This is a genomic window from Erwinia sp. BNK-24-b (genome assembly GCF_047456155.1).
GTDB lineage: Bacteria > Pseudomonadota > Gammaproteobacteria > Enterobacterales > Enterobacteriaceae > Erwinia > Erwinia phyllosphaerae.
Map to the genome: position 1 here is coordinate 1,607,608 of NZ_CP179901.1, position 57,671 is coordinate 1,665,278.

Annotated in this window: 30 protein-coding genes and 1 pseudogene (2 of these 31 only partly in view); 24 read left to right on the forward strand and 7 right to left on the reverse strand. The window is 58.1% G+C overall.

From position 1 onward, the window contains the following. The 6 genes from ACMGGR_RS07250 to ACMGGR_RS07275 all read left to right on the forward strand — a co-directional run. On the forward strand, window positions 1-726 hold the 3' end of the coding sequence (locus tag ACMGGR_RS07250) for an ABC transporter ATP-binding protein (RefSeq protein WP_414148521.1). Its footprint begins 972 nt before the window's first position; the window shows 726 of its 1,698 coding nt (coding positions 973-1,698); its start codon lies beyond the left edge, outside the window; the stop codon is at window positions 724-726. A gap of 13 nt (window positions 727-739) precedes the next feature. Next, window positions 740-1,573 (forward strand): GNAT family N-acetyltransferase, encoded by an 834-nt coding sequence (locus ACMGGR_RS07255; protein ID WP_414148922.1) that lies wholly within the window; start codon window positions 740-742, stop codon window positions 1,571-1,573. Continuing rightward, window positions 1,570-2,493, forward strand: coding sequence for a 2-hydroxyacid dehydrogenase (locus tag ACMGGR_RS07260; protein WP_414148522.1), 924 nt, complete (start codon window positions 1,570-1,572; stop codon window positions 2,491-2,493). Before ACMGGR_RS07255 ends, ACMGGR_RS07260 begins: the two co-directional genes overlap by 4 nt. After that, the gene (locus ACMGGR_RS07265) at window positions 2,493-3,620 is read left to right on the forward strand and encodes a M20 aminoacylase family protein (RefSeq protein ID WP_414148523.1); all 1,128 of its coding nucleotides are present in this window, start codon (window positions 2,493-2,495) and stop codon (window positions 3,618-3,620) included. The genes ACMGGR_RS07260 and ACMGGR_RS07265 overlap by 1 nt, the downstream gene beginning before the upstream one ends. A gap of 111 nt (window positions 3,621-3,731) precedes the next feature. Beyond that, a complete protein-coding gene (gene gabT / locus ACMGGR_RS07270; RefSeq protein WP_414148524.1) occupies window positions 3,732-5,048 on the forward strand; it encodes a 4-aminobutyrate--2-oxoglutarate transaminase in 1,317 nt (438 codons plus the stop codon). A gap of 120 nt (window positions 5,049-5,168) precedes the next feature. Then, window positions 5,169-5,672 (forward strand): Lrp/AsnC family transcriptional regulator, encoded by a 504-nt coding sequence (locus ACMGGR_RS07275; RefSeq protein WP_246757700.1) that lies wholly within the window; start codon window positions 5,169-5,171, stop codon window positions 5,670-5,672. 308 nt (window positions 5,673-5,980) lie between these two features. Here ACMGGR_RS07275 and ACMGGR_RS07280 read toward each other — a convergent pair whose 3' ends face one another. Further along, complete coding sequence (locus ACMGGR_RS07280; protein ID WP_414148525.1) at window positions 5,981-6,859, reverse strand: LysR family transcriptional regulator; 879 nt, start codon at window positions 6,857-6,859, stop codon at window positions 5,981-5,983. A 332-nt stretch (window positions 6,860-7,191) separates the two neighbouring features. Between ACMGGR_RS07280 and ACMGGR_RS07285 the strand changes: the two genes are divergently transcribed. The 3 genes from ACMGGR_RS07285 to phnH all read left to right on the forward strand — a co-directional run bounded on the left by ACMGGR_RS07285 (window position 7,192) and on the right by phnH (window position 10,629). Next, window positions 7,192-9,096 carry a hypothetical protein gene (locus ACMGGR_RS07285; RefSeq protein ID WP_414148526.1) on the forward strand — a complete coding sequence of 635 codons (1,905 nt, stop codon included), beginning with the start codon at window positions 7,192-7,194 and terminating at the stop codon, window positions 9,094-9,096. Between the two features lie 397 nt (window positions 9,097-9,493). Continuing rightward, the gene (locus tag ACMGGR_RS07290) at window positions 9,494-9,943 is read left to right on the forward strand and encodes a lysozyme (RefSeq protein WP_414148527.1); all 450 of its coding nucleotides are present in this window, start codon (window positions 9,494-9,496) and stop codon (window positions 9,941-9,943) included. 128 nt (window positions 9,944-10,071) lie between these two features. Further along, window positions 10,072-10,629 carry a phosphonate C-P lyase system protein PhnH gene (gene phnH / locus ACMGGR_RS07295; protein ID WP_246758064.1) on the forward strand — a complete coding sequence of 186 codons (558 nt, stop codon included), beginning with the start codon at window positions 10,072-10,074 and terminating at the stop codon, window positions 10,627-10,629. A gap of 46 nt (window positions 10,630-10,675) precedes the next feature. Here phnH and ACMGGR_RS07300 read toward each other — a convergent pair whose 3' ends face one another. The 3 genes from ACMGGR_RS07300 to ACMGGR_RS07310 form a co-directional block, all read right to left on the reverse strand. Beyond that, window positions 10,676-11,494, reverse strand: coding sequence for a glycosyltransferase family 8 protein (locus tag ACMGGR_RS07300; protein ID WP_246757696.1), 819 nt, complete (start codon window positions 11,492-11,494; stop codon window positions 10,676-10,678). Then, window positions 11,491-12,879 carry a D-arabinono-1,4-lactone oxidase gene (locus ACMGGR_RS07305; RefSeq protein ID WP_414148528.1) on the reverse strand — a complete coding sequence of 463 codons (1,389 nt, stop codon included), beginning with the start codon at window positions 12,877-12,879 and terminating at the stop codon, window positions 11,491-11,493. Before ACMGGR_RS07305 ends, ACMGGR_RS07300 begins: the two co-directional genes overlap by 4 nt. A 122-nt stretch (window positions 12,880-13,001) precedes the next feature. Next, entirely contained in the window at window positions 13,002-13,664 is a 663-nt protein-coding gene (locus ACMGGR_RS07310) for a TetR/AcrR family transcriptional regulator (RefSeq protein ID WP_246757694.1), read from the reverse strand. 739 nt (window positions 13,665-14,403) lie between these two features. On the opposite strand from ACMGGR_RS07310, the gene ACMGGR_RS07315 reads away from it, so the two are divergent. The 3 genes from ACMGGR_RS07315 (at window position 14,404) to ACMGGR_RS07325 (ending at window position 17,067) form a co-directional block, all read left to right on the forward strand. Next, entirely contained in the window at window positions 14,404-15,651 is a 1,248-nt protein-coding gene (locus ACMGGR_RS07315) for an MFS transporter (RefSeq protein WP_414148529.1), read from the forward strand. A 122-nt stretch (window positions 15,652-15,773) separates the two neighbouring features. Beyond that, window positions 15,774-16,679: a LysR substrate-binding domain-containing protein gene (locus tag ACMGGR_RS07320; RefSeq protein ID WP_414148530.1), complete on the forward strand. Its 906-nt coding sequence runs from the start codon at window positions 15,774-15,776 to the stop codon at window positions 16,677-16,679. A gap of 208 nt (window positions 16,680-16,887) precedes the next feature. Then, complete coding sequence (locus ACMGGR_RS07325; protein ID WP_246757693.1) at window positions 16,888-17,067, forward strand: hypothetical protein; 180 nt, start codon at window positions 16,888-16,890, stop codon at window positions 17,065-17,067. A 93-nt stretch (window positions 17,068-17,160) separates the two neighbouring features. Here ACMGGR_RS07325 and ACMGGR_RS07330 read toward each other — a convergent pair. Continuing rightward, window positions 17,161-17,712: pseudogene (locus ACMGGR_RS07330) on the reverse strand (UPF0149 family protein); the annotation flags it as partial. Between the two features lie 247 nt (window positions 17,713-17,959). On the opposite strand from ACMGGR_RS07330, the gene ACMGGR_RS07335 reads away from it, so the two are divergent. From ACMGGR_RS07335 to ACMGGR_RS07350, 4 genes are all read left to right on the forward strand, one after another. Beyond that, on the forward strand, window positions 17,960-19,756 hold the full coding sequence (locus tag ACMGGR_RS07335) for a DNA/RNA non-specific endonuclease (RefSeq protein WP_246757691.1): 1,797 nt from the start codon (window positions 17,960-17,962) through the stop codon (window positions 19,754-19,756). Between the two features lie 176 nt (window positions 19,757-19,932). Beyond that, window positions 19,933-20,274, forward strand: a complete 342-nt coding sequence (locus ACMGGR_RS07340) for a hypothetical protein (protein ID WP_414148531.1) — start codon at window positions 19,933-19,935, stop codon at window positions 20,272-20,274. A gap of 257 nt (window positions 20,275-20,531) precedes the next feature. Continuing rightward, on the forward strand, window positions 20,532-21,014 hold the full coding sequence (locus tag ACMGGR_RS07345; RefSeq protein ID WP_246757689.1) for a cold-shock protein: 483 nt from the start codon (window positions 20,532-20,534) through the stop codon (window positions 21,012-21,014). Window positions 21,015-21,070: 56 nt separating this feature from the next. Then, complete coding sequence (locus ACMGGR_RS07350; RefSeq protein WP_246757688.1) at window positions 21,071-21,610, forward strand: DUF2058 domain-containing protein; 540 nt, start codon at window positions 21,071-21,073, stop codon at window positions 21,608-21,610. A 96-nt stretch (window positions 21,611-21,706) separates the two neighbouring features. Here the strand turns inward: ACMGGR_RS07350 and ACMGGR_RS07355 are convergent, their stop codons facing one another. Further along, window positions 21,707-22,405, reverse strand: a complete 699-nt coding sequence (locus tag ACMGGR_RS07355; protein ID WP_414148532.1) for an RluA family pseudouridine synthase — start codon at window positions 22,403-22,405, stop codon at window positions 21,707-21,709. 166 nt (window positions 22,406-22,571) lie between these two features. Between ACMGGR_RS07355 and ACMGGR_RS07360 the strand changes: the two genes are divergently transcribed. Beyond that, window positions 22,572-22,814 (forward strand): DUF2543 family protein, encoded by a 243-nt coding sequence (locus ACMGGR_RS07360; protein ID WP_414148533.1) that lies wholly within the window; start codon window positions 22,572-22,574, stop codon window positions 22,812-22,814. 154 nt (window positions 22,815-22,968) lie between these two features. Here the strand turns inward: ACMGGR_RS07360 and ACMGGR_RS07365 are convergent, their stop codons facing one another. After that, window positions 22,969-23,196: a hypothetical protein gene (locus tag ACMGGR_RS07365; RefSeq protein WP_414148534.1), complete on the reverse strand. Its 228-nt coding sequence runs from the start codon at window positions 23,194-23,196 to the stop codon at window positions 22,969-22,971. A 999-nt stretch (window positions 23,197-24,195) separates the two neighbouring features. Between ACMGGR_RS07365 and ACMGGR_RS07370 the strand changes: the two genes are divergently transcribed. The 7 genes in view from ACMGGR_RS07370 to ACMGGR_RS07400 are tightly spaced (at most 43 nt apart) and all read left to right on the forward strand, a layout consistent with a single transcriptional unit that may run on beyond the window. Further along, window positions 24,196-30,432 (forward strand): amino acid adenylation domain-containing protein, encoded by a 6,237-nt coding sequence (locus ACMGGR_RS07370; protein WP_414148535.1) that lies wholly within the window; start codon window positions 24,196-24,198, stop codon window positions 30,430-30,432. 28 nt (window positions 30,433-30,460) lie between these two features. Beyond that, window positions 30,461-39,382 (forward strand): amino acid adenylation domain-containing protein, encoded by an 8,922-nt coding sequence (locus ACMGGR_RS07375; protein WP_414148536.1) that lies wholly within the window; start codon window positions 30,461-30,463, stop codon window positions 39,380-39,382. Further along, a complete protein-coding gene (locus tag ACMGGR_RS07380) occupies window positions 39,379-51,027 on the forward strand; it encodes an amino acid adenylation domain-containing protein (protein ID WP_414148537.1) in 11,649 nt (3,882 codons plus the stop codon). Before ACMGGR_RS07375 ends, ACMGGR_RS07380 begins: the two co-directional genes overlap by 4 nt. Further along, on the forward strand, window positions 51,024-51,788 hold the full coding sequence (locus ACMGGR_RS07385) for an SDR family NAD(P)-dependent oxidoreductase (RefSeq protein WP_246757682.1): 765 nt from the start codon (window positions 51,024-51,026) through the stop codon (window positions 51,786-51,788). Before ACMGGR_RS07380 ends, ACMGGR_RS07385 begins: the two co-directional genes overlap by 4 nt. 43 nt (window positions 51,789-51,831) lie before the next feature. Next, a complete protein-coding gene (locus tag ACMGGR_RS07390) occupies window positions 51,832-52,044 on the forward strand; it encodes an MbtH family protein (protein WP_246757681.1) in 213 nt (70 codons plus the stop codon). A gap of 27 nt (window positions 52,045-52,071) precedes the next feature. Then, entirely contained in the window at window positions 52,072-53,736 is a 1,665-nt protein-coding gene (locus ACMGGR_RS07395) for a cyclic peptide export ABC transporter (RefSeq protein WP_246757680.1), read from the forward strand. 28 nt (window positions 53,737-53,764) lie between these two features. Continuing rightward, window positions 53,765-57,671, forward strand: partial view of an amino acid adenylation domain-containing protein gene (locus tag ACMGGR_RS07400; RefSeq protein ID WP_414148538.1) — the 5' end (the start) only. Its footprint extends 4,493 nt past the window's final position; 3,907 of the gene's 8,400 nt are visible here — the first part of the coding sequence; its start codon is at window positions 53,765-53,767; the stop codon falls past the right edge of the window.

A 57,671-nucleotide genomic window follows, 5' to 3' on the forward strand; every position in this document is an offset into this window, starting at 1 on the left:
ATCGGCGAATCCGGCTCTGGCAAAACCACGCTGGCGCACGCTATCGCCGGAATGAATGCGCCCTCCGCCGGGCATATTTTGTTTAACGGCCACTATATTGCGAGCGAAATGCGTCAGCGTTCTGAAGACGAGCTGCGGCGCATTCAGTACGTATTCCAGATGGCCGATACGGCGCTGAATCCGGCGCACAGCGTGGCCACCATTCTGGCCAGGCCGCTGAAGCTGTTTCACGGCCTGCGCGGCGCGGCGCTGGACCAACGAATGGCGCAGCTGCTGGAGCTCGTCAGGCTGCCGCGTTCCGTACTGCATCGCCGTCCGTGGTCGCTTTCCGGCGGACAAAAGCAGCGTATCAATCTGGCAAGAGCGCTGGCCGCAGAACCTGATTTGATCCTGTGTGATGAAGTTACCTCGGCGCTGGATACCGTCGTGGCGGCGGCGGTGTTGGATTTGATCACCGAACTACGCCGCGAGCTGGGCCTGTCGGTTATTTTTATCAGTCACGACCTGCACGCCGTTCGCTCGGTTTGCGACCAGATACTGGTGGTGAAAAATGGCAGGATGGTGACGCAGGTGGCGCGCGCCGACTACGATAAACCTTCAAGCGAACTCTATTACGAACGGCTGAAGCGTGCCGTGCCGGAACTACGCCAGGGCTGGCTTGATGAACATAACGAGATTGCCGATGGCCTTGCTGCACCAGCTTCGCAGACGAGAGCTGGTGGCTGAAAGAGAGGAAAATATGACGATTACCACCATGAGCGAGCACTATCTCGATGAGGCCGTGGCGCTGACGCAGGCGCTTGGCTGGCCGCATCGCCGTGAAGACTGGCAGCAGGCGCTGGCGCTGGGCGAAGGGCTGGCGCTGGTTGAAAACGGCGAGCTGCTGGGCACCACGCTTTACTGGCGCTGGGGCGACTACGCGACCATCGGCCTGGTAATAGTGGCTGATAAAGCGCAGGGAAAAGGCTTTGGCAAAGCGTTAATGCAGGCCGCGCTGGCAAAGCTGGAAGGGCATCAGCTTCGCCTGCACGCAACGGTTAAAGGCAAAGGACTGTATGAAAAACTGGGTTTTGCCACCAGCGGGCTGCTGGTGCAGCATCAATGCCGAGCGCTGGCGGCGGTTGAACGTATTGCGCCTGCCGCCTCGCAAAGGCTGCGGCCAGCGCAGCAGGAAGATCTGGCACGGCTTAGCGAACTGGAAAGCAAAGCGCACGGCATGCGGCGGCCTTTACTGCTTGATAACCTGTATGCCAATGCCCGACGTCTGCTCGTGCTGGAAGAGCAGGGCAGCATAAGTGGTTTTGCCGGTTTACGCCGCTCCGGCCACGGCTATGTTATCGGGCCGATCGTTTGTCGCGATGTCGCTCAGGCAAAAGTTCTGGTCAGCGAATTATTACAGGGGCTGGAGGGGGAGTTTGTGCGTATTGATACCGATAGCGCCTACGGCCTGGCGGCCTGGCTGACCTCGCTGGGCTTAGCGGAGGTTGATGCCTCCGCCATCATGTATAAAGGGCAACCCTGGCAGCCGCAGGGCGTGCTGGCGTTTGGCTTAATGAGCCAGGCGCTGGCATGAATATTCTCTATAAGTCAGAACCCGAACGAGGGCGCATCTGGGCAGAATTACTGGCGGAGAGGGCACCGGAGGCACACTTTCGCCAGTGGCCTGACGATGGCGACCCGGCAGAGGTTGAGTATCTGGTTGTGTGGCAGCCGCCGGAAGATCTCCGGCCTTATACCTCGCTGAAAGTGCTGTTTTCGGTTGGCGCGGGCGCCGAGCAGTTCGATTATGCCGCGTTGCCGCCGGATTTGCCGGTAGTGCGCATGATTGAGCCAGGCCTCACCCAGGGGATGGTGGAATACGTCACCTTTGCCGTGCTGGGTTTGCACCGCGAGATGCCGCGCTATTTCCGCCAGCAGCGCGAAAAACAGTGGCTGGATCATTCATCACTGCCAGCCGCGCGGCGGCGTATTGGCGTGATGGGCGTCGGCACGCTGGGCGAAGCGGTACTGCAACCGCTGCTGGCGCTGGGCTTTGACTGCGCGGGCTGGAGCCGTACGCCAAAACAGATTGCAGGCGTTACCAGCTTTGTCGGCACGGAGCAGCTCAACGCTTTTCTGGCGCGCAGCGATATTCTGATCTGCCTGCTGCCGTTAACCACGGCGACCGAGGGCATCCTGAATGCCGACCTGTTCAGCCAGCTGCCGCCGGGTGCTTCGCTGGTGCAGGTTGGCCGGGGCAAACAGCTTAATCATCAACATTTGCTGGATGCGCTGGAGAGTGGACAGCTTGCTGCGGCGGTGGTTGACGTGACTTCACCAGAGCCGCTGCCGGGCGACCATCCTTTCTGGCACCACCCGGCCATCTGGCTAACGCCGCATATTGCCAGCCAGGCGCAGCCGGAAAGCGCATTAACGGCGCTGCTGGAAAACATCCGCCGTTTCGAACGGGGCGAGCCGATGCACGGGCTAATTGAGCGAGAGCGAGGATACTGATGGACGATTTAATCGCGCTGCGGCGCGATCTGCACGCGCATCCTGAACTGGGTTTTGCCGAACACCGAACGGCAGGCATCGTGGCGGACTTTCTGGCCGCGCTGGATATTGAGGTTCATCGCGGCATTGGCAAAACAGGCGTAGTCGGCGTGCTGCGGCGCGGTACGGGCGAAAAAACTGTTGGCCTGCGTGCCGATATGGACGCGCTGCCCATGGAGGATGCAGGCCTGCAGCCGTGGAAGAGCCAGCATCAGGGCTGTTGCCATGCCTGCGGCCACGATGGCCATACCGTCATGCTGCTGGGCGCGGCACGGGCGCTGGCTCAGGCAAAAGACTTTGACGGGACGGTCATTTTTATCTTTCAGCCTGCGGAAGAAGGGCTGGCCGGCGCGCAGGCGATGATTGACGATGGCCTGTTCCGGCGTTTTCCCTGTGAGGCAGTATATGCGTTACATAACTGGCCGGAGCTGCCGCTGGGTAGCGCGCAAACCCGGCCCGGCGCGATTATGGCCGCCGCCGACCGTTTTGATATCACCGTGAAAGGCGGCGGGGGACATGCCGCGCAGCCCCATCTTGCGGCGGATACCCTGCTGGCGACCAGCGAGCTGGTGGTGCAGCTGAATACCATCGTTGCTCGCGCCATCGCTCCCTGTGAATCCGCGCTGTTAACGGTGACGCGTATTCAGGGCGGCTTTTCCCACAATATGATCCCGGCAGAAGCCAGCATCACCGGCACCGTCCGTACCTTTAGCCCGACGGTACAGGACATCATGGAAAAGCGTCTGCGTGAGATAACCACGCATATTACCGCCGCCCATGGCCTGACGGCGGACATCCACTACCGGCGCTACTATCCTGCTACCGTTAACAGCGCTCCCGAAGCAGAGCTGGCGCTGCATGCGGCGCAACAGGCCGGGCTCAGTGCCTCAGTGGCGGCTCATCCGGCGCTTACCTCAGAAGACTTCTCTTTTATGCTGGCGGCTTTGCCAGGCGCCTATCTGTGGCTGGGGTCGGCAGAAAGCTACCCGCTTCACCACTCCGCCTACGACTTTAACGATGCGGTTATTCCTTACGGCGTGGGCTGGCTGTGCGAAATTGTCAGGGCAGCCCTGCCGCTAAAAATTTAATTCGTCATTTCACCCGCTTTTCAACAGCGAATGCCGCCGCCGTCGCCAATACGGCAGCCGCGGCAGGCGGCCGGTTGCGATACTTTAGCTTTCAGGCCATGAGGAAAAGAGATGCACAATTTGCTTATTGAAGAATCTGCCATTACCGATAACGTCTTATTGTTGGACGCGCGCGAAGAGCAGGTGCCGCGCGGCGTGGTGACGGCGCATCCGCTGGTGATTGCCAAAGGAAAGGGCGCGGAGGTCTGGGATGTGGAAGGCAACCGCTATCTGGATTTCGTGGCGGGGATTGGCGTGCTGAACGTTGGCCATAATCATCCGGCCGTGGTGGCTGCGGTCACCAGACAGCTACAGCAGATTACGCACGCCTGTTTTCAGGTGGCCGCTTATCCTGGCTATATCGAACTGGCTACCCGGCTTAACCAGCTGGTCGGCGAGGGCGAAAAATATAAAAGCGTCTTTTTTACCAGCGGCGCAGAAGCGGTAGAAAATGCGGTAAAAATTGCCCGCGCCCATACCAACCGTCCGGGCATCATCGCCTTTGACGGCGCGTTTCATGGACGCACGCTGCTGGGCTGTACGCTAACAGGAATGAGTCAGCCCTATAAGCAGAATTTTGGGCCTTTCCCCGGCGACATTTATCGCGTGCCGTTTCCGAATGCGTATCATCAAATCAGCGAACAGGACTGCCTGAAGGCGCTGGACACGCTATTTGCCGTGCAAATTATGCCGGAACGCGTCGCGGCGATAATTATTGAGCCGGTGCAAGGTGACGGCGGCTTTCTGCCCGCAACGCCAACATTTATGCAGGCGCTGCGCGACATTACCGAGCGTCACGGCATCCTGCTGATTTGTGATGAAGTGCAGACCGGCTTTGGCCGCACCGGCAAAATGTTTGGCTTCCAGCACAGCGGCGTACAGCCCGATCTGGTTACCGTTGCCAAGAGCCTGGGCGGCGGCCTGCCGATTTCCGGCGTGACCGGCAAAGCGCATATTATGGATGCACCGCTGCCTGGCGGGCTTGGCGGCACCTACGGCGGCAACGCGCTGGCCTGCGCGGCTGCACTGGCAGTACTGGAAATCTTTGAACAGGAAAATCTTCTGGCGCGGGCTAACCAGCTTGGCGAACAGCTTCACGCGCGGCTGGTGCAGCTGGCGGAAAAATATGCCTGTATCGGCGACGTGCGCGGCATTGGCTTTATGCGCGCGGTAGAAATTATCGATATTGATACGGGCAAGCCGGATGCCGCGCTGACGCAAAAAATCCTTGATACGGCCTGTCAGGAAGGCGTGCTGCTGATTAAATGCGGCGTACAGCGTAATACCATTCGTTTTCTGCCACCTCTGGTGACCACCGACTCCCAGCTGGAAGAAGCGCTGCATATTGTGGATATCGCGCTGGCGCGCGCGACCGGCAGGCTTGGCTAGGCGGCCTTCTTGTTGCGGTTACTGGCATAGTAAGATAACGGTATAGCAGGGCGCTGGCGTAGCCAGCAGGAAGCATGCTATACCCATCTTACTGACAAACTGGTAGCAATGAGGGGTGTTATGAACGGCTTAATGAAACTGGACCGCATCGACATCAACATTCTGGTACAGCTACAAAAGGATGGTCGTATCAGCAATGTGAACCTTGCCGATGCCGTTGGGCTTTCTCCCAGCCCTTGCCTGCAACGCGTAAAACGTCTGGAAACCGCGGGTTTTATCACCGGTTATGAAGCACATGTTAATTTACCTAAAATAACCGATTCAGTGACCGTCTTTACTGAGGTCACGCTGTCAGGCCACCGTCGTGAAGACTTTATGCGTTTTGAAAATGCTATTCGTGAAGTAGATGAACTGATGGAGTGTCACCTGATCACCGGCGGGTATGATTATCTGCTGCGTTTTATCACCCGCAGTATTGAGCATTATCAGGAAGTGATTGAAGGCGTACTGGATGCTAAGGTGGGTATCGATAAATACTTCAGTTATATAGTGATAAAATCCCCCGTTATTAAAAGTAGCGTCCCGCTGCGTTCGCTTATTTCCCGCCAGACAGTCGAGCTTTGAACTTATGCTCTGGCAGCCTGTAAAGGGTTGTCGGAGATACTTCCCGCTTAAGGTTACCCTGCTTTTATTGCACTTTCCCTTAATTGTACTGCCCCCTACATCTATTATAGCTGGTGCTAATTACGTCTTCTCTGGTCTGTATACGGGGCTTCAGAGTGGATAGAATGATTAAAAATCCTGAAGCGATGGCAGGATGTTTCCCTTGCGCCTGCGTGTGTAGCCTGGATTTTTCAGATGACGCAAAGCGTCTTGCTAAAGAAGTAAACATCAGCGAGCGAGGATAAAACCGGACATCCTGTCCCCTGGCTTTACGCAATGGCTTTAACTTCGTCAACCGTTTCCAGCGCATATTTTAAAGAGACTTCACGCTCTTTTAAATAATAGATATAGGTCTTAAGTTCCGGGAACAGAGAGTCAACTTTATAACTTAAGCTATTGAAAAAATCGAACTTATTTTTATAAAAATCGACCATGGATTCGCTGATAAGTCCAACAGCTTCGCCATTGTCTATCAGGGATAAATAGTCCGCTATATCGTCCACAATAATAACCTGCGCGGTAGGGCAGACGGTAAGTATTTTTGCGTGCGCATTTTTGACGTAGTGCTCATAAAAGCCATTGTTTGGAATGATAACCGGCACGTTTTTCATTTCGCATAAATTATAATCCGAAATTTTTTTTGAATAGAGATAGCAGGCGGCCTCGCTGAAAAAATTCATCGACAAAATACCGTTATCACTGATTTCTCGATGAGAAATAATACCGTGAATTTCGCCGGACAACAGTGATTCAACAGAGTTGCTGGTATGACATGAGCAATAGGAGACGCTTTCGGTTTTTTTTCTGGTTTTTACCAGCAGGTTAAACAAAAAGGGATTTAAATTTTCTACGCCTATCATTAATCCCCGGCGAATATTGAGATTGGTTCTTCTTTGTGAAAAATAATCTTCCAGTTCTGACATTTTATTGTAGTAAGGCATGACCTTTTCATAAAGCTCAAGACCTTTTTTGGTCAGGGTGAAATCATGGTCGGTACGGGAAAAAAGTTTAAACCCTAATTCATCTTCTAATATTTTTATGCGACGGGAAATTGGCGAAGAGGTGACAAAGAGTATCTCAGAAGCCTTTTTTAAAGACTTTTCTTTCGCTAAAACAATAAAGCATTTTAAGTTTGACGACAGAAACATAAAACCTCCAGAGCGTTTAACAACTGTTAACTTAACGTAAATTTATGAAAAATATAGCATACTTACGAAAGGTCTGGATAAGGGGGATTGACGAAAAAAAGGGCTTTTTATTTGTCTTATCATTGAGATGCTATTTTTTGCGTGTAAGCCTTAATTTTTAAAATTGTCAGCTCTACCCACAGTTATTATTCTGCCCAACCGAAAATAGCCAGTGAAAAATAGCGTTAACGCGGCGTTTTCCAGTAAAAATATTGCATATTTGTAAAATCAAGTTTGCACCTATTCAAAAAATGAAAACATCACATAATATAAAATTAATTAAGAGGATTTAAATGAGCGGTTCTAATGACAATGGCCAGGAAGATTTAACAAGTCATCAGCTTAAGTTAAATGAAGTAACCAAAAATCTAAACGTTGTTGATAAAAACGGTAAAAGTATTGATTTCGATAAAATAATATATTCCGCCGCGGGTGAAACAAGTGGGGGAAGCTTTGCCACCGTTCAGTCAATTGATGAATTACGCGCGCTGGAACCCAATGTGCACGGCGAAGTGGTAGTCGTTCTCTCTTATAGCGCAGGCACAGGCCATGGCGGCGGCTTCTTTATTTGCGATCTGAATGATAAAACCACGGCAGAAGATTTTGGCCTGACTATTGTGACGGCCGGCGGCGCCCGCTGGAAACGCTATATTACCGATAAATCTGGCGTGACGGTGGTTGACTTTGGTGCCATCCCGGATGGAAAAACCGACTGTTTGACCGCGGTTACCCGCATGTGGAACTGGACCCGCATTCTGGATAAAGCCACCAATACCCGCCCGCATGAAAATGTCGGTATTCGTTTCCCGTCCGGTAACTTCTTTCTCTCTAAATTTGATATTTCCGCTACTGAGGTCAGCCGTTTCCGTCTTAGCGGCGCGCACGTTAACTTCGGTTATTTCCCGGTTACCCGTCTCTTTTCCGACCAGAAAAACGGCGAGGTGATGTTTACCGTGAAGGCTCGCTGGACCTATATCAGCGGCCTTATCGTCAACGGTCAGGACAACACTAAAACCAAAGGCTTCTTTAAGAACATCATTGATGGCGGCCAGTTTTTACGCGTCACCGCGATGCATTTTATGAACCTGGGTGGACGGGCACTGGATCTGATCGACACGCTGGATTGTAAAATCGACCAGTGGTATGCCGGTCAATGTAGTGAAACCGTGATTTACGGCCGCTGGTCAGGCCGCACGGAAGGCGCGTGGGATCACCTTACCGCTATTGAGCTAAGCAACTTTAACGTGCAGTACGGCAGTAAAGCGCCGATGCTCGATCTGCCGCGCGCCACGCAGTGCTTTATTCACAACGGCTGGATTGAACATACCGAATTCCCTGGCGATATCTCTAACGGCCAGTGGACTATCACCGGGTTAAGTCTTGAAAATAACGGCAGCCCGTTGAAATGCTACCATTCACGTATTGTTTCTACGCAGCTGAACGTGCATGGCACGCACGGTCTGGATCGTACTGCTTCTGGCGAGCGCTGGCTCTCTGCTTATGAAGATGGCCAGCTTTTCCTTGAAAATCACGGTGTTAAAATTGAGGGTTCGCTTAACTATCAATATGTTACCGCACCGGAACGGATGGATAACCGTGCCGACCGCGAAACCTGGTACAAAGTGGGCGTAGTTGAAGTGCCGGAATGGTCGACCGTGCTGCGAATGCAGATTATTGGCTCTTCGCAAACGCTGAACGTAACCTCAACCCAGACTGACTACTCGACCCGTACGCCAGAAGGTGAAGCAAAAATTTCTATCCAGAACGTTAACGGCAACCTGGTTACCTCATGGGCGGCTGAAGGCTCCTGTCCCATTACCCGCGTTGTGCTGAAGCAGACGGCAACCAACACGGCGGAAGTTTACGTCAAGCTGGCCAAATATACCGGTTTCTGTATTGCGCTGTTGACGACCAACTGCTTTGACCGCTTCACGCGCGGCGTGCATTTCCGCTTCGTTAAATCTTACACGCAGATAACCGGCGATGAGGCCACCGCGCTGGACGCACTGCCGGATACCGCGTTTTTGCAGCACTGGGAAGGCTCTGAGCGGGTTGGCTATGGCTATAACAGCAATAACGATCTGCTGATGCGTGGCCGCTTAGTGAGCACCAGTGCGGTAGGCGCGACTAAAGAGTGTCTGCGCGTTATGGTTAACGGCCAGGCTTATGCGATTGAGCTGAAGCCAATTACTGGTTAACCATTACGAATTGTTGTTTTCTATTTAAAAAGTGTTTAATTAGCATTTAATTTAGCCATCGACTAAATTCTCGATGGCTTTTTTTTTGCCGGATATTTTAGTGGGGAAGCTTTAAGCAGCTAATGGTATTTTTCCTGCATCAATAGCGCTGCTTGATATTTTAAATTATATGGAGCAGCAAGATGGTATTTATTGCATGCTGTGATTTAATTATTGGGTTTGAGTAGTGTTATCGCGTTAATTAAAATAAAAAGCAGGGTGGTACGGCAGAGTTAATCGCTATTTGGTAGTCTGCTGAATTTTAATACGTTTAGCTTTTATTATTTTTGTAGCGACATGGGAAATATCTGCGGTTACTTTCTGCCAGGATAACAATTAACTTTAAAAAGAGGAAGATATGATTATCAGCGACAGCGGCATTCGCTTTATTAAAAATGAAGAGGGTGAAAAACTAACGGGCTACCTGGATTCAGTAGGGATACCGACTATTGGGGTAGGCCATACTGGTTGCGTAGAGGGAGCCGCCGTGTGCCAGGGCATGGCTATCAGCGAAGCACAGTCCAGCGAGCTGCTGCGCAGCGATCTGGCTACGGTCGAAAAGGCTATTGCACAGCACGTTAGCGTTCCTCTGACGCAAAATCAGTATGACGCATTGTGTAGCCTGATTTTTAATATTGGCGTCTCGGCATTTGCCCATTCCACTGTTAAAAAGAAGCTCAATGACAAAGCCTATAAGGAAGCTGCTGATGCTTTTCTGTTATGGAAAAAGGCGGGCAGGCTGGTTGACCTGCTGCTGCCGCGCAGACAGCGTGAACGCCAGCTGTTTTTAACACCGGATAAAGCTTAAAATTCATTTTCGCGTTATAAATTTACTGTTTCGCCATGCGCTTTTCACAATGTTGTCATACTCTTTCGGCAAGCTAAATTAATTATTAGCCGCGACCCGTGCGGTTTTTGTTTCTTAAGGAAAATATGATGACTCTGGTTGCCAGTTTTAGCCACGCGTTTGGTGATTCACAGCGCGCTTTTCGCCTGATTTTAAAAGCCATCAGCGAACCCGGCAGCAAAGTTGCTCTGCCACAGCTGCCCGCGTGGGGCAACGCTTCGCCAGCGGCAACGGCGGTGCTGATGACGCTGGTGGACAGAAAAACGCCTTTCTGGCTGGACAGCTCGCTCAGTGACGAAGCCATGCTGGCAGATTTGCAGCGCTATGGCGCTAACATGACGGCGGACATGGCTACCCCGGTGGCACTGCTGCATGGCGCTTTCGACATGGCCATTGAACAGTTTGCCCCCGATGACAGCCGCACCACCGTCGTTATTGAAGTGCCTGCGCTTAGCGGTGGATTAACGTTACGCCTTAGCGGCCCGGAACTGCGCGAACCACGAGCCATTGCGCCGCGCTTGCCGAGCGCTGTTTTACGCTATCTTCGCGAGCGCGCGCACAGCTCTTTACAGCCGATAGATCTGATTTTCACCTGCGGCGATCGGATGATGGCGCTACCGCACACCACCAACGTAGTAGTGTGCTGAACGATTGAGAAAGGCAACGGGCGAGGAACCTCACCCGGTTAAAGCGTTACTCAGCAACATCCCACCACATTTTATTGAGCTCGTAATAGCGGTCAGCGGGGTCGGGCTGCTTCTCCCAGGGCTTATCAATAATGTAGTGAATATTTTTCACCTCAGAAAGATGCCACATGGCAGCGTGCTGGAACGGCAGCGTTTTCAGCGCGTTATAGATATAGGGCAGCGGCTGCCAGCGCTGGTGAAAGTAGTCGTTCAGGAAATCCTGCTCGGCAAACAGATAGCGTGACAGATCGTTTAACGCCGCCAGCTTTTGCAGCATATCCGCATAAACCGCCCGATCCGGTCGCAGTACCAGGAAGCCGCCGTTCAGGTAGTTATCCACTTCATCCGGCTGTTCGGTATGCTCCAGGCCGCGACAGTAGCTGTAGAAACAGTTTTCCGGCGTCCAGCTTTTTGGATAGCTGGCAATTTTATTTGGATTGCAGCGGCAGGCGTGGCAGGCGGCGATCTGATCTTCAGCCAGCGGCATCCCGAACAGCTCATCCATATTCTGTACCACCAGCATATCGGCATCCAGAAATACAATGCGCTCAAACTCGGTAAGCTGCCAGACCGCCAGCTTGGTCCAGACTTCGGAAAAACGCGCGTTGGCGTAGTGCTGTTGCAGGTTGCTGTCGGGGCTGACCGGCTGCACTTCGCGCACCAGACAGCCTTCTTTCTCCAGAACTTCCCTGGCGTGCGCGTCGATATTTTCCGTGGCCATTACCACCAGCGGATAGCGGCTGCCGCTTTTCTTAAGCGATCTGTTTAGCGCCCTGACGCCTGCCAGGTAGCCTGGCTGCGTTAACAGGGTTGCCCATGCCATCATTGGCCTTCTCCTTCAAAAAGTTCTGCGGTAAACGCATTAGTAAATTTCTGCTGTGGATCAAGGATTTCACGCGCCTGACGGAAGGCCTGCCACTGCGGATAAATTTCCGGCCAGTTATAGAGCGCCTCGTCAAAATATTTGCCCCAGTGTGGTCGACCGCCTTCGGCCGCTAAAATCTTTTCAACCGCCTGTAAGAAGCTTACGCCTTCTTCAGAAAGCGAACCGTCTTCGGCGTAATAAACCACAAACCCAAAGAAGCAGGTATCCGCGCCATATGAGGGGCTGAGCCAGCTCTCAGAAGGCCCGGTACAGCGCAGAATAATCGGGTAGTGCATATGCGGCTGCGTTTCGCTATGCCAGTCTTTGATCTTGCGAATGACCTCACCCGCCCGTGCCAGCGGAATGCCGATCTCGACGTTGATCTGCGGCGTGGCGATACCGCGACAAAAAACCTGATAAACGTCGCCGGTAACGTCCGAAAAATCTTTAAAGCGCGTCACGGTGCGGAAAGGCTTACCGTTTTCGTCAACGATTTTGGTATCGCTGCGCATATGCTCCAGCGTTTGCTCGATGGTTTCATTCATCGCATCGCTGGTCTCTTCCTGCTTCACCAGGTCATGGTTATTCGCCTGGTACTGCGCGATTTCTTCGCTATTGGCTTCGCGCGCGGCCCAGACGTGCACCTGGTTTTCATTGGGGAACCACCAGGCTTTGCTCAGCGCATAATTATGGTTCCAGTCCAGCAGGTCTTGCTCCAGCGTATCGCCGCTGACCGCGTTTTTAAAACAGGTATAAATCAGCGATGCAGTAGTGCGCAGCGTGACCTGGGTAACGATACCCAGCACGCCCATACCTAACTGGACGGCATGAAAATCGGGATGGCTACGGTCAAAGTTCATCACCGAGCCATCTGCCAGCACCATGCGGATGCTCAGCGCCTCATCGGCGATAGAGCTTTGCTGCAGTCCCTGACCGTGCGTACCGGTGGCCAGTGCGCCCGCCAGCGTCTGCGAGGCGATAACGCCGGGCGAAGAGGGCAGCATTTTGCCTTCGGCAGTCAGGATTTCATAGATTTCGTGCATCGGCGTACTGCCGCCAAAGGTCGCACTGTTATCGTCCATTGCGATCAGGCCGCGCAGATGACGAAGGTCTAACAACGTGTCGCCCTCTGCCGTCAGCTTAAGCATGCGGCCCGGCGACATTTTGCTGCCCATCACGCGGATTTTTCCCGTGCTGGCAGCGACGAGACGGCAGAGTTCTTCTTCTGTTTGGGGGGCGCTAACGGCACGGCTGTCCGCCAGCGTGGCGTTTTGCGCCCAGTTCACTATTTTGCCTTCTTCAATGTCCGGCTTACGGCGTGGATAACCGGGATTATGGCGTGCCATTGGCAGCTCCTGGCATAAGGCCTGTCAGTAAGTGAATGCGGGGGTTCTTCAGCGATTAACCTTAATAAGCGTAGCTGAATCGCCCTGGAACAATAGCTGTTACCCTAAAAAAGTTGTACAACTTATTTGTTAATTGTACAAGATTGCACTGCTTCAGGGCACAAATAGCGCAGCGTGGCGTCGACGACCAGCTGGCGGTTACGGGCAATACTTTGCTGCTCGCTTTCATCACCGCCAAACAGGGTGTTAAAGGTGTAGCGGTTAGAAACGTTATGCGTGCAGATGCTGCTGATCAGGCGATGCACGTCAATCGTATCGGCCTGAGCGGTAAAGACACCAGCGGCTTTGCCGCGCGACAGAATCTCTTCCAGCACGTCGAGCGCGCTCTGGTTTAGTGCTTTAATCCGTGCCGACTGGCTGATATAGCGGCCGCGCATCAGATTTTCGCTACAGACCAGACGCATAAAATCAGGATGGGAAAGGTGATAGTCAAAGCTAGCCTCAGCCAGTTTCTGCATTGCCAGCCGCGGCGGCAGCTCGGACAGGTTTAGCCCGGTTTCGTGCTGGCGAATAGCCTGGTAAACCTGCTCCAGCACGGCCATATAAAGGTTCTCTTTATTGCCGAAATGGTAAACCACCATCCGCTTGGTGGTGTCGGCATGGTCAGCAATCTGTTCCATACGCGCACCCTGCAGGCCGAACTCGGCAAAAGTAGCCAGTGCACCGGCAAGAATGCGCTTTTTTAGTCCTTCAGGATCGTTTTTTCGTTTGGCGATAGCGGGCATAGCAAATCAGTCAATCCATAATCCAGAGCCTTACGGCTGAAGCCGCAAGGATACCATAAAAATCCTGAGGCGATTTCCGGCAACCTTTTCAGGGACAAGAAGTGGATCTGGCTTACAAAGCATCACGGCAGGTCCGTTTACCTTTGCCTGTCGGGAAGCGGTGCGTCGATCCGAGGTTATAAATCAGGATGCTATAAACTCTTTGTTTCTCCCTGTTACTTATGGAAACCATTTTCGCAGCACCCTAAGAAATTTAAGAAATAAAACAAAGGCTTATTTAATAATGTTTTTTGCTGATGTTGGCTGGTGGTTCTTTATCAAGTTACGCTTGCCAGTGCGGCAACGCCTGCTTGTAAATATAAAGCTGTGAATAGATAAAATGATTTATTTTGATACCTTTTGAATTTTTTAGTTTCATTTAACACACGTTTTTACTTAATATCGTTTTACTCTCGCATTTAATTGACTCTCAGCATTATTGCTGTTGGTTACTTCTGGTTATGTTTTCATGTGAAATTATTGACGGCCATATTTTCCTGAATTACTAATACAGCGCTGAAAGGCATAATAAAACGCATTGAATTATCTCTTTCCTGTACAGGAAATATAAATATATAGGTTATAAAGCGGCTTAATATTGTGCAAGCAATAAGTAAATGACAACAGCCTGTCTGCTGTTGTCCGCACCAGTGCATAATTATTTTATTTTCTGAGAAAACCTTAAATCAAGGATGTAAGAATGAGAAAAAATGCAGGCGCTATCTGCTGGTATCTGGTTATAGTTGCGTTATTAGATTTTATCGGTATGGGAATGGTAGTAGCCATATTTCCGCATATTATTATTTCGAACGCGGTATCACTTTTTCCTGCGGACTGGCAGCCTCAGCAAAAAATAGCGATGCTGGGTATTTTTCTGGGCACTTACCCCCTTGGGCAGTTTTTTGGCGCTTCGCTATTGGGCAAGCTATCGGATATTTATGGCCGTAGGAAAATTATGCTGATTACCGTGGCGGGAACCGCGCTCGCTTTTGCTACCAGCGCTTATGCCATCTTTTGTGCAGATGCCATGATGCTGCTGATCGGTCGCCTGGCGGCGGGCATGATGGCGGGAAACGTGGCTATTGCGCAGGCCAGTATGGCGGATATCAGCACGCCGGGTAACAAAACAAAAAACCTGTCGATGATCCAGACAGCTCTGGGATTAGCTTGGGTCGTTGGGCCACCTGCGGGAGGGTGGCTAACCACATTTCGGGTAGCGCAATACAGCGGTTATATTACCCCTTTCGCCGTTATGGCCGTTATCTTTAGTTTGCTCTTTATTTATACGCTGGTCGCTTATCCGGATACGCTGAAAAAGCATACGCAGGAAAAATTAAATATCTTTTCTGGCTTGTCGCAGATAGCAAAAGCATACAGCCATGGAGATTTGAAAGGGCCTTTTATTATCTGGACCATTTTTGTTGCCGGGTGGGTGTTATTTGAAGCATTTTTACCAGCCTATCTGTTAGATATTTATCATTTTAATTCGTTCCAGACTGGTAGTTTTCTCGCTTCGATGGGCGCAACCTATGCTTTATTCCAGTATATTGTGGTGAGGAATGTTGCAAAGAAAGCAAAGCCGAACAGCATGGTACGTTACTCACTGATTATTACTGCGTTTGCTGTCCTGGCGATTGTAGCTGTCCAGAGTCTGGTTCTGTTACATATTTTAATTACGCTTTTTGTTACTTCCATCGGATTTGCGCTCACCGGTTTAATTAGCGGCCTCTCCAGCCTTGTACCAGAAAATAAGCAGGGCGAGATCATGGGCTCAGTGAGTTCAATTCAGGCGCTGGCTACGCTATTAGTGATGCTGGTTGGCGGATCTCTTGACGCAACAAATGTGAAAGTTACGGTGGTGGGTGGGGGATTATTACTGCTGGCAAGCTGGCTATTGTTTGTTATTCGGCCAGGCACCAGCAAGCGCAATAACGTGCGTGAAGCATAAAGAAACAGCCATGAATAAGTAACGCCAGCACTGATTACGGGTGCCAGACCAGAGGAAATTTGTCCGTTTTTATTGATAAACAGCGTTATTATTGACTCTTTCACAAGGATAACTTTGCAATTGTGAACAAACTGGAAAGTATGACGGTATTTGTACGCGTGGTGGAGCGCGGCAGTTTTAACGCCGTTGCGGAGGAAATGCGGCTCAGCGGTACGATGGTTGGCTTACATATCAAAGCGCTGGAGCAGCATCTTGGTACTCGCCTGTTAAATCGCACCACGCGTCGCCAGAGCCTGACCGATTTTGGTCAGGCTTATTATCAGCGCTGTCGGCAGATCCTTGCCGATATTGAAGAAGCGGAATCCGTCGCGCTTACGCTGCATCAGAATCCGCGTGGCCGCCTGAAAGTGCTTTGTCCGGTTTCGTTTGGTGTGCATGCACTCTCAAGGGTTAGCGCGCTGTTTCTGACGGCCTGGCCTGAAGTAACGCTGGATATGGTGCTGAGCGACAGGCCAGTGGATATGGCGGAAGAAGGCGTAGACGTGATGATAAAAATTGGCGAGCTGGAGCATGTTAACTCGCTGGTTGCTCGATCTTTATCACCCTATCGCTCGGTTATTTGCGCCAGCCCGGCCTATCTTGCACAAGCCGGAACGCCGCTCATCCCCGAACAGCTTAGCGCTCACCGCTGCCTTGGCTTTGCCCATCCTGTGGCAGGCAGCGAGTGGCTGCTGGAGCGCGACGGTAAACTACTTAAGGTGGCGGTAAATGTGGTGATGGCGGTCAATAACGGCGAGGCGTTGCGCAATGCGGCATTAAATGGTCTTGGGATCCTGATGCAGCCGGAGGTGCTGCTGGCGGAAGATTTGCAGCAGGGCAGGCTGGTTGCCTTGCTGCCAGAGTGGCAACCACCGACTAAGCCGGTTCATATTCTGACTTTTGCCGATCGCCAGCAGCTTCCTAAAATTCGTCTGTATGTCGATTTTCTGTTGCAGCATTTTAAAGAAGGGCTAATCGGCACGGCCTGAGTATGGATAAGCCTGAAAGGTGAGGGAAGCCTTTATCTGTGTTGGCTGAAGCCAGCATTTTTACAGCACGCCTGTTGCTTTAACGTAGCCGTTAAGCGCTAAGCCGATTTCCGGCAAAAGTCGGAACAATATGGTATTTCCCTCCTGGCCGCGCCTGCGTTTAAATCTTCCCTATCGCATTCTTGTTTCGGCATCGCAGGAGAAGGTTATGAAACTGTTCGCTTCTTTCAGAAAATATATGAGTGCTGTTTCCGGCTGGCTTTCTCTGCCGGTGTCGCAGGAAGAGTATCCCGATCCCTCCCGGATGACGGAATCCCTGCTGCCCGTCAGCCAGCTTTACGGCTTTGAAACCAGCTGGCTGCGCGCAAGGAGCTATGGTGAAAAATAACCGCTATCGACTGACCTTGCGCTACAGCTACTGGAATGAACTGTGCACTTTAACCTTGCAGGCCGCGCCTTCAGCAGCGCGGCTTTGTCACTAGTGCAGCGGCCAGTTACCGGCCAGCTCAAGCGCGGCGTGACGGATTGACTCCACGCTTTGCTCAAACTCTTCTGCCGTCATCTTTTCCAGCTCGGCAAAATTCTCTTCCCGACCGTGCAGCGCGATGGCGTGTAGCGCAGGCTGCAAATGTTCCGGCAGCGCCGACCAGTCGCTCAGCTCGACGCCTCGCATATAGCCGATGCACCACTCTTCCACGATAGTCACTTCCAGATCTTCCACGCTGCTGGTGCCGAAAAGCGGTTCGAACTGTTCCGGATAATCCCTCAGGCGTTCGGCAATATCGTTCAGATGTTGCGTCACCAGCCCGTTAAAGCGCTCCTGATCGACCGTATCCCATGCCGGAAAATGATTTTCGCCCCCCCAGATCATTACCTGCAGGCGCTCAGGGGAAATGGTCTCCGGTGAAGAGAGCACGGCGGTTAACAGCCCGTCCAGCTCAGATGCATCCAGCACCGCGTCGTCAGTGCCGTGCTGCGCCAGTATATCGTCAAGCCATTCCAGTTCTTCGGCCGTGAGTGGTCCTTGTTGCATGTCATAACCTCTTATCTGTCCGTCAATTAGCGCGGGGGACGTTATTGTCAGCGTTGATGACCAAAAAAGCCATGCCCGGGTTTATCCGCAGTCTGAAAACCGCTGCGCGTCTACTCATACTCTGCAATTATGATACTTTTGCAAAAAAAGGGGGGGCCGAATTTCATCAGGCTATTCTTTCCGTCACACCATGCTTATCACCAGCGGCTATGGTTAAAGGGGCTTACCTTTTACCACGGAGAAACGGATGAAAAGCAAAGAGCTAATCGCCTCGCGGCTGACGTTAACCGCAAAGCAGCGGCAGCAAACGCGCGCCGCCCTGAAAAAAGGCGGCCAGGCAGAGCCGGATCGAGGACGCGCCCAGCGTTACGCCTTTCAGCAACGCGCCAGGCAGGGCATTATTACCGGTGAAACCAACGATCTGCTACCGATCTCCTTTTTGCAACAGGGATTGAGCGCGGCGCGGGCCGTGGCGCTGGTGCGCGAAGACGGCGTGCCAAAAGGCAGCGGCTTTTTAACGTATGGCGGCCTGTTTGTTACCAATCACCATCTGCTGCCGGAACCGCCAAAGCAGGGGGCGATTACCCTACAGTTTGGTTATCACCAGAGCGAAACGGGCGCAATTGCTGACGGCCTTCTGTACAGTATCGATCCGGAACGCTTCTGGCTGACCAGCCCAACGGAAAGCTTTGACTGTACGCTGGTCGCGCTGGGCGAAGCCCTCAGCGGCAGCGGCGAAAATCCTGTTCCTCTTAACCTGAGCGATCGCAACGATAAGCATGCGCTGGGTATCAGCCTCAATCTGATCCATCATCCCGGCGGCGCGCCGCAGCAGGTTACCCTACGCAATAACACCTTGCTGGCACGTCACGAACAGTTTTTGCACTATGAAGCCGACACCGAGGGCGGCTCATCTGGCGCGCCGGTCTTTAACGACAGCTGGCAGCTGGTTGCGCTGCATCATGGCAGCGTGGAAAGCAATGGCGAATGGCTTAACGAAGGCATCCGCATCAGCGCATTAACCGACTGGCTGAAGGGCGAACTGCCGCAGCTGGACGCCGCCATGCAGGCACAGCTAATGCAGGCGCTAACCGCTGACGTCACGCCGCTGCGTACGGTAGCCAGCGCAGCCGCACCGGACGCCAACTATGGCAATCGCGACGGCTTCCAGGCCGATTTTCTGGGCGGGCATCCGATTAACCTGGCCGACATTGTCGCTCCTCGTGCAGCCGAAGTGGCTCCGTTGCGCGACGGCAGCAAGGGCACGGCGGCGCTGCTTAACTATGAGCACTTTTCACTGATTATGAACGCCGAACGGCGGCTGGCCTTTTTCAGCGCCGTTAATATCGACGGCGCGCGCTATATCAATATCGATCGCGGAAACGGCCAGCCCTCGCTGCTACCGGAAGGGGATAGCTGGTACGAAGACAGCCGCATCGACAGCCGCTACGTCACCGGCCAGGCTTTCTATAGCGAATACAGCCGCTGGTTCGATCGCGGCCATCTTACCCGCCGTAGCGATCCTACCTGGGGAACCGCAGCCGAAGCGGTGCGGGCTAATAAAGATACCTTCCACTTTACCAACTGCTCGCAGCAGCATTACCTGTTCAATCAGAGCCAGCAGTACTGGCAGGGCGTCGAGCGCTATATTCTGGAATATGGCGTGCTGGTCACTAAAAAGCAGATCAGCGTGCTGACCGGGCCGGTATTAAACGATCAGGCCAGGCAGTACGCAGACTGGTCGGTGCCGCTGATGTTCTGGAAGGTGGTGCTGCGCATCGGCCCCCAGGGCAAGCCGCAGGCGACGGCATTGCTGGTCAGCCAGGATAAGCTGCTCGACACGCCGCGTCGCATACTGCCGCAGGCACAGGCGGAATCCGCGCCCAACGTTGATGCTTATCGCGTGACGGTCAGCTCGCTGGAAAAACTCACCGGTCTCGACTTTGCCGCTTTTCGCGACTGGGACAGCTGGCAGCCGGACGCCGCGCTGCTGGCCGATCCGCTACCGGCAAAGCTGGTTATGACCTGGGAGGATCTGCTGTAAGTCAGCACCGTACTACCGTGGCAGCCTTAGCATCTGCGGCTATAGAAGAATCAAAGTTATCTTCTGCCGTTCCGTGCTGAGTTGCCGTTAAAACGGATGGCAGAATCAGAACCTATACTTGATGTTCTCAATGCGCTGTCCGTTGTCAGCGTAAAGAAAACGACCAGGAGATTACTATGGCTGAAACCAGCAAGCGGGACCGCATGCCCTATCTGTTATTCCTTTGTGAGGGCCACATCCTTGCCCAGAATATTGATGGCCACGTCGTCGATCTGGGAACCTTTACCCGTGAAGCGGGCAAAATTTCCTGGCTAATGGATGGCAACAGCGAAAAGGGCGAAGGGCTGAACACGGAAAGCGAAGCGCTGGAAGATATTGCCGGTAAAACAGACTTCCTTTTTCTGGATGGCCAGTTTACCAGCCTGCCCGATCTGTCAGCCGACTATCAGGAGAAGCTCGCCTCGCTGCCGGCAAAAGAGATTGTCTTAAACGAACTGGACGACACGGCAACCCGTTAATCCGGCACAGAGAACCATGCCAGCGAGCAGGCTTTTCGTGGCCGGTTCGCTGGTAGCACAGACTCGTCACCGGCGGCCTTGCCGGAAAGACCGTTTAGCAGCAGATAAATCTCCGGACCGCTGTACGGGCATTAGCCGCCATCTCCTCGCCCGGCAAAATTTCTCGTCGGGACCTGAACCAAAGGCGTGGTCTGCGCAGGCATTGTGTTTTACACTGCGCGTCACGAAAATTGAGTAGATAAACGATACGGGCAGCAATGGCGATGAACGGAACGATCACAACCTGGTTTAAAGATAAAGGCTTTGGATTTATCAAAGATGAAAACGGCGACAACCGTTATTTTCATGTGATTAAGGTCGCCAATCCTGATCTGATCAAGAAAGATGCGGCGGTCACGTTTGAACCTACCACTAACAGCAAAGGCTTATCGGCTTATGCGGTAAAAGTGGTGCCGGAAAGCAAATACATCTATATCGCAGGCGAGCGCCTTAAGCTTACCGCGATCAAGTCTTTCCTGGTTTACCATGAGGAAGTTCCGGCCGATACCCGCATTGATAAAGAGAATGGGGTGCTTTCGGTAGGCGTATTGATGGGCAGCATCCGGCCAAAATCAGAGACTAAGCCTGGCGAAATGCGCTCGCTGAAAAAACTGGCGATTACCACTTTCCAGGGAACGACGTTGATCTTTTCGGAAGATGAAATTGACGTGGATGCCACGGTGAAACTGCTCGGAAAATAAGGCAGACGTGGATGTTACGGTAAAATCCCGGCCATCATGCAACAGGTTTAACGAAGATGACAAAACTTACTCTACAAGAGCAGATGCTTAAAGCTGGATTAGTCACCAGCAAAAAAATGGCTAAGGTTCAGAAAACGGCCAAAAAATCACGCGTGCAGGCGCGTGAGGCAAGAGAAGCGGTAGAAGAGAATAAAAAAGCCCAGCTTGAGCGCGATAAGTTGCTGAACGAGCAGCAAAAACAGGCTGCGCTGTCGAAAGAGTACAAGGCGCAGGTGAAGCAGCTGATTGAAATGAATAAAATCGATATTTCAAGAGGAAATATAGGTTTTAACTTCACCGACAATAACCTGATTAAAAAAATCGAAGTTGATAAGGCGACGCAAACGCAGCTGATTAACGGTCGCCTTGCCATTGCTCGCCTGGCTGTTAACGCCAGTGGCGAAAGCGAATACGCTATTATCCCTGCCAGCGTAGCCGATAAAATCGCGCAGCGAGACGCAACCAGCATCGTATTAAACAGCGCGCTGAGTCAGGAAGAGCAGGACGAAGACGATCCTTACGCAGATTTCAAAGTGCCCGATGATTTAATGTGGTAGGCAACCAACGCCGGTTTTTTTACTGGCGTTATGGTAAGTGACTTTGACGCCAGACTTCCCAACCGGCATGCTGAGCAAGAGTCCTCTCGGCGGCGGTCAGAACGGGCAGGGGCAGCGGGCTTTAATCAGCTTCCCGCTGACGGGATGCACAAAATGCAGCTCGCTGGCGTGTAACATCAGCCTCGGCGTTTGTTCCGTTCCCGGCAGCAGGCGACCGCCATACAGATCGCAGCCTAAAATAGGGTGCCCCAGCTGCTGGCAGTGGATGCGTAGCTGGTGGGTGCGCCCGGTTTCCGGAATAAGCTCTACCCGCGACAGCGGCAACAGCGTCTTATTTTCTGCCTCGTGATAAAAGCGCTCAATGACCCGATAGCGGGAGCGAGCGGGCTTGCCCTTTATCGGGCAAATCGACATCAGCGGAAACAGCGCCGGATCTTTGGCTATCGCCGCCTCTATGACCCCCTCATCGTCTTTTAAATGTCCGCAAAGCAGCGCGGTATAGGCTTTACTCACCGTGCGCTGGCTGAACTGCTGACAGAGAGCGGCATTGATCGCCTTATTGCGGGCGACGACCATTAATCCGGAGGTGCCAAAATCAAGGCGGTGAACCAGCGTACAGCCGGGAAAAAGCGCGACCAGCCGGTAATGCACCGAATCGAGGTTTTGCGGGTTTTTTCCGGAAAGGCTGAGCAGCCCAGCAGGCTTGTTAATGAGCAGCAGGTGTTCGTCCTGACAGAGCGTGACTATCTCTTCATAACAGGGCGGGGCAATAAAGGAATCGAAAAGGGTGGACATCAGGCTGCCGTCTGGAGAAGGGCTGCGGATAATACCCCATTTTCAGCGGGCTGGCGAGCTGGCCGCAGCGCTGCACGGATAACAAAAAAATAAAATAAAAGTGATAGTATTTACATCAGCCCTTATGGGCAACGGCCAAACAGACCTAAATTTCCGGGGACAGCTAATGAAAGAAGTACCGATCAAATTTTATGACATCGCAGATGAGTATTCGGCAGAATCGACAAAGCCGGTAAGCGAGTCGGAGCGTGAGCCTGTGGCGCGCTATTTCCAGCTACTGCTTGACCGCCTGGCAAATAACGAAGAGATCGACGAGGATGCGCAGCAAGAGATGGCCAGCGAAGCCGGTATCAGCGAAGAACGCATTGATGAAATCGCCACCTTCCTGAACCAGTGGGGCAACGAATAACGTACCGGGGCGGCCAGCAGGCGGCCTTTTGCGTTTTGCCAACAATTTTAAAGCCCGCTTAAGCTTTCAAGCGGGCTTTTTATCGCTTATCAGGCGGCGATTTTTTTAGTACCGCCTACAGGATTTTTTCCCGTTAAAGGCGATCTTTTCGCGTTTATTTTTTTGGCTGCTGCTGCTGAGCGTCGGCCTCTTTCTGTTTCTTTTTGGCCATGTGGTGGCCGACCGCGCAGCCTGCTGCTGCACCCGCTACGCCATGATGATGCGCAACATGACCCGCTACGCCACCCACGGCTGCTCCCTTCAGGCAGCCTTTTGCTTCAGCCTGCGCGCTCACGGTCAGAAACAGGCCGGCAGCGACAGCGATAATTGTTAGTTTTTTCATGATTTTTCCTTAAATAAATGGGCAAGGGTCGAACGCTTATAAGCGTAGTCAATCCCAACGGCCAGATCGCCAGAAATGCATGAATTTAAAACTTTTTTACCTGGGGTTACACTTTGCCAGGCGAAGGCCGAGGGCAATGCGTTGCTGAACTCTTTCGGCCCTGTCCGACGTCATTCGGACATCAACAGCGGCTTATTTAATGAAGTGTTGCAACCCTTTTGTATTTAACTAACTGATATTTAAATCCTCTCATCTGCACCGGGTGACTGGCCCGCGCAATAATCCTCTTAAAAAGCCCGCCTCCAGACTACGACGTTCTCAAAAGCAGCCTGTGTTACGTAATAACGTAACGATAACGCAGAAAAAGCTAACGTGGAGAGGGGCCATTTAGCCGTTGAGTACGCAGAAAAACTTGCTAAGGGAATTCTTAAAAAATACCGGGTCAGGTTTGGCCCGGCAATCTGTCATTGCCAGAGGGGGTAAACCGCCTCCGGCTGCGGGTTCACCCCCTAAAAATAGCGTCGGATACTGTACTAAAGTAGAGGGTAAACTCATCTTTAATTCTTATGTTTATTTTTATATTGACACATTTCCTTCATCAAAAACCTGTACCAATTTACCTGCCGTAAGGCTTTAGAGATTCTTAATTAATGCGTCGAATAAAGTACGGATTAACTCATGTTAACGTCGGTAACTGTGAGGTTTATTTATTTAAATTTATGATTTTTTATTTTTTCAGGCCGCTTTACGCCACCGGTAAGAGTTGATATGGTTAAGAAAATTTTTAGTATGTACCTTGTGCATTCCGTTATTAGTCTTTTATTTACAGGTGTTTATCTGTATTAATTTCTATGGCTATGTGTTTTATGTGCCTTTAGCGTTAATACACATAAATATTGCTGATATTTGCATTTCCGATCTTAGTTTAGATCCGTTAATAATTAAGGTGCAGGTAATGCTTTAGCGGCGGTTTCGTTTCCCAACCTGGGGTAAATGTGCATGTTGCTCGACAGACAGTCTGAGGTCATTACCAAGCAAGCATTGTATCCATTAGCTTCTATTTTTAATATTGGCGCAATGATTGATATCAGAGGCCCTCTTGACGAGCAGCGAATGCGGGCAGCCGATCGAGCCGTAAAAAGCGATCCAGCACTGCGTTCGGCTTTGTCGATGGCGGGCTGGGAACCCGAGTTTGTCACGCTTGAGCACGACACTTTGCCTCTGGAAGTGCTGGATCTCTCCAGCCACGACGATCCTTTCCAGTCCGCCATTTCCCTTATTGAGCAGCGTCTACGGCAGGTATTTCCTTTCGACGGAGAAACGGCTCTGCTGCGCCATACGCTGATACGTCTTGCAGAAGATCGGCATCTGATGGTGGGGATTTATCATCATTTAGCCTACGATGGCTGGGCAACCTCCCTGATTTATCAGCAATTAGCGGCTTTTTATAACGAGCCTGTGCTGGCTGGATCCGGGCGCGATATGTTGCCATTGAGCCATCAGGAGCAGATCGCCGATGAGCGGAATTATAAAAATTCCCGCCTGTTTGCCGCCGATCGGACGTACTGGCAGAAAAGATTAGCGGATTATGACACCGCGCTTTTCCCGCAGGGATGCCGTGATGTCGCAGCCAAACGCTATTCCTTCACGCTGGATAACGGGCATCGTGAAAAGCTACAGGAGCTTGCGCTCCGCTCCGACGGCACGCTTTTTCAGGCGTTAATCGGTATTACGGCCACCTTTCTTTTCCGCACCTTTGGCGTTGACGATATTGTTATCGGTTTACCTGTTCTTAATCGGCGGTCAGCCCGCGCTAAACAGACGTTTGGATTGTTTGCCAACGTTCTGCCGTTTCGGCTGAAAAGACGCAACAGCGACACTTTTAACTCGCTGTTAAAAAATATTCATTTCCTGCTGAAATCTGACTATCGCCATCAGCGTTTTCCGGCGCATCAGCTGCTTAAGGGAGGAATATCCTATGAAGCAAGCCTTTCTTATGAAAAGCACGATTACAGTGCGATTTATGAGGGAACGGATACCCGGCTCACCGTTTTATCCGGCTTCTCTCAGGATTACCCGCTCAAGCTATTTATTCGCGATTACGACGTCGAAAAACCGTTAAAAATTGATATCGACTACAACGTTTCCGCATTCAGTGAAATGGACATTGAGCAGGTATTTGCAGAATTTAAAAATATTCTGACCAACTCTGTTGCATTTCCCGACCGTCAGCTGCTGATTAGTCATCAGGCTAATCCGGGCAAAGCGTTATCCCTCCTGCCAACGGTGAAGACCGATCTTTGTACGCAGTTTGAGTCAGCCGCAGCGCGCTATGCCGATCGGGTGGCGATCAGCTACGAGGGCGAGCGGCTGACCTATGCGGCCCTCGACAGCGCGGCTAACGCGCTGGCCTGGCGGCTGCGCGAGCAGGGCGTCGGCAGCGGACCGCACGAAAGCCTGGTGGGCCTGAGCGTCGGGCGCGGCCCCGGCCTGCTGGTGGGTATCCTCGGTATCCTCAAGGCGGGCGGCGCGTACGTGCCGCTGGACCCGGTTTATCCCGCCGAGCGCCTTGCCTTCCTGGCTGCCGACAGCGGTATCCGGCTGGCGGTGGCCGACGACACGGGCCTGGCGGCGCTGGCCGGGCTGGACGTGCAGGCGGTAAGCCTTGCAGCGGACGGTGTTTCACACCACCAGGCCCCGCCGCGCGCGCTGCATCCGCAGCAGGCCGCCTACGTTATCTACACCTCCGGCTCCACCGGGCAGCCGAAGGGCTGCGTGGTCAGCCACGCCAGCGTGGTGCGGCTGTTTACCGCCACGGAGCACTACGGCTTTAGCGGGTCGGACGTCTGGACGCTGTTCCACTCCTACGCGTTCGACTTCTCGGTGTGGGAAATCTGGGGCGCGCTGCTGCACGGCGGGCGGCTGGTGGTGGTGCCTTACCTGAGCAGCCGCGACCCGGAGCGTTTTGCGCAGCTGCTGGAGGCGGAGTCGGTAAGCGTGCTGAGCCAGACCCCGGCGGCGTTCCGCCAGCTGACGGCGGTATCGGCCGGGCGGGACTTTGCGGCGCTGCGGCTGGTGCTGTTTGGCGGCGAGGCGCTGGAGCCGGGCAGCCTGGCGCCGTGGTTCGCGCAGCACGGCGAGCGGGTGCGGCTGGTGAACATGTACGGCATCACCGAAACCACGGTGCACGTCACCGAATATACGCTGACCGCAGAAAGCATGACGCAGGGCAGCGTGATAGGCGCGCCGCTGGCGGATTTACACGTGCAGGTGCTGGACCGCTACGGCGAGCCGGTGCCGGCGGGGGTAACGGGCGAGATGTACGTGGGCGGCGCGGGCGTGACGCGGGGCTATCTGGGCCGGGCGGCGCTGACGGCGCAGCGCTTCGTGCCGGACCCGTACGGCGCGCCGGGGGCGCGGCTTTACCGCTCGGGTGACCTGGCGCGCCGCCGGCCGGACGGCCGGCTGGTGTACCAGGGACGGGCGGACCAGCAGCTGAAGCTGCGCGGCTACCGCATCGAGCCGGGCGAAATCGAGGCGGCGCTGCGGGCGCAGGCGGGGGTCCGCGACGCGGCGGTGCTGCTGGATACCCCGGCGCAGGGCCAGCCGCGGCTGGTGGCCTACGTGGTGGGCGGCGAGGGGCCGCAGGCGCTGCGCGGGGCGCTGTCGGCGACGCTGCCGGAGCACATGGTGCCCGCGGTGATTATGCCGCTGGCGCAGCTGCCGCTGACGGCCCACGGCAAGCTTGATCGTAAGGCGCTGCCGAAGCCGGAAGTCACGGTATCGGCGGGTGGCGAAGCGCGTACCGGGGTGGAAAAAGCGCTGGCTACCATCTGGAGCGAGGTGCTCTCTGTTCCGGAGCCGGGCATCGACGACAACTTCTTCACCCTGGGCGGCGACAGCATCAGTTCGCTACAGGTGGTTTCGCGAGCCAGAGCAGCGGGTATTAACATTACGATAGAAGGCTTTTTAGCCGGGCAGCATATCCGAAAAATTGCCGCCGGGGCGCAAAACGCGCCTGTCGTAGCCGATGATGAAAGTCTGACACTACCTTTTAGCCTGCTGTCAGCCGTGGATCGCGCACGGCTGCCGGATAACGTTGACGATGCTTTTCCTTTATCCAGGCTACAGGCCGGAATGCTGTTCCACTCTACGCTGGCCGAAGAGGGCGCAATTTTCCATGACGTCTTCACTTTCCGACTGCGCATGCCGTGGAACGAACACGCGTGGCGTCGTGCCTTTGAGCAGCTCCCCGCTTCGCATACGCCTTTAAGAACCTCTTTCCACTGGACAGGCTACAGCGAGCCGCTACAGGTTGTGCATGCGACCGCCGACATTGATTATCAAATCGTCGATTTGCGTCAGCTGGAAACGGAACAGCGGCGGCAGGCGATTGATGATTTTATCGCGCAAAGCAAATCTTACCGTTTCGATCCGGCCAAAGGGCACATGTTTCGCGTGAGCCTGCATCGCCATAGCGATGACGAGCTACAGCTGACGCTGGATTTTCACCACGCGATTTTCGATGGCTGGAGCGTGGCTACGCTGCTCAGCAGTTTAATCCATCGGGTGACCGGCACCGAGGCAAAAACCGCACGCTCAGATACCGCAGCCAATATGGCTTTCGTGGCGCTGGAGCGCAAAGCCGAGGCCGACGAGCAGCTGGTGTCCAGCTGGCGTGAGCGAGTAGCCGACGTCGCGCCAACGTTGCTGGGTAACGATAACGTGGCTGAGCTACCGGCCACGCGACAGGTTCAGCGCCGGGCTTTCCGCCTGCCCGACGATTTAACCAGCAAGCTTAAACAGCGCGCCACGGATCTGGCTATCCCGTTAAAAATCGTCTTGCTGACGGCCCACCTGAGCGCGCTGGCAAAAGTCACCGGCGGTGAAGTTACGACGACGGGCTACGTCACCCACGGTCGCCCGGCGGGCGCGGATAAGGCAGTCGGTTTATTCCTTAACACCCTGCCGTTCAGCATGGCGTTGCCGCCGGTCAGCTGGAATGCGCTGATAAAAAGCATCGCCGCCGAAGAGCAGGCGATTCAGGCAATACGCCGCCTGCCCGCCGCGGTAATCAAGCCGCTGAACGGCAGCGGACAGCTCTATAACGTCAGCTTTAATTATATTCACTTCCATATCTATAACAGCCTGCCTGACCTGGCGGATTTCCAGGTCGTCGATGTTGAAATTTTCGAAGAAACCGATTTCCCGCTGCTGGCGCAGTATTCGCAGGATCCGTTTGACGCCTCGCTGGAGCTGACGCTGGTTGCCGATCCTGCGGTGGTTCCCGCATGGCAGGTAGAGCAGTTTGGCGAATATGTGCTGCGGGCGACAGAGGCCATTGCCAACGGTTCAGAGGGCCCATGGTATAGCAGCCTTCGCCCTGAAGCGTTACCGCGCGTACCTGACGCATCACCGGAACCCGTTTTCGACCTGTGCACGCAGTTTGAGTCAGCCGCAGCGCGCTATGCCGATCGGGTGGCGATCAGCTACGAGGGCGAGCGGCTGACCTATGCGGCGCTCGACAGCGCGGCTAACGCGCTGGCCTGGCGGCTGCGCGAGCAGGGCGTCGGCACCGGGCCGCACGAAAGCCTGGTCGGCCTGAGCGTCGGGCGCGGCCCCGGCCTGCTGGTGGGTATCCTCGGTATCCTCAAGGCGGGCGGCGCATACGTGCCGCTGGACCCGGTTTATCCCGCCGAACGCCTTGCCTTCCTGGCCGCCGACAGCGGTATCCGGCTGGCGGTGGCCGACGAGACGGGCCTGGCGGCGCTGGCCGGGCTGGACGTGCAGGCGGTAAGCCTTGCAGCGGACGGTATTTCACACCACCAGGCTCCGCCGCGCGCGCTGCATCCGCAGCAGGCCGCCTACGTTATCTACACCTCCGGCTCCACCGGGCAGCCGAAGGGCTGCGTGGTCAGCCACGCCAGCGTGGTGCGGCTGTTTACCGCCACGGAGCACTACGGCTTTAGCGGGTCGGACGTCTGGACGCTGTTCCACTCCTACGCGTTCGACTTCTCGGTGTGGGAAATCTGGGGCGCGCTGCTGCACGGCGGGCGGCTGGTGGTGGTGCCTTATCTGAGCAGCCGCGACCCGGAGCGTTTTGCGCAGCTGCTGGAGGCGGAGTCGGTGAGCGTGCTGAGCCAGACCCCGGCGGCCTTCCGCCAGCTGACGGCGGTATCGGCCGGGCGGGACTTTGCGGCGCTGCGGCTGGTGCTGTTTGGCGGCGAGGCGCTGGAGCCGGGCAGCCTGGCACCGTGGTTCGCGCAGCACGGCGAGCGGGTGCGGCTGGTCAACATGTACGGCATCACCGAAACCACGGTGCACGTCACCGAATATACGCTGACGGCAGAAAGCATGACGCAGGGCAGCGTGATAGGCGCGCCGCTGGCGGATTTACACGTGCAGGTGCTGGACCGCTACGGCGAGCCGGTGCCGGCGGGGGTAACGGGCGAGATGTACGTGGGCGGCGCGGGCGTGACGCGGGGCTATCTGGGCCGGGCGGCGCTGACGGCGCAGCGCTTCGTGCCGGACCCGTACGGCGCGCCGGGGGCGCGGCTTTACCGCTCGGGTGACCTGGCGCGCCGCCGGCCGGACGGCCGGCTGGTGTACCAGGGACGGGCGGACCAGCAGCTGAAGCTGCGCGGCTACCGCATCGAGCCGGGCGAAATCGAGGCGGCGCTGCGGGCGCAGGCGGGAGTCCGCGACGCGGCGGTGCTGCTGGATACCCCGGCGCAGGGCCAGCCGCGGCTGGTGGCCTACGTGGTGGGCGGCGAGGGGCCGCAGGCGCTGCGCGGGGCGCTGTCGGCGACGCTGCCGGAGCACATGGTGCCTGCGGTGATTATGCCGCTGGCGCAGCTGCCGCTGACGGCCCACGGCAAGCTGGATCGTAAGGCGTTGCCGAAGCCGGAAATCGCCGTGGCGCAGAACGAAGAAGGCTATCAGTCCAGCCTTGAGCGGGAAATCGCAGAGCTGTTAAGCAGCGTGCTTGGGCTGTCCGGTATCGGGCGTCATCAAAGCTTTTTAGAAACGGGCGGCGATTCCATTCTGGCGACCCAGGCACTTTTTCGCCTGCGCGAGCTGTATGGCGTTGAGCTTCCCCTGCGAACGATTTTTGAAGCGGGCACGGTTGCAGGCGTGGCCGCGAAGATAACGGCTCTGCGGCAGGAAGAACGTCACGGGGAGCGACAGACCAGCGACTCCGCACCGCTTCTGCCATCACGACGTCGTCAAAAATGAACGACCCATTTTACAAGGAGCGAGCGCGGTGAATAATTTTTACGATGATTCTGAAGCCCTGATATTTCCTTTATCCTCGGCCCAGCGGCGACTCTGGACGCTGGCCGAAATCAATGAAGCGGACGTAAGTTACAACATTCCTTTTGCCTTGCGCTGTCGCGGTAAGTTTCATTATCAGGCGCTGCGCCAGGCGCTGGCCGATTTACAGCAGCGCCATGAAATTCTGCGTACCAGCTATGGCATTATCGACGACAGCCCGATGCAGCGCATTCATCCTGCCGAAGACGATCTGGCGCTGCCGCTTATCCGTATTAACGAAGCACAGCTGGAGAAAAAACTGGCAGAGGATGCCGCCGAGCCTTTCAATTTGCAGCTGGCTCCCGTCTTCCGCGCTCGCGTTTACCAGTTAAACGATGACCATCATATTCTTTCCATGGTCGTTCACCATATTGCCTGCGACGGCTGGTCGGTCGCTATTCTGCTGCGTGAGCTAAGCCATTTCTACAATGCCCGCGTAGCCAGTCTGCCTGCGACGCTTGCCGAGCTTCCTTTACAGTATGCTGACTATGCCGAATGGGAAGAAGCGGAAGCTAAGCGGACGGCAAATCAGGCGGGCGACCCTGGAACGGCGCATCATTTGCAGCCTGCGGTTGCGTTACCCGGCTGTGAGACTGACGAAGCGGAGCAAGAGAACGCCTGCGGCATCGTTCAGCAACGTTTTGACGCCGACTTTCTGCAACAACTTAACGGCTACGCCCGCGAACGCCATACCACGCTGTTTGTCACTCTGCTGGCAGGCTTTATGGCGCTGCTGCACCGGTTAACCCAGGCTGACGATGTCTGTATCGGTTTTCCGGTTGCCAACCGAAAGCGCAGCGAGCTGGAAAATATCGTCGGCTATTTTGTGAATACGCTGGTTATCCGCGATGAAATAAGCCGGGGCGATACCTTTGACAGCCTGGTTCGCCGCTGTGCAACCAGCGTGCTGGATGCGCTGGAACACGAAGAGGCCAGCTATGAGAAATTGCTGAAGCAAACCCCGCGTGAAAATACCAACAGCGTGCCGTTTACGGCCATGTTCGCCTTCGAGAATATTTCCGCAACCGAATTTGCGTTTACCGATCTGCAAATCGAGCCGGTCGATGTTTATCCGGCCCAGGCTAAATTCGACCTCACGCTGCTGCTGAAGCAGGACGGCGAGGCGCTGACCGCAACCTTCGAATTCCGTCGCGAGCGTATTTTACCCGAGGTCGCCCGTGCCTGGATGGCGTGCTATCAGCGCTTACTGGAGGCTGAAGTGCTGACCCCGGGCCAGGCAATTGACCGGGTGAAGCTGGCGGATGCTCTTATCACACCGCCTGCATCACCGACGAAGGCTACCGATCTTTGTACGCAGTTTGAGTCAGCCGCAGCGCGCTATGCCGATCGGGTGGCGATCAGTTATGAAGGCGAGCGGCTGACCTATGCGGCCCTCGACAGCGCGGCTAACGCGCTGGCCTGGCGGCTGCGCGAGCAGGGTGTCGGCACCGGACCGCACGAAAGCCTGGTGGGCCTGAGCGTCGGGCGCGGCCCCGGCCTGCTGGTGGGTATCCTCGGTATCCTCAAGGCGGGCGGCGCTTACGTGCCGCTGGACCCGGTTTATCCTGCCGAGCGCCTTGCCTTCCTGGCCGCCGACAGCGGTATCCGGCTGGCGGTGGCCGACGAGACGGGCCTGGCCGCGCTGGCCGGACTGGACGTGCAGGCGGTAAGCCTTTCAGCGGACGGTGTTTCACACCACCAGGCCCCGCCGCGCGCGCTGCATCCGCAGCAGGCCGCCTACGTTATCTACACCTCCGGCTCCACCGGACAGCCGAAGGGCTGCGTGGTCAGCCACGCCAGCGTGGTGCGGCTGTTTACCGCCACGGAGCACTACGGCTTTAGCGGGTCGGACGTCTGGACCCTGTTCCACTCCTACGCGTTCGACTTCTCGGTGTGGGAAATCTGGGGCGCGCTGCTGCACGGCGGGCGGCTGGTGGTGGTGCCTTATCTGAGCAGCCGCGACCCGGAGCGTTTTGCGCAGCTGCTGGAGGCGGAGTCGGTGAGCGTGCTGAGCCAGACCCCGGCGGCCTTCCGCCAGCTGACGGCGGTATCGGCCGGGCGGGACTTTGCGGCGCTGCGGCTGGTGCTGTTTGGCGGCGAGGCGCTGGAGCCGGGCAGCCTGGCGCCGTGGTTCGCGCAGCACGGCGAGCGGGTGCGGCTGGTCAACATGTACGGCATCACCGAAACCACGGTGCACGTCACCGAATATACGCTGACCGCAGAAAGCATGGCGCAGGGCAGCGTGATAGGCGCGCCGCTGGCGGATTTACACGTGCAGGTGCTGGACCGCTACGGCGAGCCGGTGCCGGCGGGGGTAACGGGCGAGATGTACGTGGGCGGCGCGGGCGTGACGCGGGGCTATCTGGGCCGGGCGGCGCTGACGGCGCAGCGCTTCGTGCCGGACCCGTACGGCGCGCCGGGAGGGCGGCTTTACCGCTCGGGTGACCTGGCGCGCCGCCGGACGGACGGCCGGCTGGTGTACCAGGGACGGGCGGACCAGCAGCTGAAGCTGCGCGGCTACCGCATCGAGCCGGGCGAAATCGAGGCGGCGCTGCGGGCGCAGGCGGGAGTCCGCGACGCGGCGGTGCTGCTGGATACCCCGGCGCAGGGCCAGCCGCGGCTGGTGGCCTACGTGGTGGGCGGCGGGGGGCCGCAGGCACTGCGCGGGGCGCTGTCGGCGACGCTGCCGGAGCACATGGTGCCTGCGGTGATTATGCCGCTGGCGCAGCTGCCGCTGACGGCCCACGGCAAGCTGGATCGTAAGGCGCTGCCGAAGCCGGAAGTCACGGTATCGGCGGGCGGCGAAGCGCGTACCGGGGTGGAAAAAGCCCTGGCTACCATCTGGAGCGAGGTGCTCTCTGTTCCGGAGCCGGGCATCGACGACAACTTCTTCACGCTGGGCGGCGACAGCATCAGTTCGCTACAGGTGGTTTCCAGAGCCAGGGCCGCAGGAATCGGTATCACGCCTAAGCAGGCCCTGCTTTTCACTACTCTCCGCAAGCTTGCGGCGGTGGCTGATACGTCTAAAGGCAACGTAGCGCTACAACAAAAAGCCCGCTGTCCGTCAGGCCCTTTGCCAGCCACGCCGATTATCGCCTGGTTCCAGGCTTTAAAATTGCCCGAGCCCGCGCACTGGAATCAGTCGCTGGCGCTTGAAATAGTACGCCCCGTTGCGCCAGCTCAGCTTGCCCGCGCGCTGAAAGCGGTGGGACAGCATCACGATGCCTTCAGGCTGCGCCTGGACTACGACAGCGCGGAGAGCCTCTCCCTGGCCGACGTCATACAGGAACCTTTCCCGCTTGCGATCCGCACCGTTAACTCTCAGGCAGAGAGGGATGCGGCCATCCTTCAGGCGCAGCAGGAGCTCTCTCTTGATGACGGCCCGGTTGCCCGCGCCGTGCTGATCCAGCACGCGGGCATGGCTGATATCCTGATGCTGGTGATCCACCATATTGCGGTTGACGCGGTTTCCTGGCACATCCTGCTGGACGATCTTGACGTAGCGCTAAAACAGCTGCTGAAAGAGCAAGAGATTGCGCTGGCTCCGGTTGCCACCGACCTGGCCGACTGGAGCCGTTCTCTGCAAGCCGCAGCGGAGCGTGCCGATCCTCAGCGCTGGCTGACGATGGCGGCGCAGGGCTACCCTTCGCCGTTCCGTGATTTTGCGGCAGTGCAGGGGCTGAACAGAGAACAGGGACTAACCGTCTGTAGCCGCACGCTCTCGCTGGAAAGCAGCGCATTGTTTTTACAGCTGCTCGCCAGAGGCAGTGAAGCCCGCGCTTCCGCGCTGCTGTGTGCCGCGCTGTGGCGGCTTTTTAATGAGCAACCGCTGGCGGTCACGCTGGAACACAACGGTCGCGATGTAGATACGGATGCCGATCTCTCCCGCACGCTGGGCTGGTTCACCAGCCTCTATCCTTTCCTGTATCGCGGACAGCCCGCGCTGGCGTCGGCTGAACTGCTGGCCGGGATCGAATCCTCGCTGCTTGAGCTGGCACCGCACAAAGCCGAATATGGTTTAGTTCGCTGGCTTAGCGACGATGAAGAAGTCCGGGCCACGCTCGACGAGGCCGATCTGCCAGCCCTGAGCCTGAACTACCTGGGCCTGCTTCCCGAGCAGCAGGAAGGCGAGTTTGTACTGCGTCACGATATCAGCAGCGTCGATCGCGCTGTCGGCAACGTCAGGGCCTTTACCCTGGATCTGGTCGCCGTAGTGATTGGCGGCGAGCTGCGGTTTTACTGGAACTATTGCCGCAACGTGCTGAAACCCGAGATCGTCGAAGGCTGGGCCGATGCGCTACAGCTGCATTTACAGCAGCTTCTTAGCGAGCTGAGCGCCCGGCCGCTGCTGGTCGCCGATTTCCCGCTGGCCAACATCCGGCAGATTCAGTTTGAGGCGCTGGTCGGCAAGCAAGCCGTGACGGACGCCTATCCCTTGTCGCCTTTGCAGGAAGGGATGCTGTTCCATAGCGTCGCCGAACCCGAAAACCATGCTTACCACGAGCAGGCGGTGGCCCTGCTTGAACGACTAAATCCAGAGTTGTTTATCGAAGCCTGGAAAATATTGATCTCCCGACATGATATTTTGCGTACCAGCTTTCACTGGCAAGACCTGCCGCGCCCGCTGCAAATCGTTCATGCCACGGCCGAACTGCCGGTTACGGTAGCTGACTGGCGCGGCGAAAATGCGACCGAACGGCTTGCGGCGTTTTTACAGCAGGATGCGGCTAAAACGTTCGATTTAAGCGCGGCACCTCTGCTGCGAGTGATGCTGGCCAGGATGGACCACGACAGCTGGCGCTGGGTATGCAGCTATCACCACATTTTAATGGACGGCTGGTCGCTGCCTTTACTGATGGGCGAGCTGGTACAAATTTATGAAAGCCTGGCGGCGGCCGCACAGCCGACGCTGCCGCCGCCGGTACAGTATGGGCGTCATATTGCCAGGCTGGTGCAGCACGCCAGCGGGCAAAGCGGTAAGGTTTTCTGGCAGAACGCGCTGTCTGGCCTGCAACGCCCCACGCTGCTGAGCCCTCAACAGCAGCCGTCCGCGGATTATCACTACCTGCTGGTAACCCTGCCGCCGGAACAGGAGCAGGCCGTCCGCACAGCCGCGCGCGAGGCCGGGGTTTCGCTGGGCAACGTCTTTAATGCGGCCTGGGGAATATTGCTGGCGCTCTCCGGCCACGGCAACGACGTGGTGTTTGGCAGCACGCTTTCCGGCCGCGAGGCAGGCGTAGAGGACGTTGATAAAATGATCGGGCTTTTTATCAATACCTTACCCCTGCGTTTACGCCTGCGGCCCGACATGAGCGTGCGCGACCTGCTGCATAAAGCCCGGCAGTTTCAGGCTGATTTACAAGAGCACAGCCACGATCGCCTGGTTGACGTCCAGCGCTGGAGCGGCCTGGAAGGCGACGGGACGCTGTTTGACAGCGTGCTGGTGATTGAAAACTATCCCGGCGGCGCGCCGGAAGATAACGGTAAGGGCTTCCGGCTGGTGGAGTTTGCCTATAAGGAACACTCAAACTATCCGGTCACGCTGGCGGTACTTCCCGAGAACGGTCTGAAAATTAAGCTTGATTACAACTGCGCCACCTTTGATGACGCAGCGGCGGCCCTGCTGCTTAAGCGGTTAACCGATTTGATCGGTAAAATGATCGAGGATCCGGATCGCAAGCTGAGTACGCTGGATCTGCTGGCGGAAGAGGAGCAGGTAAGCGCCCGCCAGGTATGGAACGCAGGCGCATTCAACGCCGCTTCGCCGGTGCTGGCGCACCAGATGTTTGCAAATAGCGTTAGCCGCCAGCCGCAGGCTCCGGCGCTGTTGCAGGGCGAAACAAGATACGACTACAGCCAGCTCAATCAGAAGGCCGACGCGCTGGCCGCGACGTTACAACAGCAGGGCGTGGGGCCAGAATCCGTGGTGGCGGTCATGCTGTCGCGCGGGCCGGAAGCCGTGATCTCGTTCCTGGCGATCCTGAAAGCGGGCGGGGTTTATCTGCCGCTCGATGCCCAGTATCCGGTCGACCGTCTGGATTACATGCTGCGGGACAGCCGGGCAGTGATGTTGCTCAGCGATAAGGCGCAGTCCATAGAGAAACTGACCGCGCTGCCGGATGCACTGCTGCTGCTGGACAGCTTCGACTTTACGGCGCAGGTCCGTCCCACTGCCTGTACCAGCCTGACCGCCAACAACCTGGCCTATCTGATTTATACCTCCGGCTCTACCGGCAAGCCCAAGCCGGTAGGCGTCTCCCATGCCGGTATCGCCAATTTGCAGGCGGAAACGGCGCGGATGCTGGGGACGGATGCTAACGCCAGAGTCTATATGCAGGCTCCGCTGAGCTTCGATGCCTCGGTATGGGAAATGATGATGGCGCTGTTTGGCGGCGGCGCGCTGGTGCTGCCGGATAATGATGCCGAAGGCGACGTGCTGGCCGCGCTGAATCAGGCCGCCGAACGCCACCACTTTACCCACGTGCTGGTCACGCCAGCGTTGCTGGGACTGCTGGCGGATTATGCCTTGCCTTCTCTCCATACCCTGATTGTGGGTGGCGATGCCTCAGCGCCGGGCATGATGGCGCACTGGGCGAAAAGCCGCCGGGTTTTCAATGCTTATGGCCCATCGGAATGTACGGTGTGCGTGGCGATTGAACCTTGTGACGTAAACACCATTACGCCGCCGCTGGGGCTGCCGCTCCAGGGTATTCCAATGTATCTGCTTGATCCATGGGGGAATCCTGTTCCTCCGGGCGTGACCGGCGAGATCTTCCTGGGCGGTGATAGCCTGGCTCGTGGCTATATCGGCAGGCCTGCCCTGACGGCTGGCGTCTTTATCCCGGATCACCTGAGCGGCGTGCCCGGCGCGCGGCTCTACCGTACCGGAGACACCGCTATTCGCCTGCCGGATGGCCGCATCAAATATGCGGGCCGTACCGGCGGTTACGCCAAGCTCAGGGGCAACCGCATCGATCTTAATGGCGTAGAGCTGCTATTGCAGGGGCATCCTGCCGTGCGGGAAGCGCTGGCGATGATCCGAACGGTGGAAAACGGCCAGTCGCTGATCGCCTGGGTCGTAGCCGAAAAAGGGACCGATGCAGATGAACTGCGCGATTACATGGTGAAGCATGCGGCCGCGTTCGAAGTGCCGGGTGCCATTGTACCGCTCACCAGATGGCCATTAACGCCTGCCGGTAAGATCGACCGCAACGCTTTACCTCTTCCGACAGCCGCGCCGCGCCAGTCCGTTGATGGCAAGACGCTCAGGCCGGTGGAAGCAACACTGCTGCAAATCTGGTCGCAGGCGCTTGGCCGCGACGATATCGATCTGCACGATGACTATTTTTCGCTGGGCGGCGATTCCATTATCGCGCTGCAAATCACCTCGCTGGCCCGTCAGGAAGGATGGTCGGTGACGCCGAGAATGGTCTTGCAGCATCGCACCGTGGCGGCGCTTGCCGCTATGGCCAGCGTGCTCGACACCCATGAGCCGGAGCCGGACAGCGCGAAGGTCGAGCTGGCGCCGATCCAGCACTGGTATTTTGCGCAAAACCTGCCTGCCGTCGCGCACTGGAACCTGAGCATCCGCCTGGAGCTACAGGCGCGGATGACGCCGCAGCTGCTCCAGCAGGCGCTGAACGAGCTGGTGAAACTGCATCCGGCGCTGCGTCTGCGTTTTGAACAGGTCGACGGCGTCTGGCAGCAGCATTACAGCGCCGCTGCGGCTATTCCGCTTGAACTGCTGCCCGCCTCGCATCAGCAGGCGGCCGTCCGGGAAGCCGAGCTTCAGTCGCTACTTAATCTCTCCACGGGGCCACTCGTACGCGCTGCTTATCGCGATGCCGGAGAAACGAACCAGCCCGAGCTGGTGCTGATCGCGCATCATCTGATCATGGATACCTGGTCGTTACGCATCCTGACAGAGGATCTGGCCTCCATCTATACCTCGCTGCATAGCGGCACGCCGATCCGCGTCCTGCAGGAAGGCACCAGCTATCGCCAGTGGTCACAGTGGCTCAGCCAGCACGCCACAGACTTTACTTCACAGATACCTTACTGGCGAAACATGCTGGATGCCGGGACGCCGCCAGCGGCAATGCCCCGCAAAGGCTGTGTCGGCGATCGCCAGGTCATCTTTGCCGAGCTGGACAGGGAGACCAGCGATCTCCTGACCGGCGATGCGCACCAGGTCTACCACAGCCGTGGGCAAGAGCTGCTGCTGACCGCGCTGGCGCAGGCATGGCACCGCTGGTGCGGCAACGCGCATCTGGCCATTGAGCTGGAAACGCACGGTCGTGAAGCGTTTCAGGATGCCGCGATGGATCTCTCGCGCAGCGTGGGCTGGTTTACCGCGCTGTTCCCGCTGCGGATTGCGACCGGCAGCGGCTGGGCCGACACCGTTGATAACGTCAAGCAAACCCTGCGCCATATCCCTTCCGGCGGCCACGGCTACGGCGTTTTACGCTATCTGCAACAGACGCCTGACCTCTGCGAACCGGCGCCGCCGTCCATCAGCTTTAACTACCTGGGCGACACGGCCATGTCAGCCTCGTCCGCGATGGCTATCCGGCTTTCCCGGCGCGAAGCCGGGCCTGGCCAGGCCGCGTATCAGCTACTGCCTCATGCTCTGAACGTCACGGTAATGCTTGTGGCGGGTCGGCTGCGGTTTTCGTTGGCCTATGCCGACACCGCCGCCGATGCCGCGATGCAAACATTGCTCAACCACTATCAGCACGCCCTGCACGATTTGGCCGAACATTGTCGCCTCGCCGAGCCGGTTGACCTCCAGAGCAGCGATGTCTCCGGGGTTCAGCTCAGTGACTCAGAGTTGTCTGCCATTTTGAGCGATTTAACCGAGGACGACCAATGAACACCAGTGTGAAAGCGAAAATCCGTATTGAGAGCGCCCATAAGCTAACGCCTTTGCAGATGGGCGTGCTGTTCCACGCGATGTATGCGCCCGACAGCGCCGCCTATTTCGAACAGCTGTTTTGTCGGCTGGATGGCGATATCGATCCGCAACAGTTTGAGCAGGCGCTGGCGTTACTGGCCCAGCGGCACGCCATTATGCGCACGGGTATTGTGACCAAAGGCCAGCGCGATCCGCTGCAGGTCGTGCTGGAAAAAGTTTCCGTGCCGCTAACGGTCTACGACTGGCGCGATCGCAGCGGCGACGTACAGGAAACCGCCTTTCAGAGGCTGCTGGATGATGACCGTCAGGAGGGCTTTAACCTCAACCGACCGCCTCTGATGCGCTTTATTTTAGTGCGGTTCAGCGAGCGGGAGTGGCGGCTGGTCTGGAGCCATCACCATCTGCTGCTGGATGGCTGGTCGGTACAGCTGCTGCTGAAAGATTTTTTCCAGCTGATGACGGGCAACAGGACGGAAGCCGCCTCCAGGCCGTTCTCTGATTACCTGACGTGGCTGGAGGGACAGTCGCAGGACGCCGCCCGCGATTTCTGGCAAAGCATTCTGGGCGACCTGCAGACGCCGACGCCGCTGGGCATCGATAAGCCGACCGGTGCAGGAGAGAAAGATTTTGCCGAGCGCCGTTACAGCCTGAAGGTGCCGGAGCTGGCTAACGTCGCTTCCGCCTGCAAGGTCAGCGTCGGCACGCTGCTGATGGCGGGCTGGGCAGTGCTGCTCGGCCACTACGCGCGCAGAGATGACGTGACCTTTGGCGTAACCTTATCGGGACGTGCGATTGAGCTGCCCGGCGTCGATAACATCGTCGGGCTGTTAATCAACACGCTGCCGCTGCGCCTGCGGCCGGAGCCGCAGAGGAAGCTTGCTGACTGGCTGGCGGAAGTGCAGGAAGCGCAATTTGCCCTGCAGCGCTACTCCTACAGCGCGCTGTCAGATATTCAGACCTGCAGCGGCGTGCCGCAGGGAACCTCCCTGTTTGAAAGCCTGCTGATTATCGATAACTTTCCCGTTGGCGATCTGCGTTTAAGCGAGCAGCTGCCTTTCGAAATGAGCGGGATCGATATGTATGAGCGCACTCATTACCCGCTGGCGCTGACGATGGTGCCGAAAGAGGGCGAGGTTTCGTTAAAGCTCGGCTACGACCGCAGTAAAATTGACGACGCAACCGCCGAAAAAGTGATCGGCGATTTTGAGCTGCTGCTGAATAAAATCAGCGACCGCGCGGACGCGACCGCCGGTGAGTGGGCCGAATGCCTGGGTTCCGCGCCGTTAGCTGAAGTGCGTACAGGCGAGCAGCATGCCCAGCCCGATGGGCAGACGGAGCGGTTCTGGCGCGACTACCTGCATGGCGTGGAGGCCAGCCCGGTTGGCGAAGAGAGCACGCGTACCGGTATTCATCAGCGCGTGACCACGAAGCTCTCTTCTGCGCTGACGCAGCGCCTGTCGCAGCTGGCGGCCAGCCAGCAGGTGACGGTAAACACGCTGGTGCAGAGCGCCTATGCGGTTGCGCTGGCCCGCCTGAGCGGACGGCAGGAGGCGCTGTTTGGCGTAACGTTATCCGGCCGTCCAGCGGAGCTGGCGCAGTCGGAAAATATAGCGGGCCTGTTTAGCCAGACGCTGCCGATACGCGTCGACTGCGCGCCAGGCACCGACGTCGCCGCGTTTTTTGAACAGGTGCAGGTTTCGCAGGAAGAAATTGAGCGGCACGCCGACGTGCAGCCTGCCGCTATCCAGCGCTGGGCGGGCTTTGCTGCCGATCGGTCACTTTACGACAGCGTGCTGATCTGTGCAGATCCGGGGACAGGTGAAGCCAGCCTGAACGCTGACGCAACGGCAGAACATTCTCACTACGCCTTCTCGCTGTACGTTAAGCCGCGCGGCACGGAGCTGACGCTGGAGGCGGTATTCGATCCGGCGCGGATTGACGCGACGCGGGCAAACCTGCTGCTTGAGGGCACGCGCGGCATGCTGGCGCAGCTGGCCGACGGCGCAACCCACGTTGGCGTACTGCGGCTGACCAGCGGGGCGGAAGCGCAGGACGCTGTTTATCAGGACAGCGCGGTGACAAAAACCATTCGTCAGGGCAACGCGGCGCAGCAGGTGCAGGAAGCGGGCCTTTACAACACCACGGCGCGGCAGGAAGAGGCAGACGCGAGCCTGCCGGAGCTGTTCCGCCGCGCGGCCGCGCATGCCCCGGCGCAGAGGGCGGTGTCCGGTGCCGACCGCGAGCTGAGCTACGGCCAGCTGCTGGCGGAGAGCCGCAACTTTGCCCGCCGCCTTGCCGGACACGGCGTACGGCCGGGCATGGCGGTGGCGGTGTGCCTTGACCGCGGGGCCGACATGCTCGCCGCGCTGCTGGGCGTGATGTGGGCGGGAGCCGAATACGTCCCGGTTGACCCGACGCATCCGGCCGCGCGGCGGGCGATGATTCTGGAGGACGCCGCGCCGCAGCTGGTGGTGGTGGATGCCGCTAACGAGCGGGCCTTCGACGGCCAGCCGACGCTGCGCTACGCCAGCGACTGGCGTCAGCTGGACGGCGAGCTGCCGGGCGACGCGCTTTCCCCGCTTGCGCCTGCCTACACCATCTTTACCTCCGGCAGTACCGGACGGCCCAAAGGCGTGCGGGTCACCCACGGCGCGCTCGCCAATATCCTGCTGCACTTTTGCACCAGTCCGGGGCTGAACGCCGCCGACCGCCTGCTGGCGGTCACCACGCTGAGCTTTGACATCGCGGCGCTGGAGCTGTTTTTACCGCTGAGCTGCGGCGCGGAAGTGGTCATCGCGACCGCCGCGCAGGCGACAGGCGGCCCGCTGCTGGCGGAGCTGATAGCGCGCCACGGCATCACGGTGATGCAGGCCACCCCGGCCAGCTGGCGCATGCTGCTGGCGGCGGGCTGGCGGCCGCCGGAGGGCTTCCGCGCGTGGTGCGGCGGCGAGGCGCTGCCTCTGGAGCTGGCGCGCGACCTGCTGGCGACCGGCGTGCAGCTGTGGAACCTGTACGGGCCGACGGAGACCACCATCTGGTCGGCGGAAACCGCAGTGACCGAACCGCTGGCCGCGCCGCTGCCGGTGGGCGGGCCGATACGCCGCACCGCGCTGTACGTGCTGGACGGTGCCGGACAGCGCCTGCCCGCGGGCGTCAGCGGCGAGCTGGCTGTCGGCGGCGCGGGGCTGAGCACGGGCTACCTGCGTGACCCGGCGCGGACCGCGCGGGCCTTCCGTCCCGACCCGGACGGCGCGGAGCCGGGCAGCCGTCTTTACCTGACCGGCGACCTGGCGCGCGAGCGCGCCGACGGCCGCATCGAGGTGCTGGGACGGCTCGACCACCAGATTAAGCTCAACGGCTTCCGCATCGAGCTGGGCGAAATCGACGCGGCGCTGCGCGCGCTGCCGGGCGTGCGTGACGCGGCGGCGGCAATCCACCGCGCGGCGTCCGGCGGCCAGCTGGCGGGCTATCTGGTGGCGGCAGAAGACGCGCCGGAAGACGCGGTCTGGCTGGCGTCGCTGGCTGAAGCGCTGCCGCGCTACATGCTGCCCACGGCGCTGATGCGGCTGCCCGCGCTGCCGCTGACCGCAAACGGCAAGATCGACCGCAAGGCGTTGCCTCAGCCGCAGATCCGTAATACCTCTTATGTGCAGCCTCGCACGCCGGAACAGAAAACGCTCGCTGCCATCTGGCAGGATGTACTGGGCATGGAGCAGGTGGGCATCACCGACAACTATTTCTCTCTGGGCGGCAACTCGATCCTCAGTATCCGCGTGGTGACGCAAGCCGCCGCGCAGGGGATCCGCCTGAACATTGAAGACCTGTTCCAGAAGCTCACCATCGAACGCCTGACGGAAAGTAATAGCGCACCCGTTCAGGCCGCCGAAGCGCCGCGCATTGAAGCCTTTGCGCTGCTGACGGAAGAAGATCGCCGCGCCGTTCCGGAGGGGGCGGTGGACGGCTATCCGCTCAGCGAGCTCCAGGCCGGTATGCTGTTCCATAACGGCGCTGATGAAACGAATCGGCTCTATCACAACGTGGTCAGCTATCTGCTGGATAACCCGGCGATGGACACGGACGTGGTACGCCAGCGGATGAACAAGCTGATAGCCGTGCATCCGGTGCTGCGTACGGGCTTTTCACTGGCGGGCTACAGTCGGCCCCTGCAATGGGTTTATGCGCAGGCAGAACCTTTGATCGAAGAAGAAGATTTGCGGGAAGCCAGCGAAGTGGCTCAGCTTACCCTGATTGGTCGTGCGCAGCAGCGCCTGCGCGAAGAGAGATTCGATCTGGCTAAACCGCCGCTGCTGCGCCTGCTGTTCCAGCGCCTTGACGACAGCCGCTGGCAGGTAACCGTTGCCCTGCATCACGTCATTCTGGATGGCTGGAGCCTGGCGTCACTGTTGACTGCCTTGCTGCATGGCGAAGCCGCAGAAGCGACGGAACCACAGCAGATCTTCCGCGACTTTATTCATCTGGAGCAGCAGGCGCTGCACAGCACGCGTGACCATACGTTCTGGCAGAAGCAGCTGAAAGATCTGCCGGTGACTACCTTACCGCGCTGGCCGTTTATCGCTAAGAACGCAGAGGCCGCGCAGGCTAACTACGAAACTGCCTTGCCGCCAGCTTTATATCAGGGCCTGACAGCGCTGGCACAAGAAAAAGGCGTGCCGCTAAAAAGCGTGCTGCTGGCCATTCATATGCGTGTGCTGGCCCACTGGAGCGGCGAACGCGAAGTCGTGACGGGCCTGGTGACCAACGGCCGACCTGAAAGCGCAGGCAGTGCCGAGGCGCTGGGACTCTTCCTTAACACGCTGCCAATGCGTATCAATACCGGCGGATTAACAGGCAGCGAGCTGCTGGAAGCCGTCCGCCAGGCAGAAAGCGCCCAGCTGCCGCACCGACGTTTTGCCATGACCGAGCTGCGCCGCATGCTGCAAAACAGAACGCTGTTTGAAACCACCTTTAACTTTGTAGATTTTCACGTCTACAACGATACGGTCACCCGTGGACGCGACAGGTTTGATCCGGTGAAAGTCCTTAACGCCGCAGGCAGTCAGGCGCTGGATATACCGCTGGCAACCAGCTTCAGCGTCGATCGGCAACAGGGTACGCTGCACTTGATTTTAACCTGTGACGGCACGCTGTTCCCGGCCTCACAGGTGGAGGCTATGGGTGCCAGCTATCTGCTTGCGGCTGAAGCCCTGCTTGAGGGCGCGGAAAAGATATGTGACAGCATGGCGCTTATTTCGGCAGAAGAAAGGGACGAAATAGCACAGCGCTCTTGCGGTGCCAGCGATGTATCGCAGCCGGTGCTACAGGCATTTCAGGCAATAGTAGAGCGTCATCCGCAGGCGCTGGCGGTAGTGAGCGCCGATGGCGAGATGGACTATGCAACGCTGGATCGACGCGCTAACGAGCTGGCCGCGCAGATGCAGCGTGCCGGGCTGCGTCCGGATGTGCCGGTAGCCTTGTTGTTTGAGCGCTCGCCCGATCTGGTCGTCGCCATGCTGGCCGCCATGAAGACTGCCTGTCCTTACGTGCCGCTGGCGCCTTATCTGCCGCAGGGCAGGCTAGCGGAAATTCTGGCGGACGTCAGGCCGCAGGCGACGTTAACCGTGCAGGCGCTGCAACATATTCTGCCGGTGGCAAGCGATGCCGGCCATCTGTTTGCCCTGGATGCCTTGCCGGAAACGCCTTATCCGTTACCGGCACTGCCGCAGGCCCATCCGGCCACGCTAGCCTACCTGTTGTTCACCTCAGGATCGACCGGGCGACCAAAAGGGATTGGTATTCCGACGGGCGCGCTGGCTAACCACATGGCGTGGATGCAGCGTCGTTTCCCGCTCGCGCCGGGCGACCGCGTACTGCAAAAAACGCCGGTTGGTTTTGATGCTTCCGTCTGGGAGTTCTGGGCACCGTTAATGGCGGGCGCAACCCTGGTTTTACCTGCCGACGGTGTGCAAAACGATGCGATAGCGATGCTGGAAGCCGTGCAGCGACATGCGATAACCGTGCTGCAACTGGTGCCGGGCGTGCTGGATATAGTGACCCGATTGCCAGAGCTGGCTGCCTGTACCTCCTTGCAGCGCGTGTTTGTCGGCGGGGAGGCGCTCCAGGCCTCGACCGTTGAACGCTTTAACGACGTGCTCGGCGTGCCGCTGATTAATCTCTATGGCCCGACTGAAACCACCATCGACACCACGTTCGCCTGCTATGGTGGCGATGTCGGTGAAGTAGTGAGCATCGGCGAGCCGATCGATGGCGTCTCCGTTTACGTGCTTGACCAGTACATGCAGCCCGCAGGCGTCGGTATTTATGGCGAGCTGTGGATTGGCGGCGCTGGCGTAGCCCGAGGGTACTGGAATCGCGCTTCGGAAACGGCAGCAAGTTTCCGCCCTGATCCTTTCTCAACGCAGCCGGGTGAACGCATGTTCCGCACCCGTGATGTAGTGCGCTGGCTACCGGAAGGCGGCCTGCAATACGCCGGGCGCAGCGACAGCCAGATCAAACTGCGCGGTAACCGCATCGAGCTGGCCGACATTGAAGCCGTGCTGGCGCGCCAGCCTGGCGTGACCCGCAGCGCCGTGCGCGTCTGCGTGGAAAAACCGGGACAGCTGGTGGCCTGGGTCATGGGCCCGGCGGCGCAGGAAGCCGCGTCGCTGATTGCCGCACTACGTCACCATCTGCCCGACTATATGCTGCCGCAGCGCATTGTTGCCGTTACCTCATGGCCGCTGACGCCTAACGGCAAAACTGACTACGCGGCGCTGACGAAGCTTGCCGCCGTGACGGAGCCTGCGTCTGCGGTAGTGGCACCAGAAAGCGAGATTGAAAGCGAACTGGTGGCGATATGGCAGAAGCTCTTGCCGCACCTGACCTTAGGGGTCACCGAGAACTTTTTTGAAGTGGGTGGCGACTCGATTCTGGCTATGCAAATTGCCGCCGAGATGCGCCGTAAAGGCTGGGCGATGACGCCGCGCCATCTGTTCGAGCAGCCAACCATCCGCGAGCTGGCGGCGGTTATCGTGCCTGCGCACAACGAGCAACAGTCGGACTATACCGCGCCTGTGGGCCTGCTGCCGCTGTCACCGGTGCAGCGCTGGTTCTTTGAGCTGGAGCTGTCTGACCGGGCGCACTGGAACCAGGCGGTGATGCTTCGCGTGCCGCAGCATATTCAGCCGCACCGCCTGCAGAAAGCGCTGGAGCGGCTGGTCAGCCTGCACGAAGCGTTCCGTCTGCGCTTTGTGCAAAAAGAGACGAGCTGGTTTGCCCGGCTGGAGGAGAACGCGGGCGACTGGTACAGCAGCCTGAACGTTTCCGATCTCTCCGCCGCCGCATACCAGAAGGTCACGGATTCCCTGGTCGAAACCACCCAGCGCAGCCTCGATCTGGAACAGGGGCCGCTGTTTAAAGCGGTACACCTTGATAAAGGACTGGAGGTGGAAGGGCGCCTGCTGCTGGTTATCCACCATCTGATCGTTGATGGCGTCTCCTGGCGCATCCTGCTGAACGAGATCAACCTGCTGCTTGACGGCGTTGAACTGGCAACACCTGCACCGGGCTTTGGCGGCTGGCTGGCGTTGCAGGAGAAGTATGAGATGCCGCAGGCGGTGCTCGACTACTGGCTGGCGCAGGCGACAAAGTCGGCGGAAGAGTTTCGTGCGCCCTCTTTTATTCAGCCACAGCACAGCGGCCACTACTCGCAGGTCAGAACGATTGAAAAGTCTTTTGGCAATCCGATCGCGCAGCGGCTGACAGATCATTCACAGCTGCACCTTAAGGCCAGGCCGCTGGAGCTGCTGCTTACGTCGGTGCTTTGTGCCATGGGGCGCTGGGCGCATGAAGATCGCATCGCGCTGACGCTTGAAGGACACGGCCGCGATAACGCCGGTGACTGGGTGCTGGAACGTACGCCGGGCTGGTTTACCGTGCTCTATCCGGTGATGTTCGATCTTAAAGATACGGACAGCGAAATGACGGTGCTACAGACGGTCAAGAAGACGCTGCGGGAAGTTCCCGATGGCGGCTACGGCTACGGGCAGCTGCGCGATACTGAACAGCTGCCGCCGGTCTCATTTAACTATCTGGGCCAGTTTGAAGAGAGCGATGAGCGCGGGCTGACCGTGGTTGACGAGGCCGTTGGCGACAACGAGGACCCACAGGGTAAACGTCCGTTCCCGCTGGAGATCGTTGCCTTTATCCGCGCCGGAAAACTTACCCTGCGTTGCGTGTTTGACGACCGGGTTCCGGAAGCCGCAAACATCACGGCAATGCTCGATTCCGCCGCTGACTGGCTGCAAAAAATGCTCGCCTGTGAAGATGTTTCTGCCGCCTGGACGCTGCATGATTTTCCGCTGGCCGACGTGGAAGAGCGCGGCCTGGCGGTAGCGCTGGGCGACGCGGGCAATCATCTTGCTGACCTGTGGAAGGCCACGCCAACCCAGCAGGGCATGCTGTTTCACAGCCGCTTAGAAAACGGCACGAGCGAAGTCTACCTTGAGCAAATCGTGATGCGGCTGCATGAGGAGATGGATGCCGATCTGCTGGCGCAGGCGTGGAACAGGGTGATTAATCGTCACGATGCCTTGCGCGTCTCTTTTGTCTGGGAAGATCTCGATCATCCGCAGCAGCGGGTGTGGCGTAGCGTTCAGGTTCCTTTCGAGACGGTCGATCTCCAGGGCAATGCCGCTGAGCTTGAGGCATTCATGGCGGCAGATCGGCAGCGCGGTATCGACTTAAGCGTCGCGCCGATGATGCGGGTTAGCCTGCTCAGGAAACAAGGTAAGCCGTGGCGTCTGGTCTGGCTGCATCATCACGCGCTGCTGGACGGCTGGTCGATGGCGCTGATCTTTAACGACCTGGCCGAGTGTTATCGCGCGCTGAAGCTGAACCAGCGCTGGCCGACAAATTCTGCGCCTTCTTACGCTACCTACCTTCGCTGGCTGCAACAGCAGGGCGCGACTCAGGAGACGGCAGAGCGGTTCTGGCGCGAGTATTTCCAGGGCCTGGAGCTGGCCAGCCCGGTTGGTGAAGAGAGCACGCGTACCGGTATTCATCAGCGCGTGACCACGAAGCTCTCTTCTGCGCTGACGCAGCGCCTGTCGCAGCTAGCGGCCAGCCAGCAGGTGACGGTAAACACGCTGGTGCAGAGCGCCTATGCGGTTGCGCTGGCCCGCCTGAGCGGACGGCAGGAAGCGCTGTTTGGCGTAACGTTATCCGGCCGTCCAGCGGAGCTGGCGCAGTCGGAAAATATAGTGGGTCTGTTTATCCAGACGCTGCCGATGCGCGTTAACTGCGCGCCGGGTACCGCCGTCGCCACGCTGGCCGCTGGGGTGCAGGCTTTACAGGGGGAGATTGAGCGGCATGCCCACGTTCAGCCTGCCGATATCCAGCGCTGGTCGGGCTTTGCCGCCGGACAGCCGCTGTTCGACAGCGCGCTGATTTACGAAAACTACCCGCTGGGCCAGGGGCTGGTGGAGGCCTCTGACAGCCTGAACGCGGATGTAACCGAGGTGCTCGACCATCCTCACTACGCCTTCTCGCTGTACGTTAAACCGCGCGGCACGGAGCTGACGCTGGAGGCGGTATTCGATCCGGCGCGGGTTGACGCGACGCGGGCAAACCTGCTGCTTGAAGGCACGCGCGGCATGCTGGCGCAGCTGGCCGACGGCGCAACCCACGTTGGCGCGCTGCGGCTGACCAGCGGGGCGGAGGCGCAGGGCGCTGTCTCCCACCACACCGCGGCGCGGCAGGAAAAAGCAGACGCGAGCCTGCCGGAGCTGTTCCGCCGCGCGGCCGCGCATGCTCCGGCGCAGCGGGCGGTGTCCGGTGCCGACCGCGAGCTGAGCTACGGCCAGCTGCTGGCGGAGAGCCGCAACTTTGCCCGCCGCCTTGCCGGACACGGCGTACGGCCGGGCATGGCGGTGGCGGTGTGCCTTGACCGCGGGGCCGACATGCTCGCCGCGCTGCTGGGCGTGATGTGGGCGGGAGCCGAATACGTCCCGGTTGACCCGACGCATCCGGCCGCGCGGCGGGCGATGATTCTGGAGGACGCCGCGCCGCAGCTGGTGGTGGTGGATGCCGCTAACGAGCGGGCCTTCGACGGCCAGCCGACGCTGCGCTACGCCAGCGACTGGCGTCAGCTGGACGGCGAGCTGCCGGGCGACGCGCTTTCCCCGCTTGCGCCTGCCTACACCATCTTTACCTCCGGCAGTACCGGACGGCCCAAAGGCGTGCGGGTCACCCACGGCGCGCTCGCCAATATCCTGCTGCACTTTTGCACCAGTCCGGGGCTGAACGCCGCCGACCGCCTGCTGGCGGTCACCACGCTGAGCTTTGACATCGCGGCGCTGGAGCTGTTTTTACCGCTGAGCTGCGGCGCGGAAGTGGTCATCGCGACCGCCGCGCAGGCGACAGGCGGCCCGCTGCTGGCGGAGCTGATAGCGCGCCACGGCATCACGGTGATGCAGGCCACCCCGGCCAGCTGGCGCATGCTGCTGGCGGCGGGCTGGCGGCCGCCGGAGGGCTTCCGCGCGTGGTGCGGCGGCGAGGCGCTGCCTCTGGAGCTGGCGCGCGACCTGCTGGCGACCGGCGTGCAGCTGTGGAACCTGTACGGGCCGACAGAGACCACCATCTGGTCGGCGGAAACCGAAGTGACTGAACCGCTGGCCGCGCCGCTGCCGGTGGGCGGGCCGATACGCCAGACCGCGCTGTACGTGCTGGACGGTGCCGGACAGCGCCTGCCCGCGGGCGTCAGCGGCGAGCTGGCTGTCGGCGGCGCGGGGCTGAGCACGGGCTACCTGCGTGACCCGGCGCGGACCGCGCGGGCCTTCCGTCCCGACCCGGACGGCGCGGAGCCGGGCAGCCGTCTTTACCTGACCGGCGACCTGGCGCGCGAGCGCGCCGACGGCCGCATCGAGGTGCTGGGACGGCTCGACCACCAGATTAAGCTCAACGGCTTCCGCATCGAGCTGGGCGAAATCGACGCGGCGCTGCGCGCGCTGCCTGGCGTGCGTGACGCGGCGGCGGCAATCCACCGCGCGGCGTCCGGCGGCCAGCTGGCGGGCTATCTGGTGGCGGCAGAAGACGCACCGGAAGACGCGGTCTGGCTGGCGTCGCTGGCTGAAGCGCTGCCGCGCTACATGCTGCCCACGGCGCTGGTACGGCTGCCCGCGCTGCCGCTGACCGCAAACGGCAAGATCGACCGTAAGGCGTTAGCCGACATTGAAGTCACCAACAGAAGCGCCAGCTTCCTGCCGCCGGAAGGCCCGGTTGAAACGGCGGTGTGCGCTATCTGGCAAACCGTCTTCTCGCTTGAGCAGGTTGGGGTAGAAGACGATTTCTACGCGCTGGGCGGTCATTCGTTAATGGCTACCCAGATCCATACGCGCATCGTGCGCATCTTCCGTATCTCTCCGCCGCTGGGCGAGGTATTCAGAGCAACCACGCCACGCGAGCTTGCCGCCGTCATTTACGCCCATGCCGATAAGGATCGGGCCAGCCAAATGGCGGAAGCTTATTTACGTCTGCGCGCAATGACGCCCGAACAGCGCCAGGCATTACGTAACGAAGGAACGCTTATCACAGGAGGTTCGGCATGAACTGGGAAAAATCTGTCGCCATCGTCACTGGCGCAGCAGGGGGCATCGGCGGGACTTTCGTCCGCCAGTTGCTGAGCGGCGGCTGTCGGGTAGTGGCTATCGACAAGCAGAGCGACAGGCTGGAAGAGCTGGCGGTGGCGTGCCAGCCCTGGCGCGACGCGCTGGCCATCCGGCCCGTTGATATTACCAACGAAGCGGAAGTACGGGCGACCTTTACCGAACTGAGCATGCACTTTGGCGTGCCGGAGATTCTGGTCAATAACGCTGGCGTGCTGCGCGATGGCCTGCTGGTGAAGAAGGATGCAGACAGCTTTGTGCGCAAACTGCCTACGGCGCAGTGGCGCGGCGTGCTGGAAGCTAACCTGACCGGCACGTACCTGATGAGCCGGGAATTTGCCGCAATACGATCGCAGCAGGCGGGCGACGGCGTCATCGTCAACATCTCTTCCGTGACCAGCGCCGGTAACCCCGGCCAGTCTGCCTACGCGGCTTCCAAAGCCGGGATGGACGCGCTGACCCGCACCTGGGCGCTGGAGCTGGCCGACAGCCATATTCGCGTGGTCGGCATCGCGCCCGGCCTGACCGACACGCCGATGGCCCGCGCGCTGCCGGAGGCCGAGCTGGACGACATGCTCAAAAATATTCCGCTGGAACGCATGGCCACGCCGCTGGAAATCTGGCAGGGCCTGCGTTTTGCGCTGGAGTGCGATTACTTCAACGGTCGTATTTTGACCATTGATGGCGGTGCAGGATTCTGCTGAGTATCAGCATCTTTAACACAACCCTAACTTATCCGAGGTCGTTATGAGTGAAATTGAAAACAACGCTGTGACTTACTCTGTTGTGATGAACCACGAAGAGCAGTACTCCATCTGGCCTACGTATCGCGACGTCCCGGCCGGCTGGCAGCAGGTTGGCGAACCCGCCAGCGAGCAGGAGTGCCTGGCCCACATTGAGAAAGTCTGGACAGACATGCGCCCACTGAGCTTACGCAAAGCCATGGATGATAATCGTTAAATTTGGGATGCAGGCGGGAGAGTGAACATGAACATGTACAGGCTACTTTCTGAACGACCGCAGGGCGCGCCCCGGCTGTCAATGTTACTGGCGGCACAATCGCTGGCCGGGCTGGCCGGTGCGGGACTGGTTGCAATTCTTACACAGGCAGCGCATGCCGTTGAACAGCAGGGGAAAGCGCTCTCTCTGGTCGCGCTGACTGCCTTAACGTTGTTCATGTTCCTTTTCAGCCAGCGTTACGCTATGCGCTGTACGGCCCTGCGCGTGGAGCGTTCTATCCACAGCGTGCGCGTGCGCGTGGTGGATAAGCTGACCAGGATTGATTTGCAGACCTACGAGCAAATTGGCGAAAAGAACCTGATGGCGTGCGTGGAAAAAGACATTAAAACCATGTCCAACGCCTGCACGGCCATTATCGCTTCCGGCCAGTCGGTGATGCTGTTTGTCTGCGCGGCGGCTTATCTGGCCTGGCTTTCGCTACCGGCATTTCTTCTCACCGCAGGCGTTATCGTCTTTGGCGTCGCGCTGAATTTTATCCGCATGCGGGCCATTTTCAACGCTACGGAACAGGCGCTGCAGTCGGAAAACAGCCTGTCAGGGTTAACCAGCCACATTATCAGAGGATTCAAGGAACTTAAGCTTCATCAGAAACGCCGCCGGGAAGTCTATGAGGAACTGGTGGACGCATCCGATCAAACCGCCAGCCTGAACCAAAAGGCGTTCGGCCTGGCGACCGACCACATGATTATGCTGCAGTCGATTCTCTATATCCTGATTGGCCTGGTGATCTTCGTGCTGCCCCTGGCCGGGCAGATGCAGACGCTTTTACAGGTTCAGGTCATTGCGGTGATCCTCTTTCTGAACGGCCCGCTGAGCCAGTTTATCGGCATTTTACCGATGTACGCTCAGGCCAACGCGGCAGCAAAAAGCATTGGCGAGCTGGAGCAGCGGCTGGATGCCGCCGCCAACCGGGATCCCGATTTGCCCGACGTCGTCACCGAGCCAATGCGCAGTATTGAGCTGAGAGATGTTCGTTTTGCCTACGAGGCGAACGAAGGGCCAGCTTTTGAAATCTCTCCTCTTAATTTATTGATTTTTCAGGGTGAGGTGATTTTTGTTACCGGCGGCAACGGTTCCGGGAAATCGACTTTCCTGAAATTGCTGACCGGCCTGCGCTTTGCCAGCCACGGCGACGTGCTGCTGAACGGCGAGCGGGTCAACAAGCCGGAAAAAGTGGCGGGCTATCGCGGGTTATTCTCGGCGATATTCGCTGACTATCACCTGTTTACTAAGCTCTACGGCACGGAAGTCCCGCACCGTTCACTGATAACCGAGCAGCTTGGCAGGCTCGCCCTTGACGGTAAGGTGCGCCTGGACGGCCGCATTTTCACGCCGCTGAATCTCTCCACCGGCCAGCGTAAGCGACTCGCTCACCTGGTCACCTTGCTTGAAGATCGGCAGATCTACATCTTCGATGAGTGGGCCGCCGATCAGGATCCCCATTTCCGCAGCTGGTTCTACCGTGAAGAGCTGCCCAGGCTGAAAGCGCTGGGCAAGACCATTATCGCCGTTACCCACGATGAACAGTACTTCGAACATGCCGACCGCTGGTTCCATTTTGAGGAAGGCCGTTGCGAAGAACGTTTTTTTAAGTCAGCCGTACCCGTGCGCCTTTTTCCCGAACATGCCTGATGAATGTTGGCCCCCAAGGAGTAGCCCGATGAGTGTTAGTGGTAATCTGGACCAGAACGCCGGTTTTGACGAAGACCTTGATCTCCTTGATGCGTTGTTAGCTGACGATCTGCTGGAGCAGCAACCGGCCATCGCCGCCCGGGCGGCGAACCAAGGGCCGCTATCCTTCCAGCAGGAGCGCCTGTGGTTTCTCAGCGAATTAGATCCTGACGCCGCCGCCTATACGATTTTCAACGCCTTCCGCCTGCACGGCCAGCTTAACGAACAGGCGCTGTGCGCGGCGCTGGAAACGCTGGTTGAGCGCCACGAAGCCTTGCGCACCGCAATTGACAGCCAGAGCGGCAAGGCAGAACAGCGCATTATGCCGGGCTATATGCCGGTGCAAAAAAGCATTGATTTGACCGATTCCACAGAGGAAAGCGCGGACGAGGCGCTGCATAAGCTGCTGCTGCGTGAAGCGGCGCGTCCCTTTGTGCTCGCCGACGGCAAACCTTTCCGCGCCGTGCTGGCAAAGCTGGGGCCGGACGAGCACGCGCTGATGCTCAGCCTGCACCACATCATCAGCGATGCGTGGTCAATGACCGTGCTGATGAGCGAGCTGGCCGTGCTGTATCACGCTTATGCCCGCGGTGAGCGGCCGCTGCTGCCTCACCAGCCGGTACGCTATCTCGACTATGCTCTCTGGCAACGAGAAAGCGGCGTTGCCAGAGAGCGTGAAAACAAAGAGATGAATTACTGGCTCGCTGAGCTGCAAGGCCTGCCGTTGCTGGAATTGCCTTGCGATCTTCCGCGCCCGCAGAAACAGACATTTAACGGCGCAACAATCAGTTTTCAGCTGCCTGCTGCCACTACGCGAGCCTTGCAAACGCTGGCCCATAGCGAGCGCTCTACGCTGTTCAGTTTAATGATGGCCGCGCTGCACGTGCTGATGGGACGCCACGCGCGGCAGGCTGATATCGCCATCGGCACCTCGATTGCGGGTCGCGATAATCCGGAGCTGGAAGGGCTGGTTGGCTTCTTTGCCAATATGGTGGTTATCAGGGCCAGGCTGGAAAGCGATCCGAGCTTCCGCGAGCTGCTGCGTACCACTACCGGCAAAGTTCACGCTGCGATGGATCACGGTACGCTGGCTTACGATCGGCTGGTGGAAGGGATGAAAATCGCCCGCGATCCCAGCCGCAATCCGCTGTTCCAGGTCGCCATGACCATGCTGAACCTGCCCGCCACGCGCATGTCGTTGGGCACCCTCGAAGCCGAAAGGCTGCTCAGCCAGGAAGCCGCCCGTTTCGATCTGGAGCTGTTTTTAAGCGAGTCGGAGGGGACGCTGTCCGGCACCTTTGTTTATAACACCGATCTGTTTCTGCCAGCCTCGGTTAACCGCCTGACGGAGCAGTGGCTAATCCTGTTAGCCGATATCGCCGTTTCGCCAGACAAGCCGGTATCGCGGCTGGCGCTGGTAAAAGAGCAGGCGCCTCTGCTGTCACTTCCTCTTCAGGCTGAGCCACTGCCGTTCAGGCCGCTACACGAGCTGATTTTGCAGCACGCCGAAAAGTATCCCGAGAGGCGAGCGCTGCGGTTGGGCGAAGAGAGTCTCTCCTATGGCGAGCTGGCCGCGCAGGCACGCCGTATCGCCCACGTTTTGCTGAACGCCGGGATAAAAGCGGAAGTGCCGGTAGGGCTGTGGTTTGAACCGGGCTTTGACATGATCGCCGCGATGCTGGGGACGTGGCTGGCCGGTGGCGGTTATCTGCCCGTCGATATTCACTCTCCCGCCGAGCGTATCGCCACCATCCTGGAAGACAGCCAGGTAAAATTTATTCTGTCCGATACGGCCAGCGCGGTCACGCTGCCAGCCTTTGCCGGTACGCTGCTTTGCATTGATGAAACTGATGAGCCGCCAGCCGGTGAACTGCCGCAGGTCAGCGCCGACCAGCTTGCCTACATTATCTATACCTCTGGCTCCACGGGACGGCCCAAGGGCGTGGAGATCACCCACGCTAACGTGGCGAGACTGTTCACCGCCTGCGACAGCCTTTTCGAGTTTGACCGCAACGACGTCTGGACCTTTTTCCACTCTTACGCCTTTGATTTCTCGGTATGGGAAATCTGGGGCGCGCTGGTTCACGGCGCTTCTTTGCTGATCGTCCCGCCCATCGTGGCGCGAACGACCGACAGCTTCTACGACCTGCTGTGCGACAAGAAAGTCACCGTACTGAGCCAGACGCCGTCCGCTTTTCGCCAGCTGATGGCGGCCGAAGAGGCCAACCCGCGCGAGGGCGATCTGGCTTTGCGCTACGTCGTTTTTGGCGGCGAGGCGCTGGATATCGCCAGCCTCGCTTCCTGGATGGACAGGCACGGCGACGAAGAGCCCCGCCTGGTCAATATGTATGGCATCACTGAAATCACCGTACACGCCACGTTCCGCCTGATTAACTGGCGGGATTTAGCGCGCGCGTCCAGCAGCGTCATCGGCGCGCCGCTGCCGGATTTATGTCTTCGCCTTCTCGATCCGCATGGCGAACCCGTCCCGCAAGGCATGGTCGGCGAGATTTTTGTCGGCGGCGCGGGCGTAGCGCGGGGCTATCGTCATCAGCCAGAGCTGACCGCCGCGCGCTTTCAGCGTGATGCCAGCGGCATGCCTTTTTACCGCAGCGGCGACCTGGCGCGCATTAACGCCTGGGGCGAAATGGAATACCGTGGGCGAGCCGACTCCCAGATCAAACTGCGCGGCTATCGCATCGAAACCGGCGAGATCGAGAATACCTTACGGCGTCATCCCGCCATTGACGATGCCGTGGTGGTGGTCAGAGGGCAGCAGGAAACCGCACGGCTGGTGGCCTACGTGCGTAAGCGCCAGACCTGTCTGCCGGAAAGCGGCGCGTCTGCCGAGGACTGGCGGCCAAGCTTCGATATGATCTATGCGGCAGAGGTTGAGGATGACGAGCTGGACGTGGTCGGCTGGAACGACTCCTACGATAACAAGCCGCTGCCGCTGGAAGAGATGCGTCTGTGGCGGGATGAAATTCTGCAACGGCTGCGCGCGCTGGCACCGACCCGCATTCTGGAAATGGGCACCGGTTCAGGCATGCTGCTGCTGCCGCTGGCTCAGCAGGTGGAACGCTATCAGGGACTGGACTTTTCCGCCGAGGCCGTTGCCCGACTCTCCAGAAAGGTGGCGCAGCGTGGCTTGACGCACGTGCAGCTGGAGCAGCGCGAAGCCCGCGATCTGGCCGGGCTGGCCGAGGATTTTGACCTGGTGATCCTCAACTCCGTCGCGCAGTACTTCCCCGATGCCCGCTACTTTATTGACGTGATGGAACAGGCGATGGATCGGCTGCAGACCGACGGTCGCCTGTTTGTTGGCGACCTGCGCCATCTGGGCCTGCTGCGGCATTTTCATGCCAGCCGCCTGGCGCATCGTCGGCCAGCCGGTGCTGACCGGGCCAGCCTGCTGGCGCAGCTGGCAAAAATGGTGGAGGAGGAGAAAGAGCTGCTGGTCGATCCCGACTTTTTCTTCCACTGGGCGGCGCAACGCAACGACATCGCGCGTATCGACGTGTTACCGAAGGTCAGCGGCGGTGCGAACGAGCTTACCACCTATCGTTACGATGTCGTGCTTGTCAAAGGCGAACCGCAAACCTCCGCGCCTGCTGCACGTATGGAAGCCGCAAGCGTTGAAGCGGCGTGGCGAGGAGAGCCTGCGTTAATCTGCAATATTCCTAACTCACGGCTGGCCGCTGTCGAAGCGTTTCTGGGCTGGCTGGCTGGCGATGCCGCAGCTGCGCCAGGCGCGCAGGAGTGGGACGCCTGGTCCGACACCCAATCCGGCTCCGATCCCGCTGCGCTGGTTGACATCTGGCAGGCACGTGCGGGCGCGGCGAAGCTGTGCTGGGCCAGTCAGGGCCAGCCGGGGCAGTTCGATCTGGCCGTGGCGG

What these genes read in the sequence shown, in the direction of transcription:
- ACMGGR_RS07255 (WP_414148922.1), top strand. Translation starts at nt 740, where the DNA reads ATGACGATTACCACCATGAGCGAGCACTATCTCGATGAGGCCGTGGCG.
- ACMGGR_RS07260 (WP_414148522.1), top strand. Translation starts at nt 1,570, where the DNA reads ATGAATATTCTCTATAAGTCAGAACCCGAACGAGGGCGCATCTGGGCA.
- ACMGGR_RS07265 (WP_414148523.1), top strand. Translation starts at nt 2,493, where the DNA reads ATGGACGATTTAATCGCGCTGCGGCGCGATCTGCACGCGCATCCTGAA.
- gabT (WP_414148524.1), top strand. Translation starts at nt 3,732, where the DNA reads ATGCACAATTTGCTTATTGAAGAATCTGCCATTACCGATAACGTCTTA.
- ACMGGR_RS07275 (WP_246757700.1), top strand. Translation starts at nt 5,169, where the DNA reads ATGAACGGCTTAATGAAACTGGACCGCATCGACATCAACATTCTGGTA.
- ACMGGR_RS07280 (WP_414148525.1), bottom strand. Translation starts at nt 6,859, where the DNA reads ATGTTTCTGTCGTCAAACTTAAAATGCTTTATTGTTTTAGCGAAAGAA.
- ACMGGR_RS07285 (WP_414148526.1), top strand. Translation starts at nt 7,192, where the DNA reads ATGAGCGGTTCTAATGACAATGGCCAGGAAGATTTAACAAGTCATCAG.
- ACMGGR_RS07290 (WP_414148527.1), top strand. Translation starts at nt 9,494, where the DNA reads ATGATTATCAGCGACAGCGGCATTCGCTTTATTAAAAATGAAGAGGGT.
- phnH (WP_246758064.1), top strand. Translation starts at nt 10,072, where the DNA reads ATGACTCTGGTTGCCAGTTTTAGCCACGCGTTTGGTGATTCACAGCGC.
- ACMGGR_RS07300 (WP_246757696.1), bottom strand. Translation starts at nt 11,494, where the DNA reads ATGATGGCATGGGCAACCCTGTTAACGCAGCCAGGCTACCTGGCAGGC.
- ACMGGR_RS07305 (WP_414148528.1), bottom strand. Translation starts at nt 12,879, where the DNA reads ATGGCACGCCATAATCCCGGTTATCCACGCCGTAAGCCGGACATTGAA.
- ACMGGR_RS07310 (WP_246757694.1), bottom strand. Translation starts at nt 13,664, where the DNA reads ATGCCCGCTATCGCCAAACGAAAAAACGATCCTGAAGGACTAAAAAAG.
- ACMGGR_RS07315 (WP_414148529.1), top strand. Translation starts at nt 14,404, where the DNA reads ATGAGAAAAAATGCAGGCGCTATCTGCTGGTATCTGGTTATAGTTGCG.
- ACMGGR_RS07325 (WP_246757693.1), top strand. Translation starts at nt 16,888, where the DNA reads ATGAAACTGTTCGCTTCTTTCAGAAAATATATGAGTGCTGTTTCCGGC.
- ACMGGR_RS07335 (WP_246757691.1), top strand. Translation starts at nt 17,960, where the DNA reads ATGAAAAGCAAAGAGCTAATCGCCTCGCGGCTGACGTTAACCGCAAAG.
- ACMGGR_RS07340 (WP_414148531.1), top strand. Translation starts at nt 19,933, where the DNA reads ATGGCTGAAACCAGCAAGCGGGACCGCATGCCCTATCTGTTATTCCTT.
- ACMGGR_RS07345 (WP_246757689.1), top strand. Translation starts at nt 20,532, where the DNA reads ATGGCGATGAACGGAACGATCACAACCTGGTTTAAAGATAAAGGCTTT.
- ACMGGR_RS07350 (WP_246757688.1), top strand. Translation starts at nt 21,071, where the DNA reads ATGACAAAACTTACTCTACAAGAGCAGATGCTTAAAGCTGGATTAGTC.
- ACMGGR_RS07355 (WP_414148532.1), bottom strand. Translation starts at nt 22,405, where the DNA reads ATGTCCACCCTTTTCGATTCCTTTATTGCCCCGCCCTGTTATGAAGAG.
- ACMGGR_RS07360 (WP_414148533.1), top strand. Translation starts at nt 22,572, where the DNA reads ATGAAAGAAGTACCGATCAAATTTTATGACATCGCAGATGAGTATTCG.
- ACMGGR_RS07365 (WP_414148534.1), bottom strand. Translation starts at nt 23,196, where the DNA reads ATGAAAAAACTAACAATTATCGCTGTCGCTGCCGGCCTGTTTCTGACC.
- ACMGGR_RS07370 (WP_414148535.1), top strand. Translation starts at nt 24,196, where the DNA reads ATGTTGCTCGACAGACAGTCTGAGGTCATTACCAAGCAAGCATTGTAT.
- ACMGGR_RS07380 (WP_414148537.1), top strand. Translation starts at nt 39,379, where the DNA reads ATGAACACCAGTGTGAAAGCGAAAATCCGTATTGAGAGCGCCCATAAG.
- ACMGGR_RS07385 (WP_246757682.1), top strand. Translation starts at nt 51,024, where the DNA reads ATGAACTGGGAAAAATCTGTCGCCATCGTCACTGGCGCAGCAGGGGGC.
- ACMGGR_RS07390 (WP_246757681.1), top strand. Translation starts at nt 51,832, where the DNA reads ATGAGTGAAATTGAAAACAACGCTGTGACTTACTCTGTTGTGATGAAC.
- ACMGGR_RS07395 (WP_246757680.1), top strand. Translation starts at nt 52,072, where the DNA reads ATGAACATGTACAGGCTACTTTCTGAACGACCGCAGGGCGCGCCCCGG.